Below are 57,208 nucleotides of genomic sequence, written 5' to 3' on the forward strand. Positions count from 1 at the left end.
GTTTGAGCATGATCTTTCCCGAAAACCGGATTCCACTTTTCGGGATCATGCTCTAATGTTTGCCGCCCTGTCCAACACGACAGAACAGATGGTCTCCCGCGCATACAAAAGAACAGAAAGAACAGATTCTCCTGCGTGCATGCAAAACAGGTTGAGTTTCCTCAGGTTGTGGAAACGCGTGGATTTAGAGGATCGAACGCCGGCGTGTCGCATATTTCTTTGTGCTTAAGTGCAATGGCGCGATCTTCTGCTTGAGCGTTCAGCGGCGGAAGCTGTATAGTACACGTACGAAAAGGGAATGCTCTCGGACTCGAATTGCCCAAGACAGTTTTGGGGACAAGGAGTCGCTTTGACATACGGAGCTGCCAATCTCGACGACGACGGCGCAGGATCCAAGAGCACGCTTGCCAGCACGGTCTATCACCAACTGCGTGCAGACCTTCTTGACGGTGTCCTTGAAGCCGAGAGCAAGCTGCGGGTCGAATGGGTGGTTTCCAAATATGGGGCTGGCGCTTCCCCTGTCCGCGAGGCGCTCAATCGCCTCGCCTCGGAGGGGCTTCTCGGCCGGCACGACCAGCGCGGCTTCTTCATCATGCCGGTCAGCGCGTCAGAGCTCGAGGAGCTGACGCGCACCCGCTGCTGGCTCGAAGAACGGGCGCTTCGCGAATCCATTGCTCACCGCACCGCCGAATGGGAGGAGCAACTGGTGCTGGCGCTGCATCGCCTGGGGCGCGCGTCACGTCTTTCGCCGCACAATCCGTCCTCGCTCGATCCGGATTGGGAGAGGTTGCACCGCATCTTCCACAGGGTTCTGATCTCGGCCTGCCGCTCGCACTGGCTGGTGGGATTTTGCGATCAGCTTTCCGATCACGCCCATCGCTACCGGCAAATGGCCAATGACGGCGAAAGCAGTCAGCGCGACGATCTCGGCGAGCATCGCCTGATCGCCGAATGTGCCCTGGACGGCGATGCCGATGGTGCGGTCGAGGCACTGGTCAATCACTACCAGTTGACCGCTGCCATGTGCCTGGAACGCTTCAAGCAAGGCGAACAGTCAAAAGCGGTCACCGGCAAGGCCGAACGCGCACGGCGCTAGCGGCCGTTTCCGTCCAAAGGCCTTTTCGCGGCCCCCTCGCCCGCAACCATTACCGCTGACCTGGCGAGCCCGAACCACAGCTTGCGGTCTTGACGGCACGACCAGGAACCGCGAACTCTTCGCCGCCAGTGCGTGCCGCTCGAAAAGCGTGCTCAGCGCCGGCTCCGCCGCCCAGGAAAGACTTCATGAGCAATCATCTGTTCGATACGTTCCGTTCCAGGATGCCGGCGCCGGGCCGCCTGTTGATGGAAACCGATGACGGGCGCTCGCTCACCTATGGCGACATGCTGGCGCGGTCGGCGCAGCTGGCGCACACACTTTTGCAACTGGGCGTCGAGCCGGGAGACCGGGTCGCCGTCCAGGTCGAGAAGAGCCCGGAGGCGGTCCTGCTCTATCTCGCCTGCGTGCGTGCCGGTGCCGTCTTCCTGCCGCTCAACACCGCCTACACACTGGCCGAACTGGAATATTTCTTCGGCGATGCCGGGCCCCGACTGGTTGTCTGCGATCCGGCAAGGGCGGCCGACATCGAGGCGCTGGCGCAAAGGGTGGGCGCAGCCACCGTCACGCTCGACGGCAAGGGCGAGGGATCGCTGACCGATCAGGCCTCGCGGCTGCCGTCGGACTTCCACGATGTGACGCGCGGCGAGGGCGATCTTGCCGCTATCCTCTACACCTCGGGAACGACCGGCCGCTCGAAAGGCGCCATGCTCAGCCACGAGAACCTCGCCTCGAACGCGCGGGTGCTGGTCGATCACTGGCGCTTCACGACGGATGATGTGCTGATCCACGCGCTGCCGATCTTCCACACCCATGGCCTGTTCGTCGCCACCAACGTCGTCCTGATGGCCGGTGCGTCGATGCTGTTCGAGCGGAAGTTCGACGCAGGCCGCATCGTCTCGCTGTTGCCGCGCGCAACCGTGCTGATGGGGGTGCCGACCTTCTACGTGCGCCTGCTTCAGCAGGACGGGCTGGACCGCCAGGCGGCGAAGAACATCCGCCTGTTCATTTCCGGTTCGGCGCCGCTGCTGGCCGAGACGCACAAGGCCTGGCGAGAGCGCACCGGCCACGCGATCCTCGAGCGCTACGGCATGACCGAGACCAACATGAACACCTCCAACCCCTATGAAGGCGAGCGGCGCGCCGGAACGGTCGGTTTCCCCTTGCCTGGCGTATCGCTGCGCATCGCCGACCCCGACGATGGCCGGCCGCTCGCCCAGGGCGAAGTCGGCATGATCGAGGTCAAGGGCCCCAACGTCTTCGGCGGTTACTGGCGCATGCCGGAGAAGACCAGGGCGGAATTCCGCGCCGACGGCTTCTTCATATCCGGCGATCTCGGCATGATCGACGGCGACGGCTATGTCCACATCGTCGGCCGCGGCAAGGACCTGATCATTTCCGGCGGCTACAACATCTACCCGAAGGAACTCGAAAGCGAGATCGACGCGCTTGACGGGGTCACGGAAAGTGCCGTCATCGGCGTTGCCCATCCGGATTTCGGCGAAGGCGTCACCGCAGTCGTCGTGCGTGCGCCGGCCTCGCAGATCACCGGGACCGAGATCCTCGGCGCTATTGCCGGGCGCGTGGCGAAGTACAAGCACCCGAAGCGGGTTATCTTCGTCGACGAACTGCCACGCAACACGATGGGCAAGGTGCAGAAGAATCTCCTGCGCGAGACCTACAAGGATCTCTACGCCTCCTAGGGTCTGGACCCACAAGAGTGTCGGCATGAGCAGCGGGTTGTGATCCACGGCTTCCGAAAGGAAGCGCCGCTAAAGGACTTCCGCCGCGTCGCAACCCGCTATGACGGCAACGCCGTGGCCTTCCTCGCTGCGGTCTGAATCGCGGCCGCTGTCTCGTACTGGTTGTGAGTTCGGACCCAAGGTCAGACGGTCCAGGTCCAGTCGATCGGGTAGTTGAAAATCGGGGTGAACGTCACGCCGACCGCCTCCATGTCCCTACGGCCGTCGACGACCATCTCCTTCAGTCGGTCCAACTGTGCCGCATGCTCATCGGTGTCCCAGATACTAACTTGCACGATCGAGCCCTTCGGCGAGACGCCCGCATAAAAGTGAAGGAGCCCCGGCAGCTGTCTGATGGCCGGGATTATGTACTCCGAGGTCTTCTTGCTCGCGGCGTCGACCTCGGCGAACCGGCTCGGGTCGTAGCTGGCGCGCGAGACGCGGACGACGGCGGTTGTCGGCAATGACTCGGCAATGGTGGTTCTGTCTGCCATGGGAATCCTATCTCCTGGCAATTACATCAGGATGCACCATCCGTGTATAACAACCGAAACGCCATCGAACGCATGTTCCGTCGGCTAAAGGACTTCCGCCGCGTCGCAACCGTTATGACGGCAACGCCGTGACCTTCCTCGCTGCGGTCTGCATCGCAGCCGCCGTCTCCTGCTGGCCATGAGGCCGGACCCTGGGTGTTCAGTCCCGAGGTCAAGTGGACCGGATCGAGTCGGAACCGCCCTTCCTCTTTGTTTCGACGCAATTCCGGACGGCAGACCGCCTCACACTTTTCCCCGGAATTGCTTTCGGACGGCGCCGCTTACTCCAGTTTGCGCGACCTTTCGATCCGGGAGCCCCACAAGGCGCGCGTGAGCAGGTTCTGCTTGCGCTTGCGCGGGACGAGGTTGATATCGCTGACAAGTTTGGCGCCGCCTTCGCGCCGTTCCAGGGTGATCTTGCGGCTGTGGAAGGCTTCCAGCTCGGCGCGGTGTGCAACGCTGACGATGGTGATATCGGGCAATTCGCGGATCACCGTCGCCATCATGGTGTCCTGGCTTTTCTCGTCGAGCGCCGAGGTCGCTTCATCCAGCACGACGATATCGGGGCGATGCAGCAGCAGGCGCGCGAAGGCAAGGCGCTGCTTTTCGCCGCCCGACAGCGTCTGGTCCCACGGCGCTTCTTCCTTGATCCTGTCGGTGAGATAACCCAGGCCCACCCTGTCGAGGGCAGCCTTGATCTGTTTGATCGTCCAGTTGTCCGCCGCCGCGGGGTAGGCGACCGCGCGGCGCAGCGTCCCCGAGGGAATGTAGGGCCGCTGCGGCAACATGAACAATCGCCTGTCGGGGTGGAAGTTGACGCTGCCGCTTCCCCAGGGCCACAGGCCGGCGATCGCCCGCACCAGCGTGGACTTGCCCGAGCCGGATTCGCCGGACACCAGCACGCGCTCGCCCGGTTCGATCACCACCTCGGTTTCCTTGACCACGGAGGTACCGTCGTCGAGCGTCACTGAGAGCTCGTCGAGGGAGAGCATCGCATCGCCCTTGGTCTCGCCGTGTTTGATGCGCCCCAGATCATCGCTCTGTTCCGCACGCTCCAACCCGTCGAGCGACATCATCAGCGAGGCGATGCGGCGCGCGGAGGCGTTCCAGTCGGCGAGACGCGGGTAGTTGTCGACCAGCCAGCTGAACGCCCCCTGCACGATGGCGAAGGCGGAGGCAGCCTGCATCACCTGTCCGAGTGTCATTGAGCCTTCGAGAAACTTCGGCGCGCACAGCAGAACCGGTACGACGGGCGCAAACAGGCTTGAGCCCTGCGACACCACCGCCGTGCGCATGTGCTGGCCGGTCAACCGCGCCCATTGCTTGAGCGCACCGGCGAAGGTCTTGTGGATGCCGTTGCTTTCCTCCTCCTCGCCGCCAAGCAGGGCTATGCTCTCGCCGTTTTCACGCACGCGCGTCAGCACGTAACGGAATTCAGCTTCCGCCTGGTTCTTCTTCTCCGAGAGCTGAACAAAATCGCGGCCGATGACGAACATCGAGGTGGAGGTAATTGCGGCATAGACCACCGCCGTGATGACGAGGAAGCCGGGCACGGTGAAGGTCGAGCCTCCCAACGTGAAGCTCAAGGCCCCGCCGATCGTCCACAGCACAACGATGAAGGTTGAGGCCGAGAGCGTGGCGACAATCACGCCGGCGACGAAATCGACAGGCGACTCGGTGGCGACCCGCAGATCTTCCGAGAGGCGGGCCTCGGGGTTCTGGTGGTCGCCTTTCACGAGGTTCAGCTGATAGTAGCGGCCGTTGGCGAGCCAGCGCGCTATGACCGAGGTCGTCAGCCAGGAGCGCCAGCGGCGCTGCATGGTCATGCGCAGGTAGACCTGCGCGACGACAAGGCTGATGCTGCCAAGCACGAGCGGCACGAACACCGCGCTCAGGAAGTAGACGGTGTGGGCGTCGCGCTTCTCAATCGCGTCGAAGATGGCGCGGTTCCAGACATTGATCCCATACTGGAAGCCGACATTGACGCCGATCAGGATCAACAGCCCGATCGTTAGCGGCCAGGCGAGCTTGTCACCGTGCCGTCCCCAATAACCGCGCCCGCTGATCCAGAAACGCTTCAGCAGATATTTCTTGCGCGCCTGTTCTGCCTCCTCGGCCGTCAACTGTGGATCTGGTTCGACGGCTTCCGGGGGCGGCGGAGTCTCGCCTACAACCTCGGAAGCTGCCGCTTCGACGGTCGATGCCTCCTTCTCGTGTGGCTTCTTTTCGCGCGGAGCCTCGTCGTGCGATTTGGCATCACGTGACTTTGTTGGTCGCGCCTTTCCCCTACGTGGCTCGGGGGTGCCACGCGGCTTGATGCCGTCGGCCGGTTTCGATCTGGGTTTCGCGTCGGACATTCGCCCCGACAACGGCCTCGAAATCAAAAGGTTTCATGGCGTCCGCTTGCGATGACAACTATCAAGAGAGCCTGTCACTTCGGGTACAGCAGCCCGACGGCATGGTCGGCGATCGACAGGCTTGCCGTCAGGCCGGGACTCTCGATGCCGAACAGGTTGACGATTCGCCCGGCGCCATGGTCGGCCGGACCCTGGATCATGAAATCGGCCGCCGCTTGGCCCGGGCCGGATAGTTTCGGCCTGATTCCGGCATAGGCCGGCTGCAGGGCTCCGTCGTCAAGCTCGGGCCAATAGCGCCGGATCGCCTCGTAGAAGACGGCGCTTCGGCCCGGATCGACCGTGTAGTCCACGCGCTCGATCCATTCGACGTCGGGTCCGAAGCGGGCACTGCCGCCCAGGTCGAGCGTCAGGTGGACGCCAAGACCACCTTCGACCGGAACCGGATAGATCAGCCGCGAAAAAGGCGACCGGCCCGGAAGCGCGAAATAGTTTCCGCGCGCCAGCCACTGCCGGGGGATCAGGCTCCGAGGGAACCCTTCGATGCGGCTGGCCACGGCCTGCGCATCGAGGCCCGCGGCATTGATGAAGGCATGGGCCTTCAAGGCGAAGGTCTCGCCATTGGCATCGCGTGTGTCGATCCGGATCCCGTCGGCCTCGATCGCCGCTCCGGCGACAGCCGTGAGCAAAACGAAGGACGCACCGGCGGCCTCCGCGTCGCCGCGCAGCGACAGCATCAGCGCGTGGCTGTCGACAATGCCGGTCGACGGCGACATCAAGGCGGCGGCGCATGTCAGTGCCGGTTCCAGGCTTTCGGCCTCGCCGCGCGTCAAAAGCTCCAGATCGTCGATCCCGCAGCGTCGCGCATTGGCCTGGATCGTCCGCAATCCGTCGATCTGGCCGGGTTCGCTGGCGACGATCAGCTTGCCGATGCGCTTGTGAGCGACGTTGTGCTCGGCGCAGTAGGCGTAGAGAAGCTGACGCCCTTCGACGCAGAGCCGGGCTTTCAGGCTCCCCGGCGCATAATAGAGCCCGGCATGGATGACTTCGGAATTGCGCGAACTGGTGACGGTGCCGATCGCGCCGGCCTTCTCGATCACCACCACCTCGCGGCCCGCCAAAGCGAGCGCCCTGGCGATGGCGAGCCCGACGACACCGGCTCCAGCGACAACACAGTCGATTGCCTGCATGAGCTCGCCTTCAGTGTGAAGCGCTGGCCTCGAACACCGTCTTGCCGCCGATCCAGACTTGTCCGATATCGAGATCGTCCGACAGCGCGACAATATCCGCCGCCGTGCCGTTGGCGAAGCGCCCGAGCCGGTGCGACTGGCCGATCGCTTGCGCCGGATAGAGCGAGGCCATGCGCAACGCCTCCGACAGGTCCAGCCCGATAACGCGGTGGACGTATCGAACAGCCGAGATCATGTCGAGATCCGCCCCCGCCAGCGTGCCGTCGGCGAGCCGCAGGCTGCCATCCTTGCGGTAGATGGTGCGGCCGTTCAGCGTGAAGGAGGTCATGTCGGTGCCGATCGTCGCCATGGCATCGGTGACCAGCACGATCCTCGCCGGTCCCTGCTTGGCGCGCAGCGCGATCCTGATGGTGACGGGATCGACATGGATGCCGTCTGCGATGAGGCCGGCGGACAGTGTGCCGATGTCGATGGCAGCGCCCGCCAGCCCAGGCTCGCGATTGCCGATCTGGCTCATTGCGTTGAACAGATGGGTGACCATCGAAGCGCCGGCCTCGGCAAAGGTGCTAGCCGTGGCGTAGCCGGTGTCGGAATGGCCAAGGCTGACGATGACGCCCGCCTTGGCGAGCGCCGCGACGCGTGCCGGCTCGACGGATTCGGGCGCTATCGTGGTGAGCAGCACCGGCAACTTGTGCCGCGCCGCGATCAGCATCGCCTCGTCCTTGTCCGTCATTGGCCGGATCAGCGCCGGATCATGCGCGCCCTTGCGGGCGATCGACAGATGCGGGCCTTCGAGATGCAGGCCGAGGAAGCCAGGCACCTTCCGCAGCGCCGCTGCTTCGCCGGCAGCGACGGCGGCGGCGGTGATCGCGGGCGTATCGGTGATCAGCGTCGGCAGCAGCGCCGTCGTGCCGAAGGGCGCATGCGCCTTGCAGATGGTTTCGATCGACGCGACATCGGGGTGGTCGTTGAGCATGACGCCGCCGCCGCCATTGACCTGCAGGTCGAGAAAGCCTGGCGCCAGCATGCCGCCGCCGGTGTCGACGATGCGGATGTCGGAGGGGATGGCGCCCGCGGGCAGAATGGCCTCGACGAGGCCGTCGCGCACGACAAGCGCGTGACCTTCATGCCAGTCGTCGCCGTCGAATATCCGGGCGCCGGTCAGGGCAAAACGGTCGCTCATACGGTCTCCGTCACCTTGCGAAGATTGCGCGGCGTGTCCGGGTCGAGGCCGCGATGGCGGGCGAAGGCCTCGACGAACACATAGAAGGACACGATCAGCGTCAGCGGATCGGTCAGCGGGTGGCCTGTAGCGACATGCGGCAGGCGCATGGCGCGATGGGCAAGCGTCGAGGTGATGAAGACCGGCGCCCCCTTGGCGGCCAGGCTGTCGGCGGCTTCGGCGACGGACGGTTCGGACGCGTCGCGCGCGGCCAGCGCCAGCACCGGGAAATCGGGGCCGATCAGCGCCAGCGGGCCATGCATGACTTCGGCGGCACTGTAGGCCTCGGCATGCATGCCGCAGGTCTCCTTGAACTTCAGCGCCGCTTCGTTAGCCATCGCCGCCGACGGTCCACGGCCGAGGATGAACAGCGACTTCTGCTTGTCGATCGTTTCGGCCAGCACCGTCATCCAGTCGCAGCCGATCGCCTTGCTGAAATGCTCCGGCAACTGGAAAAGTGCGGCCAGCAGCGCCTCGTCGCCGGTCGCATGCGCCATCAAGGCGAGACCGGCGACGGCGGAATTGACGAAGGTCTTGGTTGCCGCGACGCTGCGCTCGGGCCCCGCCAGGATATCGATCGCATAATCCGAGGCGCGCGCCAGCGGCGAATCGGCGGTGTTGGTGATGGCGATGGTCAGCGCGCCGCCGGACCGCGCACTTTCGGCCATGGCGACGATGTCGGGGCTCTTGCCCGATTGCGAGATCGCCAGGCAGGCCGAACCCGCCAGCCTGAGCTTGCTGCCATAGATCGAGGCGATCGATGGACCGACCGAAGCGACGGCGAGGCCGGCGGTCAGCTCGACGGCATATTTCATGAACGTGGCGGCATGGTCGGACGAACCACGCGCCACGGTGACGACGAACTGCGGGTCGCGTTCGCGGATGCCGCGTCCGGCCTCGGTCAGCACGGCGCCGGAGCCGTCGAGCAGGCGGGCGACGGCTTGCGGGATCTCTTCGATCTCGCGCCGCATATGGGTCATCTCTGTCGGCTCTACACTCATGGTCGGCCCTCTTCGCTCGGCCCCGTCAGCCGCAGTTCGGCGACGAAATCATAGGCGTCGCCCCTGTAGATGGAGCGGGTGAATTCGATCACCTTGCCGCTCGCCAGATAGGAAATGCGTTCGATGTGCAGGCCGGCGATGCCGGGCGGCACTTCGAGCAGGCGCGCGTCGCTGTCGCCGAGATTGGCCGCCGAGATGCGCTGCACCGCCCGCACCGGACGGTTGCCGGTCAATTCCAGCGCCGCATAGAGCGACGAGCCTATTCCCGCCGGGTCGGGCAATACGCTGGCCGACAGCGAGGCGCGTTCGATCGCCAGCGGCGTGTCGTTGGCAATGCGCAGGCGCGCCACGCGCGCCACCAGTTCGTTCGACGACAGGCCGAGCACCATCATCTCGTCGGGCGAGGGCGCGTAAAGGCCGCGGTCGAGCCAGGCCGATCGCACCGCCATGCCGCGCCGCGCCATGTCCTCGGTGAAGGATGTCAGCCGCGACAGCGACTGCTCGACGCGCTCCATGCGCGGCGCCACGAACGTGCCGGAGCCGTGGCGCTGGACCAGGATGCCGCCCTTGACCAGGTCCTGCACCGCCTTGCGCACGGTGACCCGAGAAATGTCGGCCTTGGTGGCGATGTCGCGCTCGGAAGGCAGCGCGTCGCCCGGCCCGATCAGGCCGCGATTGACGGCATCCTCGATGCTCTTGCGAAGCTGCAGATAAAGCGGCGCGCCGCTTTGCGACGACTGTTTCAGCGTGGCGAAGATCTGGTCGGCCGCCTCGCTCATCGCGCTGCCTCCGCTGGTCTGGCGAAAAGGCGTGCCGCCATCTGCACGGCGCCACCCAGTGCATCATCGAGCGGCGGCTTCAGCAATGCCCGGTAGCGCGCGGAAAGGCGCGGCGCGTAGAGCGGCGCCAGCCCGCCGAGCAGGCAGAGCGGCGCGTCGTCCGCAAGGTCGAGTGCGCCGAGCGAGGCTTCTACGTCGGCGATCGCCCTGTCGAGGATCCAGTTGGCGACGCTGTCGCCCTTCTCGGCGTGCTCGAACACCTTGGGCGCGAAGCCGCCGAAATCGCCGGGCTTGGCGTTGGTGGTGAATTCGACCACGTCCTCCGGGTTGTTGCGGAAAACGGCGAGCATGCTCTGCGTCAGCGGCGAACCCTCGCGGACGCCGTCATAGGCGAGCAGCGTCTGTTCGAGCAGGTCGCGGCCGATGCGGGCGCCGCTGCCCTGGTCGCCGACCTGGAAACCCCAGCCCCCGATGGCGCGCGACTTGCCGTTCTTGCGCGCCATGTAGGCAGTACCCGTGCCGAGGATCGCCATGGCGCCGTCACCGGAGCCGACAGCGCCTTCGAGGGCGATTTCGGCGTCGGTCTCGACGCGGCTGATGCTGAACGGCAGGATTGCTTCGAGTTGCTGCCGGTAGGTACCGACATTGGCGCCGGCGAGGCCGAGGATGGCCGGCGTTTGCGGGATCAGGTCCGGGTCCTGTCCAGCGGCGATGAACGCCTGCCTGGCGGCCTCGACGATGTTCGACCGGGCGCCGGTGAGATCGGTGCGGATGTTGGCGGCGCCGCTCTTGGCACGGCCGATGACCGCGCCTTCCACCGTCGCCAGGGCAGCCCTGCAGCTGGTGCCGCCGCCATCGATACCGAGCACGAAATTCACGTGATTTCTCCTCCGGGTGGATAATACCAATAAAATACCAATAGCCAAGGGTTAATTTCCGTTTCAAAAAGATTAAGGTGTATTTTATTGAAAAACCTCGGCATTTCGTCGGCTCAGCGATTTCCGGCTTGGGAATTCGTGAATGCGTGTGGACAAGTGGTATTTTTTTGGTATTGTTCTGGTATTGGAGGAACCGGGATGGCCGAAACGCGCACCGAAGCGCTTCACCAGAATGCCGAGGGCCTGGATATCCAGGCCCCTGACGCCATCCTTGCTTCGTTGGCCGATGCGCAGATCGAAGCCGCAAAGGTCGTGCGCCAGGCCATTCCGTCCATCGCCAGGGCAGCCGAGATCATCGCCGGCAGACTGAAGAGCGGCGGCAAGCTTGCCTACGCGGCAGCCGGCAGCTCCGGCCTGATGGCGCTGGCCGATGCGCTTGAACTGCCGGGCACCTTCGGCATTCACCGCGACCGCATCGCCATCTTGATCGCTGGCGGCGACGCGGCTTTCAGGACACTGGCCGGCGGACCCGAGGATGATACCGAGGAGGCCGCGACAGCGGTCGCCAATGCCGGCATTGGCGCAGGCGATTGCCTGATCGCTGTCTCTGCCAGCGGCACGACACCCTATGCGGTGCGGGCCATCGAGGACGCGCGGCGCCGGGGTGCTGCCACCATCGGTATCGCCAACAACCGCGATTCGCTGCTGCTCCGGCAGGCCGAAACCGCCATCCTGCTGGAAACGCCGCCGGAGCTGATCGCCGGCTCGACCCGCATGGGTGCGGGCACCGCTCAGAAAATCGCGCTCAACATGCTGTCGACATTGACCGCCGTCCATCTCGGTCACGTGCATGACGGCTACATGGTCAACCTCATGGCCGACAACATCAAGCTGCGCGATCGCGCAGCGCGCATTGTCGCCGCCGTCAGCGGGCGCGGCAGGGACGAAGCCGCCCGGCTGCTCGAAAAGAGCGGCGGCGCGGTCAAGACCGCCATTCTGCTCGCCGCCGGCGCTGACAGCGCCGATGCGGCGCAGAAGTTACTGGAAGAGGCTGGCCAGAAGCTGCGGCCGGCCCTTTCCGCGCTGGGGCATGATCCCGAAAAGTGGAAACCGCTTTTCGGAAAAGATCATGCTCGAACAAAGAAATAGAGCCTGTTTCATCCCGATTTCCATCGGGGTGAAACGGGCTTGCGAGGGGAGCAAGGGGCGCACTGCCTCCGTTCTCATCAAAACCGAACCTGAAAAAGGTCAACAGGGAGACTGAGCATGACAACGAAACTACTGACGGCACTGCTTCTGGGCACCAGCATTCTCGGCTCAGCCGGGGTGGCTTATGCCGGCGACGTAACGCTCAACATCGAAAGCTGGCGCGGCGACGACCTTGCCATCTGGAAGGACAAGCTGATCCCGGCTTTCGAAGCCAAGAACCCGGGCATCAAGGTGGTGTTCGCTCCGTCGGCGCCGACCGAATATGACGCCGCGCTCGGCGCCAAGCTCGCCGCCGGTTCGGCGGGCGACCTGATCACCTGCCGCCCGTTCGACAAGTCGCTTGAACTCTACAAGAAGGGCAACCTCGCCGACCTCTCGGCGCTGCCCGGCATGGAGAATTTCTCGCCCGTGGCCAAGGCCGCCTGGCAGACCGACGACGGCAAGGCGAGCTTCTGCGTGCCGATGGCGTCCGTCATCCACGGCTTCATCTACAACAAGGACGCCTTCGACAAGCTCGGCATCAAGGTGCCGACGACCCGCGACGAGTTCTTCGCCGCCCTCGACAAGATCAAGGCCGACGGCACCTACATCCCGATGGCGATGGGCACCAAGGATCTCTGGGAAGCCGCGACGATGGGCTACCAGAACATCGGCCCCAACTACTGGAAGGGCGAAGATGGCCGCGCAGCGCTGATCAAGGGCGACCAGAAGCTGACCGACAAGGACTGGGTCGCGCCGTATGAGGAACTGGCCAAGTGGAAGCCCTATCTCGGCGACGGTTTCGAAGCCCAGACCTACCCGGACAGCCAGAACCTGTTCACGCTCGGCCGCGCCGCCATCTACCCGGCCGGCTCGTGGGAAATCGGGCTGTTCAACACCCAGGCCCAGTTCAAGATGGGCGCCTTCCCGCCGCCGGTCGAGAAGGCCGGCGACACCTGCTACATCTCCGACCATACCGATATCGGCATGGGCCTGAATGCGGCTTCGAAGAACGCCGACGCCGCCAAGACCTTCCTGTCCTGGGTCGCCTCGCCGGACTTCGCCACCATCTACGCCAACGCGTTGCCGGGCTTCTTCAGCCTGAACTCCTCGCCGGTGAAAATGGAAGACCCGCTGGCGCAGGAATTCGTTTCCTGGCGCGGCAAGTGCAAGTCGACGATCCGCTCGACCTACCAGATCCTGTCGCGCGGCACGCCGAACCTCGAAAACGAGACGTGGGTCGAATCGGCCAACGTCATCAACGGCACCGATACGCCGGAAGCTGCCGCCAAGAAGCTGCAGACCGGTCTCGACAGCTGGTACAAGCCGGCCAAGTAAGAGCTCAGGCAACGAGACCGGCCGGGCGCAGGCCTGGCCGGTTTCGGACTATCCTGGCTTTCAGCTTGTGATTGTCGGCGTGGCCTCTCGGCCTTACCCTCAAAGTGGGGAAGGCGAAGCTGACCTGTCACAGGCCTTCGTCCTTCCTGCACGGGAAGGAAATCCGGGCAGTGCATCGAGGCATCATCTAGCATCGACACCATTTGGAACCGAGAGACGGCGGGGACCGAACTCATGGCCGCAGAAACACGACCGAAACGACCGACCCGCTGGCACATCGGCGTCTTCCTGGCGCCGGCGCTGCTCGTCTACACGGCGATCATGATCCTGCCGCTGGCCGGCACGCTGCAGTTGTCGCTGTTCCGCAACATCGAGCAGCACCAGATCTTCGTCGGGCTGGAAAATTTCCGCACCCTGTTCGGCGATCCGAACTGGTCGGTGGGTTTCTGGAACGCACTCAGGAACAACACCTGGTTCTTCATCATCCACATGCTGGTGCAGAACCCGATCGGCGTCATGCTGGCGGCATTGCTGTCCAGCCCGAGGCTCAGATTCGCCGCCTTCTACCGCACGGCGATCTTCGTGCCGACCATCCTGTCCTTCGTCATCGTCGGCTTCGCCTGGAAGCTGATCCTGTCGCCTCTGTGGGGCGTGGCGCCGCATATGATGGACCTGGTCGGCTTGAAAAGCCTGTTCACGCCATGGCTTGGCAAGGAACAGTATGCACTGACGGCGCTCAGCCTGATCTCGGTGTGGCAGTTCGTCGGCATTCCGATGATGCTGATCTACGCAGCCCTGCTGTCGATCCCCGAAGAGGTGATCGAGGCGGCCGAGTGCGACGGCATCACCGGCATGTCGCAGTTCTGGAAGATCAAGCTGCCGCTGATCCTGCCGTCGATCGGCATCATCTCGATCCTCACCTTCGTCGGCAATTTCAACGCCTTCGACCTGATCTACACCGCGCAAGGGGCTCTCGCCGGGCCGAACTATTCCACCGATATTCTCGGCACCTTCCTCTACCGCGCCTTCTTCGGCTTCCAGTTGCAGGTCGGCGACCCCAACATGGGTGCGGCGATCGCCACGATGATGTTCCTGATCATCCTTGGCGGCGTCTGCGTCTATCTCTTCCTCGTGCAGACGCGCCTGCGTCGCTACCAGTTCTGAGGGGGGCAAGAGATGAGCACCGCCACCCGATCGCTCCCCCGCACCATCGGCGCCCACGCGATCCTGTTGACCTACACGGCGATCGCGCTGTTTCCGGTGATCCTCGTCATCATGAATTCGTTCAAGTCCCGCGCCGGCATCTTCGGCGCGCCGCTGACGCCGCCGACGCCGAAAACCTTCGACCTGATCGGCTACACCACCGTGATCGGCCAGGGCGACTTCATCCACTATTTCCAGAACAGTCTCGTCGTCACCGTCGCTTCGCTGTTCTTCGTGCTTCTGTTCGGCGCCATGGCTGCGTTTGCGCTGTCGGAGTATCGCTTCCGCGGCAATTCGCTGATGGGCCTCTACCTGGCGCTCGGCATCATGATCCCGATCCGGCTGGGCACCGTCGCCATCCTGCAATTGATGGTGGCGAGCGGACTGGTCAACACGCTGACGGCACTGATCCTGGTCTACACCGCGCAAGGGCTGCCGCTCGCCGTCTTCATCCTGTCGGAATTCATGAAGCAGGTGTCCGACGATTTGAAGAACGCCGGCCGCATCGATGGGCTGTCCGAATACACCATCTTCTTCCGCCTGGTGCTGCCGCTGGTCAGGCCATCGATGGCGACGGTCGCCGTCTTCACCATGATCCCGATCTGGAACGATCTGTGGTTCCCGCTGATCCTGGCGCCGTCGGAAGAGACCAAGACGGTGACGCTCGGCGCCCAGCTGTTCCTCGGTCAGTTCGTCACCAACTGGAACGCCATCCTGGCCGCATTGTCGCTGGCGATCATGCCGGTGCTGATCCTCTACGTCATCTTCTCGCGGCAGCTGATCCGCGGCATCACCTCCGGAGCCGTCAAGTGAGCGACGGGCAGGACATTGTCGTACAGGCCCTTGTCGAGACGGCGAGCCGCTATGGATTTCGCGGCCTTCGCGCCAAAAACTTCTATCGCGAATGGCCGGAGACGATCTGCATGCTGAACCTTCAGCAGTCTTCCTGGGGGCCACAGTCCTATATCAACGCCGGCGTCTGGTTTACGCGGCTTGGGCCGGAGCGCCGGCCGAAGGAATACAAGTGCCACATTCGTTGGCGCGTCGATTCCCAGATGGAAGACAATCAGTCGAAGGCGTTCACCCAGGCGCTCAATCTCGAGTATCCCTTGCCCGACAATCAGAGGCTGTCGCTCATCAAGGACGGTGTCGACACGTATGGCTTTGGGCTCTTGGCGCGTTGCGAAAGCGAACGGGCTGCTCTGCAGGTTGCAGAAGAACGCGAGCCGCATGTGATGGTGGCGCTTAAAGCCCGTATGCAAGAAAAGGCAGATTGAAATGGCTGGACCCCTTCGTGTCGTTGTCGCCGGGCTCGGCAATATGGGCCGCAGCCATGCGCTGGCCTATCACACCAATCCGGGCTTCGAGATCGCGGCACTGATCAACCGTTCAGACGTGCCGCTGCCGGAGGGGTTGTCCGGCTATGGCATCAGGCGTTCCTTCGACGACGCGCTGCGCGACAAAAAGCCTGACGTCGCCTGCATCGCCACCTATTCCGACAGCCATGCCGACTATGCGGTCAGGGCGTTCGAGGCCGGCTGCCATGTCTTCGTCGAGAAGCCGCTGGCAACGACCGTGGCGGATGCAAAACGCGTCGTGGCGGCGGCCAAGGCCAATGGCAAGAAGCTGGTGATCGGCTACATCCTGCGCCATCATCCGTCCTGGATCAGGCTGATCGCCGAGGCGCGCAAGCTCAGCGGCCCTTACGTCTTCCGCATGAACCTCAACCAGCAATCCTCGGGCCATACCTGGGAGACGCACAAGCAGCTGATGCAGACGACCTCGCCGATCGTCGACTGCGGCGTGCACTATCTCGACGTCATGCTGCAGATCACTGATGCCAGGCCGGTCGAGGTGCGCGGCATGGGCGTGCGGCTGACCGAGGAGGTCGCGCCCACCATGTACAATTACGGCCATCTGCAGGTGCTGTTCGATGACGGTTCGGTCGGCTGGTACGAAGCCGGCTGGGGACCGATGATTTCGGAGACGGCGTTCTTCGTGAAGGACGTGATCTCGCCCAATGGCTGCGTGTCGATCGTCATGAAGGAAGGCGTGAAGTCCGACGACATCGACACCCACACCAAGACCTCGACCATCCGCCTGCACAGCGCCGCGACCGGCCCGGATGGCAAATTCGTCAAGCCGGACGAGATGTTGTCGATGCAGGGCGAGCCCGGCCACCAGGATCTTTGCGATCTCGAACAGGCCTTCGTGCTGAAGGCGATCCGCGAGGATCTCGATCTCACCAGACACATGGACGACGCGGTCAGATCGCTCGCCGTCTGCCTTGCCGCCGATGAGAGCGTGCGCAGCGGCGCCCCAGTCAAGCTCTAGGACGAGTCAAACTCTAACGACAGGAACGAAGCCGTGGGCTCGCTGAAAATCGAGAATGTGAAGAAGGCCTTCGGGCCGGTCGAGGTGCTGAAGGGCATCAACCTCGAGGTGACGGATGGCGAATTCGTCGTCTTCGTCGGTCCTTCGGGCTGCGGCAAGTCGACCTTGCTCAGGGTCATCGCCGGGCTGGAGGATTCGACCTCGGGCCGGGTGGTCATCGACGGCGAGGATGTCTCGGCCACGCCGCCGGCCAAGCGCGGCATCGCCATGGTGTTCCAGACCTATGCGCTCTACCCGCATCTGACGGTGAAGAACAATATGGGCCTTGGCCTCAAGCAGGCGGGCACGCCGGCGGCCGAGATCGAGCGGCGCATCGGCATCGCCTCGTCGATGCTGTCGCTGGAACCTTATCTCGAACGGCGTCCGGCCGAACTGTCCGGCGGCCAGCGCCAGCGCGTCGCCATCGGCCGCGCCGTGGTGCGCGAGCCCAAGCTGTTCCTGTTCGACGAGCCCTTGTCGAACCTCGACGCGGCGCTGCGCGTCAACACGCGGCTGGAGATCGCACAGCTGCACCGGCGACTGAAGGCGACGATGATCTATGTCACCCACGACCAGGTCGAGGCGATGACGCTCGCCGACAAGATCGTCGTGCTCAACGCCGGCCGGATCGAGCAGATCGGCGGACCGATGGAGCTCTACAATTCGCCGGCAAACGAGTTCGTCGCCGGCTTCATCGGCTCACCGAAGATGAATTTCATCGATGGTGCCCGTCTCGGCGAGACGGCCAAGACCATCGGCGTGCGGCCGGAACACCTGACGGTTGATCCGAAGTCGGGCAGCTGGAAGGGGACGGTCGTCCACGCCGAGCATCTCGGCGCCGACACCAACCTCTATCTCGACTGCGAAAAGGCCGGGCTGATCACCGTGCGCATTTTCGGCGTCTATGATGCGGAGCCAGGCGCGACGCTCTATGCGACGCCGGATCCGGCGAAGACCTATCGGTTTGGAGCGGATGGCAAGGTTCTGAAGTAGTCTCGCAGCGGAGGTTGGCGCTGCCCCTCACCCTTACCCATTCCGGGGCGAGCCACGTGTCTCGCCCGTCCTGCGGACCCCCGTGAAGAACGGGGAGAGGGGGTCGCCAGCGTTGAAGCCCTTCCCTTCTCCCCGTCACTATACGGGGAGAAGGTGCCGGCAGGCGGATGAGGGGCGGCGCAAACTTGTGAAGCTATGCGCCTACACGTCCGCCTTGAACGTCTGCTTCTGCTGGCCGAGCCCCTCGATGCCCAGCTCGACCACGTCGCCGGCCTTCAAGAACACCGGCGGCTTCATGCCGAGACCGACGCCGGGCGGCGTGCCGGTCGAAATGATGTCGCCGGGATGCAGCGACATGAACTGGCTGAGGTAGGACACCAGGTAAGCCACGCCATAGACCATGGTCTTGGTCGAGCCGTTCTGCATCGTGTTGCCGTTGACCGTCAGCCACATCTTGATGTTCTGCGGATCGGCCACTTCGTCCTTGGTCACCAGCCACGGGCCGATCGGGCCGAACGTGTCGCAGCTCTTGCCCTTGGTCCACTGGCCCTGCCGCTCGGCCTGGAAGGCGCGCTCGGAGACGTCATGCGAAACGCAGTAGCCAGCGACATAGTCGAGCGCGTCGGCTTCGCTGACATATTTGGCGGTCTTGCCGATAACCACGCCGAGCTCGACTTCCCAGTCGGTCTTGACCGAGCCGCGCGGAATGAGCACATCGTCATCCGGGCCGACAATGGCCGAGCTTGCCTTCATGAAGATGATCGGCTCCGGCGGCACGGTGGCGCCGGTCTCAGCGGCATGGTCGGAATAGTTGAGGCCGATGCAGATGAACTTGCCCGTGCCGGCAACGCAGGCGCCGATGCGAGGCTTGCCGGAAACCACCGGCAGCGACTTCGGATCGAGCTTGGACAGCATGTCCAGCGAGGCCGGATGAAGAGTTGTGCCGGCAATGTCGGTGACATGGGCGGAGAGATCGCGGATCGTTCCATCCGCATCGAGCAGGCCGGGACGTTCGCTCCCCACCTCGCCATAGCGCAGCAGTTTCATCGAATACTCTCCTCAGTCAGATTGGTTCAGATCGACCAGCCGCCATCGATATTATAGGCCTGTCCGGACGTATAGGTGGCACCGGCCAGATAGACGGCCAGATCGGCGATTTCCTCCGGCGTGCCGAGCCGGCCCATCGGCTGGCGGGCGATGAAGGCGGCGCGGGCGGCTTCGTAATCCCCCTGCGCATGCATGCGGTCCTGCAGCGACGGGCTCTCGACCGTGCCGGGGCAGATGGCGTTGCAGCGTATGCCCTTGCCGACATAGTCGGCAGCGATCGCCTTGGTCAGACCGATGACAGCGGCCTTGGTGACGCCATAGGCGAAGCGGTTCGGCACGCCCTTGCCGGCGCCGGCGACCGACGACATGTTGACGATCGAGCCGTCGCCACGTTCCAGCATGCCGGGCAGCACCGCCCTTATGGTGCGGATCATGGCGCGGACATTGAGGTTGAAGGCAAAATCGAGATCGGCGTCCTTCATCTCGAGGATCGAGCCCGAATGGACGAAACCGGCGCAGTTGAACAGCACGTCGACAGCACCGATCTCGGCGAAGGCAGCGTTGACCGCCTCGTCGTTGAGCACATCGAGCTTGCGGGTCTTGATCCCCGACGTCTTGGCGAACTCGGCCAGCAGCGTCTCGTTGATGTCGGTGGCGTAGACGACAGCGCCAGCCTTGGCGAAAGCCAGTGCGCTCGCCTTGCCGATGCCTTGCGCCGCTGCTGTGACGACAACGACCTTGCCTGCCAGATCCGCCATGCTGTTCTCCTCGCCGCTTTGGATCGTTCGGGTTTATCGGCAGTTGGCCAAGGCGTCATGTGCCAGTCGGACGCCATTGTGCGGCCTGTGCCACTGCCAGCCCACAGATAAAGATGTTTTTTCTCGTTAAAGAACACGCATCCGGGCGTCAAGCCCGAACACGATCACCATGTCTCCAAAACCGCTGCGTACCCTCGGGCCCGAGGGCATGCTTTTGCGCGACATGCATCAGTCTCCGTAAGGCACCCAGACGTTCTTCACTTCGACGGCGCGGCGTAGGAAGGCGTCGCCGGCAGCCTCGTCGGACGCCCAGTCGAGGCTGCGCCCATTGCCGCTCCAGACGCGCTTGAGGTTGCCGATCGACTCGGCTTCCGCCTTGGCGCAGGTGTCGGCATCGGCGAAGACCCAGAGCCCGTCGACATCGTCATGCTTGGCCAGCACGCCGGCAAGCTCGGCGCTGCGGCCTGTGACGATATTGATGGCGCCGGCCGGGATGTCGGAATATTCGATGACCTGGTAGAGATCGGTGGCGAGCAGCGGATGTCTTTCCGAAGGCACGGCGACCACGGTGTTGCCCATCGCCAGCGCCGGTGCGACCAGCGAGATCAGGCCGAGCAGGGGCGAGGTGTCGGGCGCGACGATGCCGACGACGCCGACAGGCTCGTGTAGCGCCAGCGTCACGGTGCGGGCAGGCGGTTGGTGCACGCGCCCCTCGAACTTGTCGGCAAGACCGGCATAGAGGAACAGCCGTTCGATAGTTTGATCCACTTCTTCCCGCGCCACCTTGGCGCTGGCGCCGGTCAGCTCGGTGAGGCGGGCGGCAAACTCGTTCGCGCGGCCGGAAAGATTTTCGGCAAGGTAGTAGAGCACCTGGGATCGGTTGTAGGCCGTTGCTTCCGGCCAGCCCTTGCAGGCGCGGGCGGCCGAAACGGCGTCGCGGATATCCTTGCGGCTGCCGAGGCCCACTTCGCCGGCCAGCTTGCCCTTGGCGGTGGCGATCGCCAGCGAGTAATTGCCGTCCGGCCGCACCTGCTTGCCGCCGATGAACAGCTTGGCCGTGCGGTCGATGGCGTCACCGTCCGACTGCTCGGCAGGTTGCGCCGAGAGTGTCGCCGGTTTGATCACCGGACCGAGCGGCAATTTCGCTGAGAGATACTCGAACATGCCCTCGCGCCCGCCCTCGCGGCCGAAGCCGCTCTCGCGGTAACCGCCGAAGCCGCAGGCGGCATCGAACATGTTGGTGCCGTTGACCCAGACGACGCCGGCCTTCAACTGCGGCGCGACGTGCAGGGTAAGATTGACGTTCTCGCTCCACACCGAAGCGGCGAGCCCGTAGCGCGTGTTGTTGGCGAGTTCGATCGCTTCCTCGGTGTTGCGGAATGTCATGGTGGCCAGAACCGGGCCGAACACTTCTTCCTGCGCAAGGATATTAGCCGGCGAAACACCAGTGGCGAGAGTGGGCAGGTGGTAGTAGCCGGAAGAAGGCAGCGCGGCATCCGGTTGCCAGCAGACGGCGCCCTGTCTGGCGCCTTCGGCGACCAGGCCCTTGACCCGGTCGAGCTGTGTGGCGTCGACCAGCGGACCGATATCGGTGTTCTTGTCCAGCGGGCTGCCGACGCGCAGCCGGCTCATTCGTGTCTTGACCTTGGCGATCAAGGCCTCGGCGATGCCTTCCTGCACCAGCAGCCGCGAGCCGGCGCAGCAGACCTGACCCTGGTTGAACCAGATGCCATCGACCAGACCTTCGACGGCGCTGTCGAGATCGGCATCCTCGAAGACGATGAAGGCCGACTTGCCGCCGAGCTCGAGGGACAGCTTCTTGCCCGACCCGGCGGTCGCCTTGCGGATGATCTTGCCGACCTCGGAAGAACCGGTGAAGGCGATCTTCTGGATGCCGGGATGGTTGACGATTGCCGCGCCCGCTTCCGGTCCGCCCTGGACGATGTTGACGACGCCTTTCGGCACGCCGGCGCGCTCGCAGATCTCGGCAAACAGGATGGCGGTGAGCGGCGTGAACTCGGCCGGCTTCAGCACCACGGTGCAGCCGGCGGCGAGCGCCGGCGCGATCTTCCAGGCCAGCATCAGCAGCGGGAAATTCCACGGGATGATCTGGCCGACGACGCCGACGCCCTTGTGGCCGGGAAAATCCCTGTCCAGTGCCTGCGCCCAGCCGGCATGGTGGATGAAATGGCGGATGGCCAGCGGCACGTCGATGTCGCGGCTTTCGCGGATCGGTTTGCCGTTGTCGATTGTCTCAAGCACCGCGAACAGGCGCTGGTGGCGCTGCATGGCGCGGCCGATGGCGTAGAGAACCTTTGCCCTGATATAGCCGGAACTGGCGCTCCATTTGGGCAGCGCCTTGGCGGCGGCCGCAACCGCCGCATCGATATCGGCGGCACTGGCGTCGGACACCTTTGCCAGCAGCTTGCCGGAAGAGGGCTCGCTGGTCTCGAAGGTCTTGCCGCCGGAAGCGGCTTTCCAGTCACCGCCGATGAACAGCGCCTTGCCAAAATCGCGCGCGGCAAGCCACGTATCGGCCTCATTGCGAGCCTCCGGCGCCGGGCCGTAGTCCATGGCGTGATAGCGGTCGAGGATGTTCATCAGGTGCCTCCTTCACCCTCCCCTCGTGGGGAGGGTCGATCGGCAAAGCCGATCGGGGTGGGTTGCTCAAGCCATCGCGTGGCGATGATTGGCCGAATAATGACCGGTCAGATGATGCTCGAGCTGGCGCTCGATGTCGGTCAAAAGGCTCGAGGCGCCGAAGCGGAACAGCTCCGGCTCCAGCCATGGCCGGCCGAGCTCTTCCTTCATCAGCACCAGCCAGTCGAGCGAGGCCTTCGCCGTGGAGATGCCGCCGGCCGGCTTGAAGCCGATGAGATAGCCGGTCTCCTCGAAATAGGCGCGGATGGCGCGCACCATGGCCAGCCCGACGGGCAGCGTCGCGTTGACGCTTTCCTTGCCGGTCGAGGTCTTGATGAAGTCGGCGCCGGCCATCATTGCCACCATCGAGGCCAGCATGACATTGCGCAGCGTGGCGAGGTCGCCGGTGCCGAGAATGACCTTCAGATGCGCGTCGCCACAGGCGGCGCGCATCGAGACGATCTCATTGTAGAGCTCCCGCCATTTGGCCCCGAAGACCAGTCCGCGCGGAATGACGACGTCGATTTCGTCGGCGCCGTCGCGGACCGAGGCCTCGATTTCCTGCAGGCGGGTCGACAGCGGCGCGAGGCCATGCGGAAAGGCGGTGGAAACAGCGGCGACATGAATGCCGGTGCCGCGCACGGCCTCGACGGCGGTGGTGACGAAGGGGTGGTAGACGCAGACGGCGGCCGGCCGGATGATTTCACCTGCAATGCCGAGGCCCTCGACGATGTCGCGACGGAACGGGTTGATCGCCTTGGCGCAGAGCCGGCGCACGCGCTCTTCGGTGTCGTTGGAATTCAGCGTCGTCAAATCCATGCAGGCGACGGCGCGCAACAGCCATGCCGCCTGGTTGTCGGCCTTGATCGAGCGCCGCTTGGTCAGGCTGGCGACTCGGCGTTCGAGCGCCGGACGGTTGACGTTGCGCATCGATTCCATGAAGCCGAGGTCGAGCTTCATGCCGGGATTGCGGGCAATGCGATGGTCCTGCGGCACCGGAGTGTTGGCGGCGGCGCGCGCCGGCAGCGACGTCACCTTGGATGCGCTGGCACCGAGCTCGGCTTCGCGGATTGTGCTGCTCATCTCCTGCCCCTTTGTTCAGCGATCATGCCGAGGATAGCCCGCGAAGTCGTACTTCACGAGTCCTTCGGGCACCAATAGCGGAAAAAGGTCACCAAAGCAGCTAGTTTTTGACCGCATGGTCAAAAGCCGTTCCTGGAACGAAGCAACCGGGTCTCAGCCGACGAAGGCACGCTCCACGACAAAGCTCGCCGGATGGCTGAGCGAGCCCTCCTCGAAGCCAAGGCTCTCGGCCAGCTCCTTGACGTCCTTGAGCATGTGCATCGAGCCGCAGATCATGATGCGGTCGGTTTCCGGATTGAGCTTGTCGATGCCAAGGTCGGTGTAGAACTTGCCGGAGCCGATCAGCGCGGTGATGCGGCCCATGCATGCCGACTCTTCGCGGGTCGTCGAATTGTAGAGGGTGACGCGGCCGCCGGTCAGTTCGCCGATCAGCGGGTCGCTTTCGAGCGCCGCGACCAGTTCCTGGCCGTAGGTGAGTTCGGCAACGTCGCGGCAGGTGTGGGTCAGGATGACCTGCTCGAACTTCTCATAGGTGTCGGGGTCGCGCAGCAGGCTGGCGAAAGGCGCGATGCCCGTGCCGGTCGAGATCATGAACAGGCGCTTTGCCGGCGTCAGGGCATCCAGCACCAGCGTGCCGGTCGACTTCTGGCGCATGATGACGGTATCGCCAACCTGGATCTTCTGCAGTTCCGAGGTCAGCGGGCCGTCCGGCACCTTGATCGAGAAGAATTCCAGCTCGTCGTCCCAGGACGGGCTGGCGACGGAATAGGCGCGGTACACCGGCTTCTCGGCATTGGGCAGGCCGATCATGACGAATTCGCCGGACCGGAAGCGCAGCGATTGCGGACGCGTGATGCGGAACGAGAACAGCCGGTCGGTATAGTGCTTCACCGAAACGACGGTTTCGGCATAGACGTTGGCCGGAATCGGGAATTGCAGCGGACGGGCGCCAGCGATGTTGAGCGCGGATGTGGTGTTCATCAAATCCAACCTTCTGGCCCAACTCGCGGACGCGGGCACCAAACCTTTTCCTGCACGCCCGAACCATTCAGGTTCCGGCGTGCCGCTCGAACACTCCGAAGCGTAAGCTCTTGTGTCCGGAATTTATTAGTATACAAACGATATTTGCGTCAAGATACCGCCGCGAAACACCTTTCCAAACTGTGCCATATCCGTAGTCCGGGCATTTCGGGTTTCGACAATGAAAGAGAATTTTTCGGTGCAGCCGCCGGATTCCCTGGGCAGCGTCGTCGCCGGCATCGATGTCGGCGGAACCTTCACCGACCTGCTTCTGATCGATGGCCGCGAGGGTGGCCGGGTGCATATCGCCAAGACCCCGACCACGGTCGACAACCAGGCGTTCGGCGTCGTTTCGGCGCTCGGCGCGACCGGATTTCCGATCGACGGCATCGACCTCATCGTGCACGGCACGACCACCACCACCAACGCGGTGCTGGAACGCCGGCTGGCGAAAACCGGCATGATCACCACGCGCGGTTTTCGCGACGTGATCGAGCTTGGCCGCCGCACGCGGCCGCAGGCCTATGGCATGACCGGCAGCTTCGTGCCGATCATTCCGCGCAATCTCAGGCTCGAAGTGTCGGAGCGCGTCGAGGCCTCCGGGACCGTGCGCACGCCGCTCGATGAGGCCGAGATGCGCGAGGCGGTGAAGATGCTGATCGCGGCCGGTTGCGAATCCCTTGTCATCCATTTCCTGCATTCCTACGCCAACCCGTCGCATGAGCGGCGCGCCGCCGAAATCGCCGCCGAACTTTGGCCGAACGGTTACATCACGGCGGGCCATGCGCTGCTGTCGGAAGCGCGCGAATTCGAGCGCGGCGTCACCGCCTCGGTCAACGCCTCGGTGCAGCCGATCCTCGAGCGCTATGTCGAGCGGCTGCGCAAGGAACTGGGGGCAAAAGGCTATGCCCGCGACTTCCTGATCATGAACGGCAATGGCGGCATGATCTCGGCCCGCTTCGTCACACGTGAATCGGCCAAGACGGTCATGTCGGGCCCGGCCTCCGGCGTCATCGCCGCCGCCTACACCGGAAAGCGCGCCGGCTTCGAAAACCTCGTCACCTACGACATGGGCGGCACCTCGACCGACGTGGCGCTGATCCGCAACGCCGAGCCGGCGGTGTCGAACGAGATCGAGATCGAATATGCGATGCCGATCCATGTGCCGATGGTGGCGGTGCACACGGTCGGCGCCGGCGGCGGCTCGATCGCCCGCGTCGACGCGGCCGGCCTGATCCAGATCGGCCCGGAAAGTGCCGGCGCCAATCCCGGCCCGATCTGCTACGGGCGCGGCGGCCTCGAGCCGACCATCACCGACGCCAACCTGGTGCTCGGCCGGCTGGCGCCGAAGAAGCTGCTGGCGGTGGAAAATCCGGTCACCGTCGAACGCGTCACCGGCATCTTCGAGGACAAAATCGGCAAGGCCACAGGCCTGTCCGGCGTCGAGGCGGCGGGCGCGGTGCTGCGGCTCGGCAACATGAAGATGGCCGGCGCCATCCGCATGGTCTCGGTGTCGCGCGGCCATGACCCGCGCGATTTCGCGCTGTTCGCCTTCGGCGGCGCCGGGCCGCTGCATGCCACTGCGCTCGCGCGCGAACTCGGCCTGCCGAAGGTGCTGGTGCCGGCGCGGCCCGGCATCACCAACGCGCTCGGCTGCGTCGTCGCCGACCTGCGCCATGACTTCGTCAACACCATCAACCAGCCAGTGGCAGTGCTCGATGAAGCCCAGCTTCATGCTGTATTGGAACGGCACCGAAATGAAGGTGAGGAGCTGATCGGCAAGGAAGCGGTGAAGCCGGAGACGATCCGCGTCACCCACTCCGCCGACATGCAGTTCGTCGGCCAGACGCACATCATCAACGTGCCGCTGCCATCCTCGTCGGTGACCCGGAACGAGCTGCAGCTTCTGTTCGAAAAAGCCTATTTCGCCCGCTTCAAGGTCGAGTTGCCGGAGATCCGCGCCAACCTGGTCAACCTCAACACCTCGGTCACCGGTGTCAGGCCGGCGATCGACCTGTCGCAGCTGATCGACCCGGCCGGGCGCGCAAAGACGCTCGACGAGGCACGGCGCGAGATCCGGCCGGTCTGGTATGGCGGACGCTGGCACGACACGCCGGTCTACGCACGCGAAAAGCTGCCGCTCGACGCCGTCATCGAAGGCCCGGCGATCCTCGAACAGATGGACGCCACCACCGTGCTCGAACCCGGTGACCGCGCACGCTCGGATGCCGACGGCAACATCATCATCGACATTGGCGAGGCCTGATATGGCAAAGCTCGACGCCATCACGCTTTCGGTCCTCCAGGCGGCCCTGCAACAGGTCTGCGACGAGATGGACCTGACCTTTTCGCGTGCCGCCTTTTCGCCGGTGATCGCCGAAGCCAATGACCGTTCCGATGGCATCTATTCGGCCGTCGATGGCTCGCTGATCGCGCAAGGCAGCCAGGGCCTGCCGGTGTTCGTCGGCGTCATGCAGTATTCGACCAGGACGGTGATCGGGATGATCGCCGACGGCCGCTGCCTGCCGCCGGAGCCCGGCGACATCTACATCGTCAACGATCCCTATCTCGGCGGCACCCATCTGATGGACGTGCGCTTCGCCATGCCGGTCTACAGGGGTGGAAAAATCTTCTGCTGGCTGTCCAACACCGGCCATTGGCCCGACATTGGCGGCTCGGTGCCGGGTGGGTTTTCCGCTTCGGCGACGGCGGTCGAGCAGGAAGGCCTGCGGCTGCCGCCGGTGAAACTGTTCAAGAAAGGCGTGCTCGATCCCGAAATCTACGCCATCATCTGCTCCAACATCCGCGTCGCCGACCAGCGCATCGGCGACATCCGTGCCCAGGCTGCGGCGCTGCTCATCGGCCAGGACCGGCTCAACGGGATCCTGGATCGTTACGGTGACGAAACTGTTGTCGAGGCGATTGCCGAGTTGCGCCGGCGTGCCGCCGAACAGATGCGCGCCAACATATCGGCCATCCCCGACGGCACCTACCATTCCAAGGCGTTTGTCGATTCCGACGGGGTCGTCAACGAGCCGCTGACCATCGCGCTCGCCGTCGAGAAGAAAGGCGACACGCTGACCTTCGATTTCGCCGGCTCGTCGAAGCCCTGCGCCGGACCGATGAACAGCGTGCTGGCGACGACCTTGTCCTCGGTCTACCTCGCCATGCGCCACATTTTCCCGGATGTGCCGATCAGCGCCGGCGCCTTCGAGCCGCTCGATGTCAAGCGGCCGGAAGGAACGTTCCTCGACGCCAAATATCCGCGCCCCGTTTCGGGCTGCGCCGCCGAAGTGTCGCAGCGCATCGCCGAGGCGGTTTTCGCGGCCATGGTGCAGGCGCTGCCGGACAAGGTGACGGCGGCTCCCGCCGGCTCCAGCGGCAATTTCGCGCTCGGCGGCAACGACCCGGCACGCGGCCGCGACTACGTCATGTACCAGATCTCCGGCGGCGGCTATGGCGGCAATGCCGGCCATGACGGCCTGACCAATGGCTGCTCGACCATCGGCATCTCCAAATCGCCGCCGGTCGAGATCATGGAACAGGCCTTTCCCGTGCTCTACCGTCACTATGCCTTGCGCGAGGGCTCGGGCGGTGCCGGCAAGCATCGCGGCGGGTTCGGCCTCGCTTATGAGGTCGAGATCCTGCGTGGCGACGCCCGCGCCTCCTTCGTCATGGATCACGGCCGTTTCGGCCCGCAGGGCGCGCTCGGCGGCAAGGACGGCGCGGTCAACACGGTGACAGTCTTCCGCGACGGCGAGGCCCATGTGCCGCCGCATCTCTCCAAGGAGCAGGACATCGCCTTGAAGGCCGGCGACCGCGTGCGCGTCGGCACCCCTGGCGGTGGCGGCTATGGCGATCCGCTGGAGCGGGACCCGGAACTGGTCGCTCGGGATGTCAGACTTGGCTACTATACGGCCGAGCAGGCCAGGGACCTGTTCGGGGTCGCACCGGCGGGCCCGGCGTCCTGATCTCACGCATCGGGCCGGACTTTTCGGCGCACGGCATCGACACGGTCCTTCGATCCTGAGGGTGCCAGGCCGAAAGAATAGTTAGCCGGCTCAATCGTTACGTCCGGCGATCCAGCCTCGCCACCAGCCGGTCACCCGCCCACTGGATGCCGCAGACCAGGATGATCAGCACGATGACCACGGCGACCATGATGCTGGTCTCGAAGCGCTGATAGCCGTAGCGGATGGCGAGGTCGCCGAGCCCGCCGGCGCCGATCGCACCGGCCATGGCCGAGGCGCCGATCAGCGTCACCAGCGTCACCGTGAAGCCGGCGACGATGCCGGGCAGCGCTTCGGGCACCAGCACCTCGCGGATGATCGTCCAGCGGTTACCGCCCATGGCGCGCGCCGCCTCGATCAGCCCGTGGTCGACCTCGCGCAGCGACACTTCGGCGATACGCGCATAGTAGGGCGTGGCGGCAATCGACAGCGGCACGATCGCCGCCCACGTGCCGATCGAGGTGCCGACGATCAGCCGCGTCACCGGGATCAGCGCCACCAAAAGGATGATGAAGGGCACCGAGCGGAAGCCGTTGATGACGGCGCCAAGCGCGCGGTTGACCCACAGGCTTTCGGCGATGCCGCCGCGATCGGTGGCGACCAGCGCCAGCCCGAGCGGCAGGCCGAAAACCAGCGAGATGAGGCCGGACGCGGCCGTCATCAGCACCGTTTCCCAGATCGAACGCAGCAGAAGCTCAAACAGAATGGGCGACATGGCCAAGCACCTCCACCCGCGCCTGGCGGGACTTCAGGAATGTGATCACTTCGGCGAGATGCCTTGCATCGCTGCCAGGGACGGAGAGGAACAACGTGCCGACGGGCTGCTCCTGGATGTGGTCGATGCCGCCATGGGCGAGGCGGAACGGACCGGGGACGATTGCCGCGAGATCCGAGAGCAATGGACCTTGCGCGGCCTCGCCGGCCACGTCCACGCGCAGGATCGTTTCCGCGCCGGTCCCCGGCACCAGCCGGGCCGCCAGCTCGGCCGGCAGCTGCGGCCGGATGGCGCCGAGCAGGCTCCGGGTGATGTCCGAGCGCGGATCGGCGAACACCGACCAGACCGGCCCCTCCTCGACGATCCGCCCGGCGTCGATCACCGCCACCCGGTCGGCGATCGAGCGGATCACCTCCATCTCATGGGTGATCAAAAGGATGGTCAGGCCAAGCTGCCGGTTGATGTCTTTCAGCAGGGCAAGGATGGAACGCGTCGTCTCCGGATCGAGCGCCGAAGTGGCTTCGTCCGACAACAGCAGCGCTGGCCGCGCCGCCAACGCCCTGGCGATGCCGACGCGCTGCTTCTGGCCGCCTGACAGCGATGCCGGATAGGCTTTTGCCTTCTCCGACAGGCCGACGAGATCGAGCAGTTCGGCCGCACGTGCCAGCCGCTCGACCTTCGGCCGGCCCTCGATCTTGAGCGGCAGCGCCACATTGTCCTCGACGGTCTTGGCCGACAGCAGGTTGAAATGCTGGAAGATCATGCCGATGCGCCGCCGCAGCGGCTGCAGGTCGCGCTCTCCGAGCCGGCTGATTTCGCGGCCTTCGATGAACACCTCACCGGAATCGGGCCGCTCCAGGCCGTTCAGGCAGCGGATCAGCGTCGATTTGCCGGCGCCGCTGCGGCCGATGATGCCGAGGATCTCCCCCTTGCGCACCGTCAGCGAGACACCGTCGAGCGCCGCCGTCGCGCCGAAGCGGCGCTTCAGCTCGACAAGGCGCACGACGTCCTGAGACGCGTCAGGCTGGCCATGGGTCGGATCGGTGGTGTGCACGGATGCCGTGAAATGCTGGTTCATGCGTGTTCCTGTTCTCGCCATCCGAAAACGCAATCGCGGCCCGCGCTCGAGCGCGGACCGCACTTGCTGTCGAACCGGTCGCCCGGTCGCGGATGCCCTCAATAGGCGCTGAGGCCGGTGCCCTTGTAGACCTTGTCGAACTCGGCCTTGACGGCCTCGTTCTGATACGACGCCACCAGCGTCTTCACCCAAGCCTCGTTCTCGTTGCCGACCTTCACCGCGATGAAGTTGCGGTACGGATTGTCGGCGATGGGTTCCTGCGCAATGCGGTTTTCCGGCGTCAGGCCGCTCTTCAGCGCCCAGTCGGTGTTGACCACGGCGGCGTCGAGATCCTCGACCGAGCGGCCGACGATGCCGGCATCGAGTTCCTTGATCACCACCTTCTTCGCATTCTCGGCGATGTCGGCGGTGGTGGCGAGAATGCCGGTGCCGTCCTTCAGCTTGATCACACCCTCGTTCTGCAGCACGCGTAGTGCCCGGCCCTCGTTGGAAGGATCGTTCGGCACGCCGATGACCGCGCCCTCGGGCAGGTCGGCGACCTTGCTGTACTTCTTCGAATAGAGGCCGATTGGCCAGACGCCGGTATAGCCGACGCGGACGATGTGGTAGCCCTGCGTCTTGATCTGGTTGTCGAGATAGGGCTGGTGCTGGAAGGCGTTGGCGTCGATTTCGCCACGCTCCAGTGCCTCGTTGGGCTGGGTGTAGTCGTTGAACACCACGGTCTCGATGGTCAGGCCCTTCTCGGCCGCCTGCGCGACAACCACACGCCAAACATCTTCATCCTCGCCGCTGATGATGCCGACCTTGATCGACTTCTTGTCCTCGGCGAACGACGCGTTGGGTGCCATAAGGCTGCCAATCGCGACCGCAGATGCGAACAGCAGAGCCAGGCTATCGCGCCGGTTGAGGGTTGACCAAAGGGAAGATGGAAAAGTGTCTTTGAAGTCGGACATGGTTGATCTCTGCGGTTGTGAAGTCATGGCAGCCAAACGGATTGCTCAGCCTTGGTCACATCGTCAGAAATTCTATCGATTTTATCAAAGAACCGCGTTTCGGATTGCCCTCGATGCCGGGAATATTCTCTCAAAAATTTCAACGCAGCGAGCACAAGACAGGTCGGCTTCGACGATCTGGCGTATTTCAAGGGTTCTTCCTCGCGCGGGCTGGCGAGGCTCCGGCCGCGTGGCGCAGGAAGCAGTTGGGGCGGGATGAGTTGAGCGTTGCACTTTTCCCGCTTGACTGACCCGCCGTACCGAATACGCTAGGGCAAAATACCGGCTCTGATCGCCGGGCGGCATGAATGCCTCGTATGCCTCGCCTCGCCGGCGGTGGCTGCGGGGCATTGTTATTTTTGGGGATCTGTTTGAAACGGCGTATCGAGATCGGCATCCTGTATTCCCGCTCGGGGAGCTATCAGCTCGTGTCCGATGCGTGCCGGATGGGCGCGATGCGCGCGATCGCCGACATCAACGCCGATCGGAGCTCAGGCATCGAGCTGGTGCCGGTCGAGCGCGATCCGCAAAGCAATGCCGATCGCTACGCGACCTTGTGCGAGGACATCTTCAAGACCAGCAGCGCGCGCCATGTCGTCGGCTGCGTCACCTCCTGGAGCCGCAAGGAGACCATCCCCGTCCTGGAGAAAGCGGGTGGGATGCTCTGGTACGCCTGCCCCTATGAGGGGTTCGAGGCCAATGAGCATGTCGTCTACATGCATGCCTGCCCCAACCAGCACCTGGTGCCGCTGATGGCTCATGTCGTGCCGCGCTTCGGCGCCAACGGCTTCCTGCTCGGCTCGAACTATATCTGGGGCTGGGAGATGAACCGCGTCGCGCGCGACCTGATCGCGGATGCCGGCGGCAAGGTCCTGGGCGAGCGCTATCTGCGCATCGGCGAGACCGACGTGTCGCGTCTGATCGGGGAAATTCGGGCCACGCGGCCGAACTTCATCCTCAACAATCTGATCGGCACCTCGTCCTATGCCTTCCTGGCGGCCTATCGCGACTTGGGCGACGAGGATCCCGCCTTCAGACCCGAAACCTGCCCTGTGATCTCCTGCAACCTTACCGAGGGCGAGCTGCCGGCAATCGGTGAATCCGGCAAAGGGCACTTGTCGGTCGGGCCGTATTTCGCGCCGCGGCCTGCCGCTTTCGGCTCGTCCTTCGAGGCGTCCGCCTATGCGTCGGTGCAGGTGATGGCCGAGGTGCTCTCCCGCGATCCCGACGCCGGTCCGGCGGAGTTTTCCAGGGCGTTCGCCGAGCGCCGCTTCTCCACCCGGCTCGGGCCGATCGCCATCGACGCCCACTCCCAGCACGCGACGCTGCCGGTGATCATCGGCCGGATCGCGGACGGCTTCTTCGAAGTCGTCAGCCGCGAGGACGAGGTCGCGCCGGACCCCTATCTGTCGCGCTACGACCCGGCCAGGACATTCGGCCGTCCCCGCCTGAGGGTCGTGTCGTGACCAGGACGCCGCGCATCCCCAATCTCGGTGGCGCCAGGGCCTTCATCCTGCATCGCCCGCATCCGACGGTGCAGGCGATCACCAGGCAATTGTCGGCCATCGGCCTGATCACGCTGGACTGCTGGCCGGAACTGCCGCCAGAGGCGCTGGCCGCCGATTTCGTCTTCTTCGACGCCGATCTCGGCTTCGACGAGCAGTTTCCCTGGAAGCCGGGCGAGGCGCCAATGCCGCTGGTGGCGCTGATCGGCTCGGAGGCACCCGGCCGGATCGAATGGGCGCTGTCGCACAAGGCCGACGCCCAGCTCTTGAAGCCGGTCGGCAATGCCGGCGTCTACAGCGCGCTGCTGATCGCGCGGCAGAGTTTCGAGGCGCGCAAGCATCTGGCCAGCGAAATTGCCTCGCTTCGCCACCGTGTCGCCGAGCGCCAGACCATCGTGCGCGCCGTGACGGCACTGTCGAAAGGCTCCGACGACGACCGCGCCTATGCGCAGCTGCGCTCGCTGGCGATGAGCTGGCAGATCAGCGTCGAGGATGCCGCGCGCCGGATCGTGGCGATGACAAGTGAAGACGCAACGGGGGAAGAAGGCGGCGATGACCAGTCCCATCGCGCCTGATCTCCCGGCCGCCGGGCGCATGCCGGCCAAGCCGCGCGCCGGCGTCTGGCGACGGCTGGTCAAACGCCGCCTGGCAATGCTCGGCCTGGTTGTCGTCGTCATCGTCGTTGCCGGCGCCGTGCTGGCGCCATGGCTGACCGGCTATGATCCCAACGAGCAGATGTTCGACGGCTTGACACTGGAAGGCTCGCCCTTGCCGCCGAATGCGCAATTCTGGCTGGGCACCGACCTGCTCGGCCGCGACCTCTTGACCCGCATCCTCTATGGCGCCCGCACCTCGCTGATCATCGGCATCGTCGCCAACGGCGTGGCGCTTTTGATCGGCACCCTGGTCGGCGTTGTTGCCGGCTATTTCCGCGGCTGGGTCGGCGGCGCGCTGATGCGCTTCACCGATCTCATGATGGCCTTTCCGGCGCTGTTGCTCGCCATCTGCCTGGCGGCGGTGTTCCAGCCCAGCCTGTGGATCGTCGCCATGGTCATCGCCCTGGTCAACTGGGTGCAGACCGCGCGCGTCATCTACACCGAGACCAGCTCATTGGCCGAACGCGAGTTCATCGACGCCGAACGCACCATCGGCGCCGGCGCGCCACGTATCCTGTTTCGCCACATCCTGCCGCATCTCCTGCCGACCATCATCGTCTGGGGCACGCTCGGCATTTCGACCACGGTGCTGCTCGAAGCGACGCTCTCCTTCCTCGGCATCGGCGTGCAGCCGCCGACGGCGTCCTGGGGCAACATCATCTTCGAGAACCAGACCTACTTCCAGGCCGCACCCTGGCTGGTGTTCTTCCCCGGTGCGGCGATCCTGGCGCTGGCGCTGGCCTTCAACCTGATCGGCGATGCGCTGCGCGACATTCTCGATCCGACTCAAAGGGGCCGGGCATGATCGCCTATCTCGGCCGCCGCCTGATCCAGTCGCTGCTCATCCTGCTCGGCGTCTCGCTGATCACCTTCGCACTGCTTTATCTGTTGCCGGCCGATCCTGTGCGCCAGATCGCCGGCCGCAGCGCCACGCCGCAGACGGTCGAGAATATCCGCCAGCAGCTCGGCCTCGACCAGCCCTTCGTCATCCAGTACTGGCGCTATCTGGTGAAGCTCGTCAGCGGCGATCTCGGCCGCTCCTACATCCAGCGTTCCGAGGTCACCGAACTGATTGTATCAAGGCTGCCAGCAAGCCTGTTGCTGATGGTTGGCGCCATCCTGTGCGAACTGCTGATCGGCCTGAGCATGGGGCTGATCGCCGCCGTCAAGCGCGGCACCGCCACCGACCAGACGCTGATGGTCGCGTCCTTCGTCGGCGTCTCGGCGCCGCAATTCGTCGTCGGCCTTTTGCTGCTCTACGTCTTTGCCGTGCGGCTGAGCTGGTTTCCGATCGGCGGCTACGGCACCTGGCGCCATCTCGTGCTGCCATCGCTGACCATGGGTATCCTCGGCGCCGGCTGGTACGCGCGCATGATGCGCTCGTCGATGATCGACGTGCTGCGCCAGGATTATGTGCGCACGGCCCGCGCCAAGGGCCTGGCGCGCGGCGCCATCCTCTTCCGCCATGCCCTGCCCAACGCCATCCTGCCGGTCATCGCCATGATCGGCATCGACATCGGCATCTTCATGGGCGGCATCGTCGTCGTCGAAAGCGTGTTCGGCTGGCCCGGCATCGGCCAGCTGGCCTGGCAAGCCATCCAGCGCGTCGACATTCCGATCATCATGGGCGTCACGCTGGTGTCGGCCTTCGCCATCGTGCTCGGCAACCTGCTCGCCGACATCATCGCGCCCTTCATCGACCCGCGCATCAAGCTCAGATGAAAACCAGGGCATCACCGAAAACAACAAGACATGACTGAAAGCAAACAGAGAAAGGGAACATAAAAATGAAAAAGTTTCTGGCATCCACAGTAGCCGCATCGGCGCTGGCGCTGATGCTCGGCATGACGAGCGCACGCGCCGAGGACACCATCGATCCGAACGCCAAGCAGGGCGGCGCCATCACCATCACCTACAAGGACGACGTCGCCACGCTCGATCCGGCGATCGGCTATGACTGGCAGAACTGGTCGATGATCAAGAGCCTCTTCGACGGGCTGATGGACTACGAGCCGGGCACCACCAATCTGAAGCCCGACCTCGCCGAGAGCTACGAGATTTCGCCGGACGGCAAGACCTTCACCTTCAAGCTGCGCCATGGCGTGAAATTCCACAATGGCCGCGAGATGACCGCCGACGACGTGAAATACTCGCTCGACCGCGTCACCAATCCGAAGACGCAGAGCCCCGGCTCCGGCTTCTTCGGCTCCATCAAGGGCTATGACGACGTCGCCGCCGGCAAGGCCGAAAGCCTCTCCGGTGTCACCGTGGTCGACCCCTACACGGTCAAGTTCGAGCTGACCCGTCCCGACGCCACCTTCCTGCATGTCATGGCCATCAACTTCTCGCATGTCGTGCCGAAGGAAGAGGTCGAGAAATACGGCGCCGATTTCGGCAAGCATCCGGTCGGCACCGGTGCCTTCAAGCTCGCCGAATGGACGCTTGGCCAGCGCATCGTCTTCGAGCGCAATCCGGACTACTGGCACAAGGGCCTGCCGCATTTGGACAAGATCACCTTCGAGATCGGCCAGGAGCCGATCGTGGCGCTGCTGCGCCTGCAGAAGGGCGAGATCGACGTGCCCGGCGATGGCATTCCGCCGGCCAAGTTCCAGGAGGTGATGGCCGATCCCGAGCAGAAGGCCCGCGTCGTCGAAGGCGGCCAGCTGCACACCGGCTACGTCACCATGAACACCACCATGGCGCCGTTCGACAATGTGAAGGTGCGCCAGGCCGTCAACATGGCCATCAACAAGGCCCGCATCATCCAGATCATCAACGGCCGCGCCGTGCCGGCCAACCAGCCGCTGCCGCCGTCGATGCCGGGCTACGACAAGGAGTTCAAGGGCTATCCCTATGACGTCGCCAAGGCCAAGGCACTGCTCGCCGAGGCCGGTCATCCCGATGGTTTCGACACCCAGCTGTTCGCCATGAACACCGATCCCAACCCGCGCATCGCCCAGGCGATCCAGCAGGACCTGGCCGCGATCGGCATCAAGGCCAGCATCCAGTCGCTGGCCCAGGCCAACGTCATCGCCGCCGGTGGCGACAAGGCCGGCGCGCCGATGATCTGGTCGGGCGGCATGGCCTGGATCGCCGACTTCCCGGATCCGTCGAACTTCTACGGCCCGATCCTCGGCTGTGCGGGTGCGGTACCAGGAGGCTGGAACTGGTCGTGGTATTGCAACAAGGATCTGGACGCCAAGGCAGCCGAGGCCGACTCCGTGGTCGACCCGGCCAAGGCGGGCGAGCGCGACAAGATGTGGAGCGCCATCTACGACAAGGTGATGGAAGATGCACCCTGGGCGCCGGTCTTCAACGAGCAGCGCTTCACCATGAAATCGGCCCGCATGGGCGGCGCAGACAACCTCTATGTCGACCCGGTCCATATCCCGATCAACTACGACAATGTGTACGTAAAAGATGTGCAATAACTGCGACTACACCATCCACGGGCGCCATCACCATTTCGGCTGGGACAATTCCTTTGTCCCGGCCGAGCGGGTGGCGCCCGGCTCGACCATCGAGTTCCAGTGCCTTGATGCGGGTGGCGGCCAGCTTCAGGCCGACAGCACGGTTGCCGATGTCGCGAAGCTCGACTTCGCCAAGGTCAACCCGGTGACCGGGCCGATCTTCGTCGAGGGTGCGGAGCCCGGCGACGCGCTGAAAGTGACGATCGAGATGTTCAAACCGTCCGGCTTCGGCTGGACGGCGAACATTCCAGGTTTTGGCCTGCTCGCCGACGACTTCAAGGAGCCGGCGCTGAACATCTGGAAATATGACGCCGCCTCGCTCGAGCCGGCGCTGTTCGGCAAAAATGCGCGCGTGCCGCTGAAACCCTTCGCCGGCACCATCGGCAACGCGCTGGCGGAAAAGGGCCACCACTCGGTGGTGCCGCCCAGGCGCGTCGGCGGCAATCTCGACATCCGCGATCTCGCCGCCGGCACCACGCTCTATCTGCCGGTGGAGGTGGCCGGAGCGCTGTTCTCGGTCGGCGATACGCACGCCGCGCAAGGCGACGGCGAGGTCTGCGGTACGGCGATCGAAAGCCCGATGGATGTCGTGCTCAAGCTCGACCTGGTCAAGGATGCCAGGCTGAAGACGCCGCGCTTCACCACCTCGGGCCCGGTGACGCGCCATCTCGACGCCAAGGGCTATGAGGTGACGACCGGCATCGGCCCGGACCTTATGACCGGTGCCAAAGAGGCGGTCGCGCAGATGGTCGACCTGCTCTCTGCCCGCTACGGAATAGACCCCGTCGAGGCCTATATGCTGGCCTCGGTCTGCGGCGATCTCCGCATCAGCGAGATTGTCGACATGCCGAACTGGGTGGTGTCCTTTTACTTCCCACGCTGCGTGTTTGAATGACGCTGGGTTGGCGCCGCACCCCCACCCCGCTGCTTCGCAGCGACCCTCCCCACGAGGGGGAGGGTGAAGCGCCGGCGCCCTACCTCCCCCTTGTGGGGAGGTCGGACCGAAGGTCCGGGTGGGGGGCGTGCCGGAATAAACTTCTCAGAACCCCGCTCTTGCAATGATCTCGATCCCCGAAACAATCCTCGACATCGCCAACCTCTCCGTCAGCGTGCGCGGCGAGGAGGGCGAGCGCGAGGTCGTCTCCAATCTGTCGCTAACGCTTAAGCGTGGCGAAACGCTGTGCATCGCCGGCGAGTCCGGCTCCGGCAAATCGATGACCGCCCTGGCGATCATGCAGCTTCTGCCGCAGCCTGCGGCGCGCATATCCTCAGGCCAAATCCGCCTCGGTGATACCGATCTGGCGACGCTCGACGAGCGCCAGATGCGGCGCATTCGCGGCGACCGCATCGCCATGATCTTCCAGGAGCCGATGACCTCGCTCAATCCGGTGCTGTCGATCGGTCGGCAACTGACCGAGTCCATCGAGGCGCATACCAGCCTGTCATCAACCGAGGCCCGCCAGCGCGCCATCGAGGCGCTGAAGGCGGTGCGCATCTCCGAAGCCGAAGGCCGGCTGAAGCAGTTTCCGCACGAACTCTCAGGCGGCATGCGCCAGCGGGTGATGATCGCCATGGCGCTGGCGCTCGAGCCCGACGTGCTGATCGCCGACGAGCCGACGACCGCGCTCGACGTCACCGTGCAAGGCGAGGTGCTGGAGCTGTTGCGCGACCTGCAGCGCGAGCATGGCACCAGCGTCATCCTCATCACCCACGACATGGGCGTAGTCGCCGAAATGGCCGATCGCGTCATCATCATGCGGCATGGCCGCATGGTCGAGGAGGGCAAGACATCAGACATCTTCGCCCGGCCGCAAGCCGATTATACACGCGAACTGCTGGCCGCCGTGCCGCGCATCGGCGCCGGCATCGGCCGGCAGAAATCCAGGGATGCCGAGACGGCAATGCCGGCCAATGTCGCCGTGGTCGACGATCTGCATGTCCGCTTCGATCTGCGCGGCGGCGTCTTTGGCCGGGTCACCCGTCGTGTTCACGCCGTCGAAGGCGTCAGCTTCTCGATCGCGCCCAACGAGACGCTGGCGCTGGTCGGCGAGTCCGGTTGCGGCAAGTCGACCACCGCCAAGGCGCTGGCCGGGCTGGTGCCTTACACCGGCGACATCGTCGTTGGCGGGCGCAATTTGTCGGGCCTCGGCCGCGACGAGCGCAAGGCCGTGCGCCGCGACGTGCAGATGATTTTCCAGGACCCTTATGCCTCGCTCGACCCGCGCATGCGCGTCGGCGACCTCGTCGCCGAACCGCTCGTCATCCATGGCATCGCCTCGAAGGAAGAACGCGGGGAGCGGGTTGCGGCGCTGTTCGAGCGTGTCGGCCTGTCGGCCGACCAGATGGAACTTTATCCGCACGAATTTTCCGGCGGCCAGCGCCAGCGCGTCTGTATCGCGCGGGCGCTGGCGCTGCGGCCGAAGCTGATCATCGCCGACGAAAGCGTCTCGGCGCTCGACGTCTCGGTGCAGGCGCGCGTGCTCGATCTGTTGAAGGAATTGCAGCGCGAATTCGGCGTCGCCTACCTCTTCATCTCGCATGATATGGCGGTGGTCGAGAACATCTCCGACCGCGTCGCCGTCATGTATCTCGGCCAGATCGTCGAGATGGGCACCCGCGACCAGGTTTTTTCCAACCCGCGCCACCCCTACACCAGGCGCCTGATCGAAGCCGTGCCGGTGCCTGACCCGGCCAAGCGAAGAAGCCGCTTCGCCCGCCTCGACCAGGAAATACCGAGCGCGACCCGCAGGATCGGCGAGGCGCCGCTGAAACTGGCCTTGCAGGATGTCGGTGGCGGACATCTTGTTGCTGCTGGAACTTGAGGACTCTGCCCTCGACCCTTCGAGCCGTGCGTCCGCTTTCGGACGGCACGGCTGCAATCACGCGATGGCGATCGCTTCACGTATCATGGCGTCACCACGCGGCCGCCGCCGATCAATTCCTGATGAGCCCCTCATACGGCGCCGTATTCAGGATGTAGGCCACCTCGGTCCGGTTCCGGGCGCGAAGTTTTTTCATGATATTGCGAACATGCACCTTGACCGTGCTCTCACACATATTGAGTTCATATGCGATGATCTTGTTCGCTTTCCCGCGACGCAGCGCTTCTATGACCGAAATCTGGCGTGACGTAAAAACGTTGTCGTCTTGCGCCTGCTGTTTGATCGTCTGCTGGCTGTCCTTGGCGTTTTGCGCTGACTGGAAAAGTACACTCGGCGGGATGAAAATCCCCCCTGCCGCCACGAGATGAATGGCCTTGGCTGCAACCTGCAAGCTGACGCTCGTCGGAACGTAACCGCGCGCACCGTTTTCGATCGCCTTGAGGACATCGTCAAGATTCTCGATATCGGCCAGCATGATGGCACTCACCGAAGGTCTGGTGGCTTTGAGGTGGGCGATCCGGGCAAGATGGTGGTCTGCCTCGGAGTTTGACCACATAACGCACATCAAGACCGTCGAGATCCTTTGGGTCTCCTCCAGGTCTGCCGCGTCGAAGGCCTCGATGCTCGAGAAATGCTGGAAACGAAATGCTGGTTCGATTTCCGCGAGACCTCTTGCCAGGCAGTCGCACATCAGCGGTCGATCATCAATAATCGCGATCTCGATATCCGCCGCCGTGGATGTGGGTGGGTTATCAGGATCGATATCGAAAGTGCACAGGCTTCGTTGGGCCGTCTCGTATGGTTGAATCGTTGTCATAACTCCACCCCTTCCTGCCCCTCGCACCCATTGGGAGCGTGGCCGCTGTTTTAGCTCTTCCTTAGTAAGCGTTGATTCGAGGCCGGCGTATGTGAAACAAGGCACACGACGGAGCGAAGCCGGTTTCGGTCGCGATTTCGGCAAGCCGAAAAACAACCGGCTCGATATGCCGACCCGATGAAGGCAATCGCTCCACCTGCGCTTGAAAACGCTCAAAGCATGGTGAACAGGCTCAGGAATAGCAGCCGCGTTCGATGGCGAGGCGGCGCACCAGCGCCAGCACGGCATCGATGGTCGGGGTAGGCTTGTCCGTCAGCCGGCCGAGTTCCTGGACGGCCGTCACCAGCGCGTCGATCTCCATCGGCCGTCCACGCTCCAGGTCCTGCAGCATCGAGGTCTTGTGCTCGCCGACATCGCCGGCGCCCTTGATGCGCCGGTCGACCGCGATCGGAAAGCGCACGCCGAGGCTTTCGCCGATCGCCTGCGCTTCCAGCATCATGGTGCGGGCCAGCGTGCGGGTGCCCTCGTCGGCGACGATCGCCGCCAGCGTGCTGCCGGTCAGCGCCGAGATCGGGTTGAAGGAGAGATTGCCCCACAGCTTCACCCAGATTTCGCTGCGGATATCGTCGCGCACCGGCACCTGCAGCCCGGCCTTGACCATTTCCTCGGCCAGAAGCGTGACCCGTTCGCTGCGCTCGCCCGAGGGTTCGCCGAGCGAGAAGCGCCTGCCCTCGACATGGCGGATGAGGCCGGGCGCATCGACCTCGACCGCGGGATAGACGACCGAGCCGATGACGCGCTGCGGCCCGATCCGCTGCCAGATCGCGCCGCCGGGATCGACCGCATTCAACCTCGTGCCTTCGAGCGGCCCGCCAACGCCGTGGAAATACCACCACGGCACGCCGTTCTGCATGGTGACGACAGCGGTGTTCGGCCCAAGCAGCGGCGCGATCTGGTCGAGGGCAGGGGTGAGGGAATGGGCCTTCAGCGCCAGCACGACATAGTCCTGGGTGCCGAGTTCCTCGGGCTTGGCGGCGGCCCTGACGGCGGCGACCGATTCCTGGCCGTCCTCGATCAGGCGAAGTCCGCTTGTCTTGATTGCTTCGAGATGGGCGCCACGCGCGACGATCGAAAGATCGGTGCGGCCGGCAATCGCCAGCTTGGCCGCGAGATAGCCGCCGATCGCACCGGCGCCGAAGATGGTGATCTTCATCGTCAAAGTCCGAGTTTGGCGGCAAGCCCGATGCGCTGCAGCTTGCCCGTCGCGCCCTTGGGGATCTCGTCCAGGATCAGGATCTTGCGCGGCACCTTGAAGTCGGCGAGCCGCGTCGCGGCATGGCTGCGGATGTCGCCCTCGGTGGCAGTCATGCCTTCGCGCAGCACGACTGCCGCCGCCACGTCCTCGCCAAGCTTGTCATGCGGCATGGCGAAGGTGACGACCTGCGCCACCGCCGGATGGTCCATCAGCACGTCGTCGACCTCGAGCGGCGAAATCTTTTCGCCGCCGCGGTTGATGATCTCCTTGAGCCGGCCGGTGACGCGCAGATAGCCATCCTCGTCCAGCACGCCCTGGTCGCCGGTGTGGAACCAGCCATGCGCGAAAGCCGTGGCGTTGGCATCGGGGTTCTTCTCGTAGCCCGCAGTCACATTGGGTCCGCGAATGACGATCTCGCCGGTCTCGCCGGCGTTCTGCAATCGGCCGTCAGGCGCCATGACCGCCACCTCCGGTCCGGCGGCCGCGCCAACGCTGCCCGGCTTGCGCAGGCCCGGCGGCAGCCGGTTCGAGGCCATCTGGTGCGCGGCCTCGGTCATCCCGTAGGATTCGATCACCGGACAGCCGAAAGTCGCCTCGAGCTCGGCCATCACTTGCGCCGGCAGCGACGCCGAGGACGAGCGGATGAAGCGCAGACGCGCTGCCGCCAGCACCTCTGGATTGCGGGCTGCCCGGGACAGGATGGCCTGATGCATGGTCGGCACCGCCGTGTACCAGCTTGGTTGTGCCTCGCTCAGCCACTGGAAGAAGCGCAGCGCGTTGAAGCCAGGCGTGCAGAAGATGCTGCCGCCCGACGCCAGCGAGGACAGCACGGCCGCGATCAGGCCGTGAATGTGGAACAGCGGCATGATGTTGAGGCAGCGGTCACCGGCCGTCAGGCCGAGCGTCGCGCCGATATGGGCGGCGGAGGCCGCGATGTTGGCATGGCTGAGCGGCACCAGCTTGGGCCGTGACGTGGTGCCCGACGTGTGCAGCAACAGTGCGATGTCGCCGTCCTGTGCCATGTCGGGCGCTGCTCGCGGACCGATCGCCGCGCCCTCGATGGTGAAGCCGCCGGCAGGTGTATCGGGTTGCACGATGAGCCTCAACACGCCGATGCCGAGCCGCTCGGCCACCGCCACCGCCGGCCCGGCCTCGTCGGCAGCGACAAGGATCGCCTTGGCGCCGATGTCGGTCAGGTAGAAATCGAGCTCGTCCGCCCGGTAGGCGGGATTGAGCGGCGCCGTCGAAGCGGCCGCCGCCACCGCGACGAAGGCGGTGGCCATCTCGGGTCCGTTCGGCAGCACGATCGCCACCCGGTCGCCTCGACCGATACCGAGCGCATGCAGCCGTTCCGCCGTGGCAGCGATAAGGCTACGCAAGCCGCCATGGGTGAGCGTCGGCCTGTCGGGGGCCGAAATCGCCGGCGCATTGTCGGCGCCGGCAACGAGGCGGCGGGAAAGCTCTTTGGGATTTGCAATATTGATCATGATCACCGACTGGATTCCGAACGACTACCGGCGCGAGCGCCGTTGGCGGGCTTGCCTCGATATGGATACGCCATTGGACAACGGATCGCCTCAGTAGCCAAGCGCCAAACCATCCTTGCGTGGATCGGAGGCGCCGGTCAGCGTCCCCTTCTCCCAGTCGATCAGCACCGCCTGTCCGCCGCCAAGCGGATGATGCGGCTCGGCTATGCGATGGCCGCGCCGGCGCAGGCCCTCGATCGCCTCTGCGGGAACGCTGCGTTCGGCTTCCACGATATCATCATTGTAGAACACTCTCGGCGCGTCCAGCGCCTGCTGCGGGTCCATGCCGAAGTCGAGCATGTTGGTCAGCAGATGGACGTGCCCGAACGGCTGGTAGCCGCCGCCCATGACGCCGAACGGCATCACCGCGCGGCCGTTCTTGGTCGCCATGCCGGGCATGATCGTGTGCATCGGCCGCTTGCCGGGCGCGATTGCGTTCGGGTGTGCCGGGTCCAGGCGGAAGCTCGAGCCGCGATTTTGCAGCACGATGCCGGTCTTCGGGCTGACCACGCCGCTGCCGAACGAATAATAGGTCGAGTTGATGAAGGAAACCGCGTTGCGGTCGCGATCGACGATGGAGATGTAGACAGTGTCGCTGCCAGGCAGGTCTATGCGCGGCAGATGCGTCATGGCGCGGTCGCGGGAGATCTCGGCGCGCAGCCGGTCGGCATACGCGCCGGACAGAAGCTGCTTCACCGGCACCGGGACATAGTCCTGGTCCGCGACGAAGCGGTCGCGGTCGCGATAGGCCAGACGCCCCGCTTCGATCTCCAGATGCAGGCGTTCGGCGCCATTGGGGTCGAGCCCGCCAAGCTTGAGCCCCGACAGGACATTCAGCATCAACAGCGCCGTCAGCCCCTGGTTGTTCGGCGGCATCTGATGAATCTCATGGCCGCCATAGGAGACGCTGACCGGCGCCACATAGTCGCCTCTGGTCACCGCGAAATCCTCGCGCGAATGAAGTCCGCCCAGTTCGTTGAGCCGGCTGACGATATCGTCGGCGACGGCACCTTCGTAAAAGCCGGCGCGCCCCTGTTTGGCGATTATCCGCAAGGTGGCAGCGAGTTCCGGCTGGCGGTGGACATCGCCGGCCTTGGGTGCCTTGCCGCCCGGCAGGAAGATGCGCGCGGCGTGCTCGTCGGCCGAAAGATCCGTCTCCGGTTCGGCCCAGTCGAAGGCGACGCGGTCATGCACGACATAGCCGTTCTCGGCGTAATGGATGGCCGGCGCCAGCGCATCGGCAAGGCCCTTGCGGCCATGGTCCTCCAGCAGGCGGCACCAGGCGTCGACGGCGCCCGGCACCGTGACCGCGTGCGGTCCCTGCAGCGGGATGCGGTCGAAGCCTTTTTCCAGATACCAGTCGACCGTCGCCTTGGCAGGGGCGCGGCCCGAACCGTTGAAGGCCAGCACGTTGCCTTGCCCCTTCGGACAATAGAGCACGAAGCAGTCGCCGCCGATGCCGGTCGACTGTGGTTCGACCACGGCCTGCACGGCGGCGGCGCAGACGGCGGCGTCCATGGCATTGCCGCCGGCGCGCAGCATCTCGATCGCTGCAAGGGTTGCAAGCGGGTGCGATGTCGCGGCAACCGCTTCAGTGGCACGAACCGGCGAACGGCCGGGAAACTGGAAATCACGCATTCTGTCTGGATGTCCCCTAGTCACTTGAAGCGAATTGGTCACTTGAAATCAATGCCGCCTCCCGAACATCTGCGCAACCGACAACAGGGCGACCGAGAGCACGATCAGGCAGGTCGAGATGGCGGCGATCGTCGGGTCGATCTGGTCGCGCAGCGCATTGAACATGCGGCGCGTCAACGTCGTCGTATCGCCGCCCGATATGAACAGCGAGACGACCACTTCGTCGAAGGAGGTGATGAAGGCGAACAGCGCGCCAGAGACGATCGAGAAGCGGATCTGCGGCATCGTCACCTGCCAGAACGCGGCGACGCGTCCGGCGCCGAGGCTGCGCGCTACCCGCTCCTGGTTCATGTCGTAGGAGCGCAACCCCGACAGCACGGTCAGCACCACCAGCGGCAGCGCCTGCACCGTATGCGCGATGACCAGGCCGGTCAGCGTGTTGTTGAGCCCGATGCGCGCATAGAGGAAGAAGGTGCCGATGCCGATGAGGATCACCGGGACGATCAGCGATGCGGTCAGCAGCGCGTTGATGGTGCCGTTGAAGCGCAGCGTGCCCCTGTTGATGGCATAGGCGGCGGCGGTGCCGAGCGGCGTCGCCACGAACGTCGTCATGATCGCCACTTTCACCGAGACGATCGTCGCGTCGCGCCACTCCAGCGATTGGAAATAGCTCTGGTACCAGCGCAGCGACCATTGCCGCGGTGGGAATTGCAGCAGCGTCGAGTCCGAAAAGGACATGATGACGATGATGACCGATGGCGCGATCAGGAACAAAAGCACGAGGCCGCCGAGCGCATAGAGCCACAGACGTTGCCGGTGCGAGATCGGCAGGCCGACATCCCCACTCATCGCGAACTCCACACGCCGGTGGCGCGTGCGCCGAGCAGCCACTGGAAAAGCCCGAGAAGTGCCAGCGTGACCACCAGCAGCACCACGCCAAGCGCCGCGCCGGCACCCCAGTTGGAATAGAGGCTGGTGGTCTGTTCCATGCGCATCGCCCACATGATCACCTTGCCGCCGCCCATCAGCGCCGGGGTGACGAAGAAACCGAGGCACAGCACGAAGACGATGACCACGCCGGAGGCGAGGCCCGGCAGCGACAGTGGAAAGAAGATCCGCCGGAAGGTGGCGACCGGGCCGGCACCAAGGTTCATCCCGGCGCGCAAGCAGTCGGTGTCGATCGTCTTCATCGAGGCGTAGAGCGGCAGCACCAGGAACGGCAGCAAGATATGCGTCATGCCGATGACGACGCCGGACAGATTGTTGGCAAGCGGCAGCGGCTCGCTGATGACGCCGAGGTCGATCAGCCAGCTGTTGATCAGGCCCTTGCGCTGCAGGATCACCAGCCAGGCATAGGTACGCACCAGAACCGATGTCCAGAACGGCAGGATGACGAAGATCAGGCAGATCGACGCCGCGCGGCGCGGCAGTTGCGACAGCATGTAGGCCAGGGGATAGCCGAGCAGGACGCAGGCAGCGGTGACCATGAAGGCGACCTTGAAGGTGGTGACGAAGGTCTTGATGTAGGAGGCCTGCTCGAAGAACCGCGCATAGTTGGCGGCGCTGAAGGCGCCGGCCTCGTCGAACAGCGACAGCCAGAACAGCCAGCCGATCGGCACGATGATGATGGCGAAGACGAGCAGCAGGCTCGGCGCCAGCAGCGCCAGCAGCCGCAAGGACTCACGCCGTGCGTCGGCGCGCAATGCCTGCGCGTTCAGGTCCTGGCCAGCACGGCCGATATCTCCGGGGAGGGTGGAGTGCACGCTCATCAGTCGGCCGCCACCAGGATCGTGTCCTGGGCATCGAGGCCGAGTGTGACGGTCTGACCGGGTGCCGGTAGTCTGGCCAGCACCTCGCTGCGGCAATAGTCGCGCAGCGTCAGCTGGCGGCCGTCGCGCAGCACCGCGTAGCAGACGAAGCTGTCGCCCTGGTAGATGATGTCACTGAGCGTGGCATTGAGCACATTGACGCCGCTTGCCGGCTCGGCATTCGTGAGCAGCCGCAGCTTCTCCGGCCGCACCACTATCAGGTGCTGGCCCGGCGCCGGCGATGGTGCGGCGGTGTGGATTCTCCGGTCCTCGTACCAGACCGAACCATTGCGGCATTCGACGGGAATGAAATTCGATTCTCCGATGAAGCCGGCTACAAACCGCGTCCGCGGCGTCGCGTAGAGGGTCTCGGGCCGGTCGAGTTGTTCGATCCGCCCGGCGTTCATGACGGCAATGCGGTCCGACATGGTGATGGCTTCGCGCTGGTCATGCGTGACGTAGACCGTGGTCATGCCCAGCCGGCGATGCAGGCTGCGCAGCTCGATCTGCATATGCTCGCGCAAACCCTTGTCCAATGCCGACAGGGGTTCGTCCATCAGCACGATGCGCGGCTCGAAGACGATGGCGCGCGCCAATGCCACGCGCTGGCGCTGGCCGCCGGAGAGCTGGTCGACCCTGCGCTCGCCCAGGCCCTGCAGTTTCACCAGCTCCAGCGCTTTCCCGACGCGCTCGGCCGTTTCGGCGGCGGCGATGCCGCGCTGCTTGAGCGGAAAGGCGATGTTGTGGAAGACGTTCATATGCGGGAACAGCGCATAGTTCTGGAACACCATGCCGATGTTGCGCCTGTGCGGCGGCGTGGTGATGATCTCGTCGTCGCCGACCTTGATCGAGCCGGCATTGGCCCGCACAAAGCCCGCCAGGATCATCAGCAGTGTCGTCTTTCCGGATCCCGATGGGCCGAGCAGCGTCAGGAATTCGCCGGCCGCGACATCGAGGTTCAGGTCACGCAGCACCGCTACGCTGCCAAATCGTTTCTCGATCCGGCGTATGCTGATCGGCAGCGCGGATGGCGCAATGGACAAGATCATCGTCTCCTGGGCAGGGGCGGAAGCAGGGCGAAACGGCTGCGCCGCCCTGCCGTGGTTTGGGGCCTGGCCGCAGCCTATTGCTGGACCAGATTGTTGAACTTTTCCGTCGCCTCGACCAGGTTGTCGCGCCAGAACGCGGCGTCCTGCAGCACCTGTTTCTTGACGTTCTCGGGTGATGAATTGATGTCTTTGATCCTGTCCTGCGGGATCTTGCCGGTCTCGAAGGCCTTCTCGTTCACCGGCCCGTTGTCGACATAGAGCGGCAGATTGGCCTGCAGCTGCGGGCTGACGAACATCGCCAGCGCCTTCATGGCGGCGTCCTTGTTCTTGGCGCCCTTGGGAATGACCATGCAGTCGGCGGTGAGGACACCCTGGTCGAACGAGAAGCTGACCGGCGCGCCTTCCTTCTTCAGGGTGCCGGCGCGGCCGTTCCAGATGCTTGCCATGTCGACCTCGCCATCCTTCACCAGCTGCATGGCCTGGGCGCCGGAGGTCCACCAGGCGTCGATGTGGCCGCGGATCTTGTCGACGGATTTTAGGGCGCCATCGATGTCGACCGGATAGACCTTGTCGATTGGAATGCCGTCGGCGAGTGCCGCGACGCTCAGCGTTTCGGTCGCCTGGCTGCCGCTCAGCGCGCGCCGGCCCGGAAACTTTTCCACGTTCCAGAAGTCGGCCCAAGTCTTGGGACCTTTGTCGCCGAAGACATCGGTCCGGTAGATGAGTACGACGGAGGTGTAGGAAATGCCGACCCAGTCGTCATGGACCAGCTTCGGATTGATGCCGCTCTTGTCGATGATGCCGTAGTCGAGCTTCTCGAACAACCCTTCCTTCGAGCCACGCGCGCATTCGTCGGCGCCAAGTTCGGTGATGTCCCATTTGACGGCATTGCCGGTCACCTGCAGCCGCACGTCGTCGAGGCCGTTGGTGGTGTCTTCCTTGATGGTGATGCCAAGCGCATCGGCGGTCGGCTTGAAGAACGCCTTGGTCTGCGCCTCCTGGTAGGTGCCGCCCCACGAGGCGACGGTGATGGTATCGCCCGCCACGGCGGGGCCCGCGAGCGACGCCATGAGGCCCGCCATCGCGACAATGCTGGTGCTTCTGGTCCTATTCATTTTCGGCTCTCCAACCGGTGTTCCCATTGTTTTTGATTTCGCATGCTATTTTGTATACAATTTTGAGTGTAGCCTGGCGATCAATGTTGTCAACATGGCCGGCGCGGGAGAATTTAGGCTTTTCGTGCCGGACGACGCAGTGACCGACGACTTCGCCGGGGGCGTGGCAAATTACGCCGACTGCGACTACAGCTATGCATATTCCGGCTCAAAGACCGGAGAACTGGAAACGGGACCTTGGCCAAGGAAACCAAAAATACGCTGCGCGACTCGGTCTACTCCTCGCTCAAGGCGATGATCGTGACCGGCCAGATTCCGCCGGGCTCGCGCGTCACCGAAAACGACATCGCGGTGCGACTGAATGTCAGCCGCACGCCGGTGCGCGAAGCCTTCAACCGCCTCGAGCGCGACGGCCTCGTCACCGGCCGGCCGCGCCAGGGCTATGTCGTCACCGAGTTCGACATCAACATGTTCCGCGAGGCCTTCGAGATCCGCGAACTGCTCGACGGCCATGCGACCGAACTGGCCGCGGTCGCGGCGACGGAACAGGACAAGGCGCGGCTGCGCGCCATGCTGGCGGAATGCGAGCGGCTGGCCGCCATTCCGGAGCGCACCACCAGGGAGAAGTTCCAGGAGCTGGAGGTCGGCATAGACCTGCATCGCGTCATCGCCGAGATCAGCGGCAATGTCATGTTGCACGGCATGCTGTGCGGCATCCTCGACAAGTGCCAGCACTATGTGTGGACGGAACTCCTGTGGCTGGACGAATGGAAGATCGCCCGCGACGAGCACGCCGAGATCGTCGACGCCATCTGTGCCGGCGACGCCAGCCGCGCCGGCACGTTGGCGCGCGCCCATGTGCGCGGATCGCGCGACAATGTGCTGCGCCTGCTGCAGGCCAAGTCGGACTATCAGAATTTCCTGGCCAAGGCGTCCTGAGCGGGGCGACTGGCTTGATGCCCGGCAGGCCTTTAGCGCTTGCGCTCCCGAAGGCTGTTGCCGCCGTCGACCGCCGGCAGGGCGCCGTTGACATGGCTGGCGCCTTCCGATGCCGGGGAGACCGCGTTCTCCGCTTCGCCAAAACGAGCGGGCATCCCTGACTGGCTCGTGTCTCGCCTATGCCGGCGACAATGGTTCTTACGTGTCGGGCGACAGTCGCGAGAGATCGGTCCCGACGTTGCGGCCCATGGGTTTTTGGATGACGATGGGGGGAAAGTTGACGCCGAATCCGGGCGCCCCTATAGACCGCCGATGGGCTTGGACAGTTTCGGTTACGTTGCGTTCGGCAAGGACGAATTGTACGCGCGCGGAGCGCTCTTCAGCGCACTTCGACTGCTGCACTACCGCCCGAGCGCAAAGATCAAGGTCTTGACCGACAGGCCTTCGATTTTTGATGGATACCCAATCGAAGCGATTGAACTTACCGCCAAGAAAAAAGCCGAGATGTCATTTGGCGACCGATACATTTTCGGGATCAAGGCCGCCGGCATCATTCAGCTGTTGCAGCGCTGCGACCGCCTGTTCTTCATGGATACGGACATGTACCCGGTCGGCGACATTTCGAGCTGTTTCAGCCGAATTTCTCCGTCGCATTCCATCATGAGAAAATCCGAAGGAACGCCAAAGGCGCCCTATCGCGCGATCGCCGACAAGGGGTTTTTGCTGGGCGACTACAAGCTCACGGGATCCGAGCCGATGTGGAACAGCGGCGTCCTGGGCGTCCACAACTCCAATCTTCCCGCTTTGACCGACGCCTATCATGCCATCGAACAGATGATTGGTGTCGTGAAGGCGCACACCACGGAACAATTCTGCATCGGCGTGGCGCTTTCCCGAGACGGGCGGACAATCAGCCGCCACCGGCTGCCCATCCGCAACTACAACACCAGGGGAAGGAAGCTTTTTGCCCGCAGGCGGCTGGAGGCTTTCTTCGCGGGCAATGGCCACCTCGGCGTAAGCCAGCAAATCGAGCGGGCGGCCAGATACCGGCTTTGGCGCGCCCCGATCGATCTGTGGAAGCAGCGGGATATATGGCACTTCTAGATTGGCCCGCCAGGACGCATCGTTTTGCCCCGCCAATCTCCTCGGCCAACGGAACCCGCCTCTGACTTGCCGCATGCCTTCGGGAATTGAACGGCGCCCCAGCGTGGATGAAACCGGGAACCATGTCTCCGCTGGAGCGCCCTGAAATAGCCGCCGAGCGCGCATGAATACGCTGAGGCGGATCGAGATACGCTACAGGACTAAGATGCATCGCCCCGACCGAGCGCCGCCGCCTGTTCCACGCTGATGCCTTTGGCGAGGGGGTCGGCATGCCGATGTGCCAGCCGCCACTCGGAGCCCTGGCGGCGATAGACCAGCGTGACGCGCAGCGCCCAGTTCTGGGCCGGCAGGCCGCCGACCTCGACGTGGACCCGTTCGATGGTCGCAAGGACTATCATATCCGCCGTTCCGTAGGCCTGCACCACCTCCTGCGCGAAGGTGCCGTTCTTGAAGAACCGCCCTATCGCCTGCCATCGTTCGGGCGTCATGTCCGACTCGCGCGTGGGCGTTCCGCCAAATGGAGACATCAGCGTGAAGTCGTCCGTGCGAGGGATCAACGCGCGGTAGCTGTCGATATCCCCGCGCATCAGCGCGGAGTTTGCCTCGATGGATTGCCGGACCAGATCAGCGATCTGCTTGTCGACGGCAGAAACATCAGCGAGGGCCGAACCATTCGTGGCTCCGGCGATCTCCAGCGATGAGAGGTCTGCCGCGGCAGCAAGGACTGAACGCCTTGAGTTATGCATGCGGAATACTCCTAACCTGATTTCTATTGATGTGATGCGAAGCCGCTGTTGCCGCTTCGCCAGGCCGGAAGATCGAACTTCAGTCATCATGAATACAGTGATATGATTTCAGCAATATGCTGAACCAAATTGATCTATCGCGCGCCGACCTCAATCTGCTGGTCCTCTTCGAGGCCGTGCTGGAGGAGCGCCACGTCGGCCGGGCAGCGGCGCGGCTGAACCTTTCTGCGTCCGCCGTCAGCCACGGCCTCGGCAGGCTGAGGCAGTTCCTCAACGATCCGCTTTTTCTGAGGACGCCGAAGGGCGTCGTTCCGACCGCGCGCGGCATGGAGCTCGCAGAACCGGTCGCCGACATTCTCGCCAGGATCAGGAGCGTCGTCTCGACCGCGGATCCGTTCGATCCGGCCACGTCCACGCGCCGGTTCACGATTGGGGCGCCAGACGGCATCTCCGCCGTGATCCTTCCCCAGTTTCTCGCGGCGTTGCAGCGGGCAGGGCCCGGCATCGATATCAGCGTCCGTCAGATCCTGCCCACGCCCGCCCGCCTCTGGGGATCTGCCATTGCCGATCTGGAGGCGCGCGCAATGGACATCGCCATTATCCCGACCGACGATGTTCCGGCGCGTTTTGCCGAGCGGGTTCTCTATGACGAGGATTTCGTCATAGCGATGCGCAAAGGGCATCCCTTTGGAGCCGAACCCACGCTGGAACGATTCTGCGCCATGCAGCATCTGGTGGTCTCGCTCACCGGGGATGCCCATGGCTTCGTCGATCGGTCTCTGGCCAAGCAGGGCTATTCGCGGCGGATCGCGCTGACGGTTCCCAATTTCATGTTGGCGCTCGCGGTGATTGCCGAAACCGATCTGATTTCCGCATTGCCGAGAAAATTCGTCGCCATGCACGGCCGGCGCTTTGGAGTTGTGAGCACGGAGGCACCGCTCCCGCTAGATCGTTTTCGGGTTCGCGCGATCGCGCCCAGGGTCGCCATGATGGATTCGGGCCTGGCCTGGCTCTTCAATGGACTTGGAGGGGCAAAGCCTGTCGCGGGGAAAAAGTCGAAGCACTCTCCTGCGTAAAACCAGCGATCGTAAAGGAACGAGCGTTTGGCCACGAAAATGCACTTGCGGCGCCGCAGAAGATTTGGCGCGCCGGAGAGGGTGAGGCTGGGAACTCCTATGGGATTGTTGTCGCTGCCGCTTTCCAAGCGGGAGGTCTGCTTGCGTCATCTCTGGACCTTGCCGAACGACGCTGCGCAAACCCCGACATGGCTCCGCGGAAATCTTGCAACTTTGCGTGGTTAGGAACATGGTTGCGGCGTAAGTCGGGCGGGATTTTTGTGACCTATGGGCATGCCGTTGTTCCAACGCAGCTTTTCAAATCACAAAGGACCTCAATCATGTCGGACAATCCTAGAGAAGGCCTCGATCGCCGCGATTTCATAATCGCATCTATCGCCACGGTTGGCGCGACGGCTGCCCTCGCCGTCAGCGCTGGTGCTGCGAATGCCCAGGACAAAGCGGCTGCGTCCACCGCCGCGGCATCTGGACAGGGGACGGTCTATACGGGCGATGTGATCCAGGGGAAGAAGGTCGTGAGCGCACTAGACGTCAACGACCTCGAGCCTGGGCAGAAGCATCTTTTGTATTTTCAGGGCGTGGAGATGCCCACCGGACAGCACTGGTATGTATCCGTGACAGTCGCCAAGGGGGCGAAGCCGGGCAAGCGCGTCGTCCTGGTCAGTGGCGTGCATGGCGACGAGATGAGTTCCATCCATACCGTCCAGACCGTGATGAACCAGCTCGATCCGGCGCAGATGTCGGGTACGGTGATGGCGGTCACGGACGTGGCCCGCCCGGCCTTGGAAGGCATGCAGCGCAGATGGCCCAATTCGGGCAGGGGCAATGATCTGACCGACATGAACAGGGAATGGCCCGGGAACGAGAACGGTGTCACCGCGGCCAGCCGACACGCCGGGCTCCTGTTCAATCGGCTGCTCCGGCCGAACGCCGACTTCGCGATCGACTTCCATACCGGGACAACCGGTTTCGATGTCACCGCATTCAATATTGCCAGCATGGATGTGCCCGAGATCAAGGCGATGGTGGAACTTTACCCCGTCGGCCAGATCTTCGACAATCATACATATCCCGGTGTCCTGCATAACGCGTTTATCGACGCGGGCATCCCATCCTTCTGTGCGGAGATCGGCGCTGCGCGCGTTCTGGATCTCGAGATGATCTCCCTGTTCGTGGAAGGCACGATGAACGTCCTCAAGCATCACGGCGTCCTGGCCGGCCCAATGGGACGCACAGGCAAGGACTCGGGTGTTTTTACCGGCAACAGCGCGTTCCCGATCCTGGCAAGCGCGGGCGGGTTGGTCGAGTATCTGGTCAAGCTCAACGACAAGGTCGAAGCCGGACAGAAGGTGGCCATCCAGCGCGACAGCTTCGGCGAAGTGGTTGCGGAGTATACAAGCGGCGTGGCTGGAGAGATGACGGGCAAGCGCAGCGACGCAACGTCCGAGCCTGGCAACCCCTTGGTATTCATCCTTTTCCACAAGGCTCCGCCGGAGGGCGGTGAGACCTATCCCGAGTAAGTCACCGTGTGAGCGATCGTTGCTTTGTCTTGGCAGCCCCAGCGTTTGTGACGAACGGGCACGCCGAAGGGCCTGGTGTTTATCCAGCTACCTCATGGGCGAGAGGCGTGAGCGTTCTCGTCAGGTCGCGCAGCTTGGTGCCCATTTCTGGTCTGGAATGGTGGTGAAATGGCGCGCCCGAAGAGATTCGAACTCCTGACCCCCAGATTCGTAGTCTGGTGCTCTATCCAGCTGAGCTACGGGCGCGCAACAGGCCATGCTTTCCATGACCCACGATCCGATCCTGAGGACCGACCGCGAATGTGAGCTGTTCCCTAGCGACTGAATTTCCGAAAAGCAAGCCGATCCGGCAAAAGTTTTGTCGCAGGCATGTCAGCGCGTGATGACAGTCCGGGTTCCGGCGCTTCGAAACAGCTCGAAGTCGCGCGGAGCATCGGTCAGAAGACAGGCAATCGGGGCGAAGACAGCGCCCGAACCGTCATGCCGGCCGGCGCAGGCCGTTGCGGGCCTGATCGAGCCGCACCGGCTGGTCGGGAATGGTGACCGCGAATGTGGTGCGCCCGCCAATGCTCTCGACCAGTTCCACCGTGCCGCCATGTGCCCGGATCAGCTCGTGCGCGATCGCCAGGCCAAGGCCGGTGCCGCCGCTGCGCGCCGAGCCGCGAAAGGCCGCGAACAGGTTCTCGCGCGCCTTTGGCGGCAGGCCGGGGCCGGTGTCGGTGACGGCGATGCGGCTGACACTGCCCAGGCGCACGGCCGACACGGCCAGGCGGCGCACGATGGCGCTCTCCGTATCCGCCGCCATCGCCTGCACGGCGTTGCGGCAAAGGTTGGTCAGCACCCTGAACAACTGGTCGGAATCGGCGTCGACCTCGAAGGTCAGATCGACGGCGTTGACGAACTCGATGCCGCCTTCCGTATCGAGCAGGCCATGCACGTCCTCGACCAGTTGATGCAGCCGCAGCCTGCGGCGCGCCGGCGGCGGCTCCTGGGTGCGGCCGTAGGCCAGCACGCCTTCGGAATAGGACACGGCGCGATCGAGCGCGCGCAGCAGTTTCGGTGCGAAGGCCTGCACGGTCGGGTCCTTGACCTGGCGCAGGCGGTCCGACATCAGCTGTGCCGACGCCAGGATGTTGCGCATGTCGTGGTTGATCTTCGAGACCGCGAGGCCAAGGTCTGCAAGGTGCTTCTGCTCGGCCAGCATCTTCTGCAGCCGTTCCTGCATCTGTGACAGTTCGCGCTCGGCAACGCCGATCTCGTCGGCGCGGGCAGCGGGGTGAATGATGCGTCCGGGATCGTCGGGAGCTTCGGAGAAGGACAGCATCGACCGTGTCATCGTGCGGATCGGCCCGATCATGATCAGGTCGATGGCGGCATAGACCAGCATTGCGGTGAACAGCGAGATCAGCAGCGACACGAAGGCGACGTTGCGTGAATAGATGAGCATGGCGTTGCGCAGGGAGTAGTCCGGCATGATCAGCTCGAACTCCTTGTCGCTGTCGCCGACCGGCCCGAAGACGCGCAGCATCCGGTTGCCGCCAAAAAACAGCGTGTCGAGCGCGCCGGTCATGCCCTTGATCATGCCGATGTTGGCGATATCGATGTGCTCGTCGACCTGCGGCGGCATCTCGGCCACCACCAGAAGGCGTGAGACGCCGCCGTCGCGCACCGCGATCGCCTTGGCGCCGATTGCCATCAGCACGTCGTTCTGGGCCGCCCGCGACAGCGAGGTGGGCTCGCCTTGCACCAGCACGATCGACACCGCCGCGGCCGTGCTCAGCCGCTCCTTGAGCCAGCTCAGCCGGTAGCTGGCGATCCAGGGCAGGAAGATGAGCACCTCGGCCAGAAGCACGAAGACGATGGTCAGGAGCAGCAGCTTTGTCGACAGGCCGCGCGACAGCGGCACCGTGCGCACGTCGCTGGCCGCCGTGCCGATCCTTTCCTCCGCTTGTGTGATTTCGTTCATCCGGCTCTGTCTTCACGATCACTTGATCAGCCAAGATTAGGCGATTGCGGCTTTTTTGCCAATTTCATCCTTCGGCGGAAACATAAACAGCACCGAGGCACGGCCGTATTCGGCCCGCCGACGCCGGATTGACTCCCAAACCCCTTCTTTCTATAAGCCCGCTCACGCTCGGGCCATTCGTCCCGGCGCGGTTTCGATCGCGCCAAAACCGGCCCGGCAAAGCTCCTGTTACAGAGTGACAGAATCAAGAAGGGCCGCACCCCGCGGTATTAAAACAAATGAAGCGTACCTACCAACCGTCCAAACTCGTCCGCAAACGTCGGCACGGCTTCCGTGCCCGCATGGCCACCAAGGGTGGTCGCGGCGTCGTCGCAGCTCGCCGCAATCGTGGCCGCAAGCGGCTCAGCGCCTGAGCGGAAGACGAGATCGTTGCCCGCAACCGGCAAGCCAGTGGGACCAAATCCCAAGCGGCTTCTGAAGCGCGCGGAATTCCTGGCTGTCCGTCGTGGTGAAAAGCGACGCGGGCGGATGTTTCTCGTTGAGGTTCTCGACCGCGGCGACGGCCTGTCGCCGCGCGTCGGCTATACCGTCACCAAGAAGGTCGGCAATGCGGTCGTCCGCAACCGCGTCCGGCGGCGGCTGCGAGAGGCCGTCCGCACGCATGCGGCAAGTGACATGGCGCCTGGCAATGACTATGTCATCGTCGGGCGCGAAGACGTGCTTACCATTCCGTTCGGCCAGTTGAAGGCCGAACTCTCCCGCCGACTGCGCGGAACACGATAGGCCAAGGGCTTTCGATGGAAAACAACCGGAACTTCTTCATCACCATCGCGCTGTCGGTGCTGATTCTGGCGGTGTGGCAATATTTTTACGTGTTGCCACGCAGCGAAGCACAGCGCGAGGCGG

At 64.2% G+C, this 57,208-nt stretch carries 52 protein-coding genes, 1 tRNA gene and 1 pseudogene (1 of these 54 cut by a window edge); 27 read left to right on the plus strand and 27 right to left on the minus strand.

Features of this window, described 5'->3' with window-relative positions:
* Positions 1-349 precede the first annotated feature (349 nt).
* A complete protein-coding gene (locus NR193_RS19170; protein ID WP_256752352.1) occupies positions 350-1,096 on the plus strand; it encodes a GntR family transcriptional regulator in 747 nt (248 codons plus the stop codon).
* 185 nt (positions 1,097-1,281) lie between these two features.
* On the plus strand, positions 1,282-2,796 hold the full coding sequence (locus NR193_RS19175; protein WP_256752353.1) for a malonyl-CoA synthase: 1,515 nt from the start codon (positions 1,282-1,284) through the stop codon (positions 2,794-2,796).
* Between the two features lie 182 nt (positions 2,797-2,978).
* Here NR193_RS19175 and NR193_RS19180 read toward each other — a convergent pair whose 3' ends face one another.
* Positions 2,979-3,329 carry a hypothetical protein gene (locus NR193_RS19180; RefSeq protein ID WP_256752354.1) on the minus strand — a complete coding sequence of 117 codons (351 nt, stop codon included), beginning with the start codon at positions 3,327-3,329 and terminating at the stop codon, positions 2,979-2,981.
* A gap of 45 nt (positions 3,330-3,374) precedes the next feature.
* Between NR193_RS19180 and NR193_RS19185 the strand changes: the two are divergent.
* Positions 3,375-3,511: pseudogene (locus NR193_RS19185) on the plus strand (IS5/IS1182 family transposase); the annotation flags it as partial.
* Positions 3,512-3,649: 138 nt separating this feature from the next.
* Here NR193_RS19185 and NR193_RS19190 read toward each other — a convergent pair.
* From NR193_RS19190 to NR193_RS19215, 6 genes are all read right to left on the minus strand, one after another.
* Complete coding sequence (locus NR193_RS19190) at positions 3,650-5,725, minus strand: ABC transporter ATP-binding protein/permease (protein WP_256752355.1); 2,076 nt, start codon at positions 5,723-5,725, stop codon at positions 3,650-3,652.
* Positions 5,726-5,799: 74 nt separating this feature from the next.
* Positions 5,800-6,912 (minus strand): NAD(P)/FAD-dependent oxidoreductase, encoded by a 1,113-nt coding sequence (locus tag NR193_RS19195; protein WP_256752356.1) that lies wholly within the window; start codon positions 6,910-6,912, stop codon positions 5,800-5,802.
* A gap of 10 nt (positions 6,913-6,922) precedes the next feature.
* On the minus strand, positions 6,923-8,095 hold the full coding sequence (nagA, locus tag NR193_RS19200; RefSeq protein ID WP_256752357.1) for an N-acetylglucosamine-6-phosphate deacetylase: 1,173 nt from the start codon (positions 8,093-8,095) through the stop codon (positions 6,923-6,925).
* Entirely contained in the window at positions 8,092-9,135 is a 1,044-nt protein-coding gene (locus NR193_RS19205; protein WP_256752358.1) for an SIS domain-containing protein, read from the minus strand. Before NR193_RS19205 ends, nagA begins: the two co-directional genes overlap by 4 nt.
* Positions 9,132-9,914: a GntR family transcriptional regulator gene (locus tag NR193_RS19210; protein WP_256752359.1), complete on the minus strand. Its 783-nt coding sequence runs from the start codon at positions 9,912-9,914 to the stop codon at positions 9,132-9,134. Before NR193_RS19210 ends, NR193_RS19205 begins: the two co-directional genes overlap by 4 nt.
* Positions 9,911-10,792, minus strand: a complete 882-nt coding sequence (locus NR193_RS19215) for an N-acetylglucosamine kinase (protein ID WP_256752360.1) — start codon at positions 10,790-10,792, stop codon at positions 9,911-9,913. The genes NR193_RS19210 and NR193_RS19215 overlap by 4 nt, the downstream gene beginning before the upstream one ends.
* Before the next feature lie 198 nt (positions 10,793-10,990).
* Here NR193_RS19215 and NR193_RS19220 point away from each other — a divergent pair, with 198 nt between their 5' ends.
* The 7 genes from NR193_RS19220 to NR193_RS19250 all read left to right on the plus strand — a co-directional run bounded on the left by NR193_RS19220 (position 10,991) and on the right by NR193_RS19250 (position 17,887).
* On the plus strand, positions 10,991-11,941 hold the full coding sequence (locus NR193_RS19220) for an N-acetylmuramic acid 6-phosphate etherase (protein WP_256752361.1): 951 nt from the start codon (positions 10,991-10,993) through the stop codon (positions 11,939-11,941).
* 117 nt (positions 11,942-12,058) lie between these two features.
* Positions 12,059-13,318, plus strand: coding sequence for an ABC transporter substrate-binding protein (locus tag NR193_RS19225; protein WP_256752362.1), 1,260 nt, complete (start codon positions 12,059-12,061; stop codon positions 13,316-13,318).
* A gap of 234 nt (positions 13,319-13,552) precedes the next feature.
* Positions 13,553-14,482, plus strand: coding sequence for a carbohydrate ABC transporter permease (locus NR193_RS19230; RefSeq protein WP_256752363.1), 930 nt, complete (start codon positions 13,553-13,555; stop codon positions 14,480-14,482).
* Positions 14,483-14,494: 12 nt separating this feature from the next.
* A complete protein-coding gene (locus NR193_RS19235) occupies positions 14,495-15,334 on the plus strand; it encodes a carbohydrate ABC transporter permease (RefSeq protein WP_010912697.1) in 840 nt (279 codons plus the stop codon).
* Entirely contained in the window at positions 15,331-15,798 is a 468-nt protein-coding gene (locus tag NR193_RS19240) for a DUF4304 domain-containing protein (RefSeq protein ID WP_256752364.1), read from the plus strand. The genes NR193_RS19235 and NR193_RS19240 overlap by 4 nt, the downstream gene beginning before the upstream one ends.
* Before the next feature lies 1 nt (position 15,799).
* Complete coding sequence (locus tag NR193_RS19245) at positions 15,800-16,855, plus strand: Gfo/Idh/MocA family protein (RefSeq protein WP_256752365.1); 1,056 nt, start codon at positions 15,800-15,802, stop codon at positions 16,853-16,855.
* 33 nt (positions 16,856-16,888) lie between these two features.
* Positions 16,889-17,887, plus strand: a complete 999-nt coding sequence (locus NR193_RS19250; RefSeq protein ID WP_256752366.1) for an ABC transporter ATP-binding protein — start codon at positions 16,889-16,891, stop codon at positions 17,885-17,887.
* Positions 17,888-18,088: 201 nt separating this feature from the next.
* Here the strand turns inward: NR193_RS19250 and NR193_RS19255 are convergent, their stop codons facing one another.
* From NR193_RS19255 to NR193_RS19275, 5 genes are all read right to left on the minus strand, one after another.
* Positions 18,089-18,934, minus strand: coding sequence for a fumarylacetoacetate hydrolase family protein (locus NR193_RS19255; protein WP_256752367.1), 846 nt, complete (start codon positions 18,932-18,934; stop codon positions 18,089-18,091).
* Between the two features lie 26 nt (positions 18,935-18,960).
* Positions 18,961-19,692, minus strand: coding sequence for an SDR family oxidoreductase (locus NR193_RS19260; protein WP_256752368.1), 732 nt, complete (start codon positions 19,690-19,692; stop codon positions 18,961-18,963).
* A 228-nt stretch (positions 19,693-19,920) separates the two neighbouring features.
* The gene (locus NR193_RS19265; RefSeq protein ID WP_256752369.1) at positions 19,921-22,293 is read right to left on the minus strand and encodes an aldehyde dehydrogenase family protein; all 2,373 of its coding nucleotides are present in this window, start codon (positions 22,291-22,293) and stop codon (positions 19,921-19,923) included.
* Positions 22,294-22,359: 66 nt separating this feature from the next.
* Entirely contained in the window at positions 22,360-23,415 is a 1,056-nt protein-coding gene (gene deoC / locus NR193_RS19270; RefSeq protein WP_256752370.1) for a deoxyribose-phosphate aldolase, read from the minus strand.
* Between the two features lie 153 nt (positions 23,416-23,568).
* Positions 23,569-24,396, minus strand: coding sequence for a ferredoxin--NADP reductase (locus NR193_RS19275; protein WP_256752371.1), 828 nt, complete (start codon positions 24,394-24,396; stop codon positions 23,569-23,571).
* Positions 24,397-24,616: 220 nt separating this feature from the next.
* Here NR193_RS19275 and NR193_RS19280 point away from each other — a divergent pair, with 220 nt between their 5' ends.
* Positions 24,617-26,701: a hydantoinase/oxoprolinase family protein gene (locus NR193_RS19280; protein ID WP_256752372.1), complete on the plus strand. Its 2,085-nt coding sequence runs from the start codon at positions 24,617-24,619 to the stop codon at positions 26,699-26,701.
* 1 nt (position 26,702) lies between these two features.
* A complete protein-coding gene (locus tag NR193_RS19285) occupies positions 26,703-28,406 on the plus strand; it encodes a hydantoinase B/oxoprolinase family protein (RefSeq protein WP_256752373.1) in 1,704 nt (567 codons plus the stop codon).
* 97 nt (positions 28,407-28,503) lie between these two features.
* Here the strand turns inward: NR193_RS19285 and NR193_RS19290 are convergent, their stop codons facing one another.
* The 3 genes from NR193_RS19290 to NR193_RS19300 form a co-directional block, all read right to left on the minus strand.
* Positions 28,504-29,160, minus strand: coding sequence for a methionine ABC transporter permease (locus NR193_RS19290; RefSeq protein WP_256752374.1), 657 nt, complete (start codon positions 29,158-29,160; stop codon positions 28,504-28,506).
* On the minus strand, positions 29,141-30,238 hold the full coding sequence (locus tag NR193_RS19295) for a methionine ABC transporter ATP-binding protein (protein WP_256752375.1): 1,098 nt from the start codon (positions 30,236-30,238) through the stop codon (positions 29,141-29,143). The genes NR193_RS19290 and NR193_RS19295 overlap by 20 nt, the downstream gene beginning before the upstream one ends.
* 98 nt (positions 30,239-30,336) lie before the next feature.
* A complete protein-coding gene (locus NR193_RS19300) occupies positions 30,337-31,191 on the minus strand; it encodes a MetQ/NlpA family lipoprotein (RefSeq protein WP_256752376.1) in 855 nt (284 codons plus the stop codon).
* On the opposite strand from NR193_RS19300, the gene NR193_RS19305 reads away from it, so the two are divergent.
* From NR193_RS19305 to NR193_RS19340, 8 genes are all read left to right on the plus strand, one after another.
* Entirely contained in the window at positions 31,190-31,450 is a 261-nt protein-coding gene (locus NR193_RS19305; RefSeq protein ID WP_256752377.1) for a hypothetical protein, read from the plus strand. The two genes, NR193_RS19300 and NR193_RS19305, sit on opposite strands and share 2 nt — an antisense overlap.
* A gap of 151 nt (positions 31,451-31,601) precedes the next feature.
* Positions 31,602-32,696 (plus strand): transporter substrate-binding protein, encoded by a 1,095-nt coding sequence (locus NR193_RS19310; protein WP_375162720.1) that lies wholly within the window; start codon positions 31,602-31,604, stop codon positions 32,694-32,696.
* Positions 32,693-33,310: an ANTAR domain-containing protein gene (locus tag NR193_RS19315; protein ID WP_256752379.1), complete on the plus strand. Its 618-nt coding sequence runs from the start codon at positions 32,693-32,695 to the stop codon at positions 33,308-33,310. Before NR193_RS19310 ends, NR193_RS19315 begins: the two co-directional genes overlap by 4 nt.
* 19 nt (positions 33,311-33,329) lie before the next feature.
* A complete protein-coding gene (locus tag NR193_RS19320; RefSeq protein ID WP_256752559.1) occupies positions 33,330-34,196 on the plus strand; it encodes an ABC transporter permease in 867 nt (288 codons plus the stop codon).
* A complete protein-coding gene (locus NR193_RS19325; protein ID WP_256752380.1) occupies positions 34,193-35,113 on the plus strand; it encodes an ABC transporter permease in 921 nt (306 codons plus the stop codon). The genes NR193_RS19320 and NR193_RS19325 overlap by 4 nt, the downstream gene beginning before the upstream one ends.
* Before the next feature lie 65 nt (positions 35,114-35,178).
* Positions 35,179-36,822: an ABC transporter substrate-binding protein gene (locus tag NR193_RS19330; RefSeq protein WP_256752381.1), complete on the plus strand. Its 1,644-nt coding sequence runs from the start codon at positions 35,179-35,181 to the stop codon at positions 36,820-36,822.
* Positions 36,812-37,756 (plus strand): acetamidase/formamidase family protein, encoded by a 945-nt coding sequence (locus NR193_RS19335; protein WP_256752382.1) that lies wholly within the window; start codon positions 36,812-36,814, stop codon positions 37,754-37,756. Before NR193_RS19330 ends, NR193_RS19335 begins: the two co-directional genes overlap by 11 nt.
* A 163-nt stretch (positions 37,757-37,919) precedes the next feature.
* On the plus strand, positions 37,920-39,683 hold the full coding sequence (locus NR193_RS19340; protein WP_256752383.1) for an ABC transporter ATP-binding protein: 1,764 nt from the start codon (positions 37,920-37,922) through the stop codon (positions 39,681-39,683).
* A gap of 112 nt (positions 39,684-39,795) precedes the next feature.
* Here NR193_RS19340 and NR193_RS19345 read toward each other — a convergent pair whose 3' ends face one another.
* The 8 genes from NR193_RS19345 to NR193_RS19380 all read right to left on the minus strand — a co-directional run bounded on the left by NR193_RS19345 (position 39,796) and on the right by NR193_RS19380 (position 48,951).
* Positions 39,796-40,560: a response regulator transcription factor gene (locus tag NR193_RS19345; protein ID WP_256752384.1), complete on the minus strand. Its 765-nt coding sequence runs from the start codon at positions 40,558-40,560 to the stop codon at positions 39,796-39,798.
* Between the two features lie 232 nt (positions 40,561-40,792).
* A complete protein-coding gene (locus NR193_RS19350) occupies positions 40,793-41,773 on the minus strand; it encodes a 2-dehydropantoate 2-reductase (RefSeq protein WP_256752385.1) in 981 nt (326 codons plus the stop codon).
* A gap of 2 nt (positions 41,774-41,775) precedes the next feature.
* Positions 41,776-43,302: an acyl--CoA ligase gene (locus tag NR193_RS19355; protein WP_256752386.1), complete on the minus strand. Its 1,527-nt coding sequence runs from the start codon at positions 43,300-43,302 to the stop codon at positions 41,776-41,778.
* A 90-nt stretch (positions 43,303-43,392) separates the two neighbouring features.
* Entirely contained in the window at positions 43,393-44,979 is a 1,587-nt protein-coding gene (gene ggt / locus NR193_RS19360; RefSeq protein WP_256752387.1) for a gamma-glutamyltransferase, read from the minus strand.
* A 48-nt stretch (positions 44,980-45,027) separates the two neighbouring features.
* The gene (locus NR193_RS19365; RefSeq protein WP_256752388.1) at positions 45,028-45,828 is read right to left on the minus strand and encodes an ABC transporter permease; all 801 of its coding nucleotides are present in this window, start codon (positions 45,826-45,828) and stop codon (positions 45,028-45,030) included.
* Positions 45,825-46,748 carry an ABC transporter permease gene (locus tag NR193_RS19370; RefSeq protein WP_256752389.1) on the minus strand — a complete coding sequence of 308 codons (924 nt, stop codon included), beginning with the start codon at positions 46,746-46,748 and terminating at the stop codon, positions 45,825-45,827. The genes NR193_RS19365 and NR193_RS19370 overlap by 4 nt, the downstream gene beginning before the upstream one ends.
* On the minus strand, positions 46,748-47,830 hold the full coding sequence (locus tag NR193_RS19375) for an ABC transporter ATP-binding protein (RefSeq protein ID WP_256752560.1): 1,083 nt from the start codon (positions 47,828-47,830) through the stop codon (positions 46,748-46,750). Before NR193_RS19375 ends, NR193_RS19370 begins: the two co-directional genes overlap by 1 nt.
* 80 nt (positions 47,831-47,910) lie before the next feature.
* On the minus strand, positions 47,911-48,951 hold the full coding sequence (locus tag NR193_RS19380) for an ABC transporter substrate-binding protein (RefSeq protein WP_256752390.1): 1,041 nt from the start codon (positions 48,949-48,951) through the stop codon (positions 47,911-47,913).
* Positions 48,952-49,188: 237 nt separating this feature from the next.
* On the opposite strand from NR193_RS19380, the gene NR193_RS19385 reads away from it, so the two are divergent.
* Positions 49,189-49,890 carry a GntR family transcriptional regulator gene (locus NR193_RS19385; protein ID WP_256752391.1) on the plus strand — a complete coding sequence of 234 codons (702 nt, stop codon included), beginning with the start codon at positions 49,189-49,191 and terminating at the stop codon, positions 49,888-49,890.
* Between the two features lie 32 nt (positions 49,891-49,922).
* Here the strand turns inward: NR193_RS19385 and NR193_RS19390 are convergent, their stop codons facing one another.
* Positions 49,923-50,045 carry a hypothetical protein gene (locus tag NR193_RS19390; RefSeq protein WP_256752392.1) on the minus strand — a complete coding sequence of 41 codons (123 nt, stop codon included), beginning with the start codon at positions 50,043-50,045 and terminating at the stop codon, positions 49,923-49,925.
* 157 nt (positions 50,046-50,202) lie between these two features.
* Here NR193_RS19390 and NR193_RS19395 point away from each other — a divergent pair, with 157 nt between their 5' ends.
* The gene (locus NR193_RS19395; RefSeq protein ID WP_256752393.1) at positions 50,203-50,994 is read left to right on the plus strand and encodes a hypothetical protein; all 792 of its coding nucleotides are present in this window, start codon (positions 50,203-50,205) and stop codon (positions 50,992-50,994) included.
* A 200-nt stretch (positions 50,995-51,194) separates the two neighbouring features.
* Here the strand turns inward: NR193_RS19395 and NR193_RS19400 are convergent, their stop codons facing one another.
* Positions 51,195-51,740: a nuclear transport factor 2 family protein gene (locus tag NR193_RS19400; protein WP_256752394.1), complete on the minus strand. Its 546-nt coding sequence runs from the start codon at positions 51,738-51,740 to the stop codon at positions 51,195-51,197.
* A gap of 116 nt (positions 51,741-51,856) precedes the next feature.
* Between NR193_RS19400 and NR193_RS19405 the strand changes: the two genes are divergently transcribed.
* Complete coding sequence (locus NR193_RS19405) at positions 51,857-52,816, plus strand: LysR family transcriptional regulator (protein WP_256752395.1); 960 nt, start codon at positions 51,857-51,859, stop codon at positions 52,814-52,816.
* A gap of 320 nt (positions 52,817-53,136) precedes the next feature.
* Entirely contained in the window at positions 53,137-54,336 is a 1,200-nt protein-coding gene (locus NR193_RS19410; protein WP_256752396.1) for a succinylglutamate desuccinylase/aspartoacylase family protein, read from the plus strand.
* Positions 54,337-54,505: 169 nt separating this feature from the next.
* On the opposite strand, the gene NR193_RS19415 is transcribed toward NR193_RS19410, so the two are convergent.
* Positions 54,506-54,582: transfer RNA gene (locus NR193_RS19415), tRNA-Arg, on the minus strand.
* A 232-nt stretch (positions 54,583-54,814) separates the two neighbouring features.
* Complete coding sequence (locus NR193_RS19420; protein ID WP_256752397.1) at positions 54,815-56,302, minus strand: HAMP domain-containing sensor histidine kinase; 1,488 nt, start codon at positions 56,300-56,302, stop codon at positions 54,815-54,817.
* A gap of 278 nt (positions 56,303-56,580) precedes the next feature.
* Between NR193_RS19420 and rpmH the strand changes: the two genes are divergently transcribed.
* The 3 genes in view from rpmH to yidC are tightly spaced (at most 16 nt apart) and all read left to right on the plus strand, a layout consistent with a single transcriptional unit that may run on beyond the window.
* Positions 56,581-56,715 carry a 50S ribosomal protein L34 gene (rpmH, locus tag NR193_RS19425; RefSeq protein ID WP_008833937.1) on the plus strand — a complete coding sequence of 45 codons (135 nt, stop codon included), beginning with the start codon at positions 56,581-56,583 and terminating at the stop codon, positions 56,713-56,715.
* A 16-nt stretch (positions 56,716-56,731) separates the two neighbouring features.
* Positions 56,732-57,085, plus strand: coding sequence for a ribonuclease P protein component (gene rnpA / locus NR193_RS19430; RefSeq protein WP_256752398.1), 354 nt, complete (start codon positions 56,732-56,734; stop codon positions 57,083-57,085).
* A 14-nt stretch (positions 57,086-57,099) separates the two neighbouring features.
* On the plus strand, positions 57,100-57,208 hold the start of the coding sequence (gene yidC, locus NR193_RS19435) for a membrane protein insertase YidC (RefSeq protein ID WP_256752399.1). It continues 1,703 nt past the right edge of the window; only the first 109 of its 1,812 coding nucleotides appear in the window; the start codon lies at positions 57,100-57,102; the stop codon falls past the right edge of the window.

The sequence above is a fragment of the Mesorhizobium sp. Mes31 genome, assembly GCF_024519675.1.
Lineage (GTDB): Bacteria > Pseudomonadota > Alphaproteobacteria > Rhizobiales > Rhizobiaceae > Mesorhizobium.

Bases quoted from the DNA above. Each gene is read 5' to 3' on its own strand.
- NR193_RS19400 (WP_256752394.1), bottom strand. From the start codon at position 51,740: ATGCATAACTCAAGGCGTTCAGTCCTTGCTGCCGCGGCAGACCTCTCA.
- NR193_RS19230 (WP_256752363.1), top strand. From the start codon at position 13,553: ATGGCCGCAGAAACACGACCGAAACGACCGACCCGCTGGCACATCGGC.
- NR193_RS19205 (WP_256752358.1), bottom strand. From the start codon at position 9,135: ATGAGTGTAGAGCCGACAGAGATGACCCATATGCGGCGCGAGATCGAA.
- deoC (WP_256752370.1), bottom strand. From the start codon at position 23,415: ATGAGCAGCACAATCCGCGAAGCCGAGCTCGGTGCCAGCGCATCCAAG.
- NR193_RS19390 (WP_256752392.1), bottom strand. From the start codon at position 50,045: ATGCCCGCTCGTTTTGGCGAAGCGGAGAACGCGGTCTCCCCGGCATCG.
- NR193_RS19295 (WP_256752375.1), bottom strand. From the start codon at position 30,238: ATGAACCAGCATTTCACGGCATCCGTGCACACCACCGATCCGACCCAT.
- NR193_RS19340 (WP_256752383.1), top strand. From the start codon at position 37,920: ATGATCTCGATCCCCGAAACAATCCTCGACATCGCCAACCTCTCCGTC.
- NR193_RS19190 (WP_256752355.1), bottom strand. From the start codon at position 5,725: ATGTCCGACGCGAAACCCAGATCGAAACCGGCCGACGGCATCAAGCCG.
- NR193_RS19290 (WP_256752374.1), bottom strand. From the start codon at position 29,160: ATGTCGCCCATTCTGTTTGAGCTTCTGCTGCGTTCGATCTGGGAAACG.
- NR193_RS19300 (WP_256752376.1), bottom strand. From the start codon at position 31,191: ATGTCCGACTTCAAAGACACTTTTCCATCTTCCCTTTGGTCAACCCTC.
- NR193_RS19210 (WP_256752359.1), bottom strand. From the start codon at position 9,914: ATGAGCGAGGCGGCCGACCAGATCTTCGCCACGCTGAAACAGTCGTCG.
- NR193_RS19175 (WP_256752353.1), top strand. From the start codon at position 1,282: ATGAGCAATCATCTGTTCGATACGTTCCGTTCCAGGATGCCGGCGCCG.
- rpmH (WP_008833937.1), top strand. From the start codon at position 56,581: ATGAAGCGTACCTACCAACCGTCCAAACTCGTCCGCAAACGTCGGCAC.
- NR193_RS19180 (WP_256752354.1), bottom strand. From the start codon at position 3,329: ATGGCAGACAGAACCACCATTGCCGAGTCATTGCCGACAACCGCCGTC.
- NR193_RS19370 (WP_256752389.1), bottom strand. From the start codon at position 46,748: ATGAGCGTGCACTCCACCCTCCCCGGAGATATCGGCCGTGCTGGCCAG.
- NR193_RS19235 (WP_010912697.1), top strand. From the start codon at position 14,495: ATGAGCACCGCCACCCGATCGCTCCCCCGCACCATCGGCGCCCACGCG.
- NR193_RS19335 (WP_256752382.1), top strand. From the start codon at position 36,812: ATGTGCAATAACTGCGACTACACCATCCACGGGCGCCATCACCATTTC.
- NR193_RS19380 (WP_256752390.1), bottom strand. From the start codon at position 48,951: ATGAATAGGACCAGAAGCACCAGCATTGTCGCGATGGCGGGCCTCATG.
- NR193_RS19420 (WP_256752397.1), bottom strand. From the start codon at position 56,302: ATGAACGAAATCACACAAGCGGAGGAAAGGATCGGCACGGCGGCCAGC.
- NR193_RS19405 (WP_256752395.1), top strand. From the start codon at position 51,857: ATGCTGAACCAAATTGATCTATCGCGCGCCGACCTCAATCTGCTGGTC.
- NR193_RS19260 (WP_256752368.1), bottom strand. From the start codon at position 19,692: ATGGCGGATCTGGCAGGCAAGGTCGTTGTCGTCACAGCAGCGGCGCAA.
- NR193_RS19325 (WP_256752380.1), top strand. From the start codon at position 34,193: ATGATCGCCTATCTCGGCCGCCGCCTGATCCAGTCGCTGCTCATCCTG.
- nagA (WP_256752357.1), bottom strand. From the start codon at position 8,095: ATGAGCGACCGTTTTGCCCTGACCGGCGCCCGGATATTCGACGGCGAC.
- NR193_RS19275 (WP_256752371.1), bottom strand. From the start codon at position 24,396: ATGAACACCACATCCGCGCTCAACATCGCTGGCGCCCGTCCGCTGCAA.
- NR193_RS19195 (WP_256752356.1), bottom strand. From the start codon at position 6,912: ATGCAGGCAATCGACTGTGTTGTCGCTGGAGCCGGTGTCGTCGGGCTC.
- NR193_RS19395 (WP_256752393.1), top strand. From the start codon at position 50,203: ATGGGCTTGGACAGTTTCGGTTACGTTGCGTTCGGCAAGGACGAATTG.
- NR193_RS19410 (WP_256752396.1), top strand. From the start codon at position 53,137: ATGTCGGACAATCCTAGAGAAGGCCTCGATCGCCGCGATTTCATAATC.
- NR193_RS19345 (WP_256752384.1), bottom strand. From the start codon at position 40,560: ATGACAACGATTCAACCATACGAGACGGCCCAACGAAGCCTGTGCACT.
- NR193_RS19220 (WP_256752361.1), top strand. From the start codon at position 10,991: ATGGCCGAAACGCGCACCGAAGCGCTTCACCAGAATGCCGAGGGCCTG.
- ggt (WP_256752387.1), bottom strand. From the start codon at position 44,979: ATGCGTGATTTCCAGTTTCCCGGCCGTTCGCCGGTTCGTGCCACTGAA.
- NR193_RS19365 (WP_256752388.1), bottom strand. From the start codon at position 45,828: ATGAGTGGGGATGTCGGCCTGCCGATCTCGCACCGGCAACGTCTGTGG.
- NR193_RS19355 (WP_256752386.1), bottom strand. From the start codon at position 43,302: ATGATCAATATTGCAAATCCCAAAGAGCTTTCCCGCCGCCTCGTTGCC.
- NR193_RS19245 (WP_256752365.1), top strand. From the start codon at position 15,800: ATGGCTGGACCCCTTCGTGTCGTTGTCGCCGGGCTCGGCAATATGGGC.
- NR193_RS19280 (WP_256752372.1), top strand. From the start codon at position 24,617: ATGAAAGAGAATTTTTCGGTGCAGCCGCCGGATTCCCTGGGCAGCGTC.
- NR193_RS19350 (WP_256752385.1), bottom strand. From the start codon at position 41,773: ATGAAGATCACCATCTTCGGCGCCGGTGCGATCGGCGGCTATCTCGCG.
- NR193_RS19285 (WP_256752373.1), top strand. From the start codon at position 26,703: ATGGCAAAGCTCGACGCCATCACGCTTTCGGTCCTCCAGGCGGCCCTG.
- NR193_RS19265 (WP_256752369.1), bottom strand. From the start codon at position 22,293: ATGAACATCCTCGACCGCTATCACGCCATGGACTACGGCCCGGCGCCG.
- NR193_RS19305 (WP_256752377.1), top strand. From the start codon at position 31,190: ATGGTTGATCTCTGCGGTTGTGAAGTCATGGCAGCCAAACGGATTGCT.
- NR193_RS19320 (WP_256752559.1), top strand. From the start codon at position 33,330: ATGCCGGCCAAGCCGCGCGCCGGCGTCTGGCGACGGCTGGTCAAACGC.
- NR193_RS19255 (WP_256752367.1), bottom strand. From the start codon at position 18,934: ATGAAACTGCTGCGCTATGGCGAGGTGGGGAGCGAACGTCCCGGCCTG.
- NR193_RS19225 (WP_256752362.1), top strand. From the start codon at position 12,059: ATGACAACGAAACTACTGACGGCACTGCTTCTGGGCACCAGCATTCTC.
- NR193_RS19330 (WP_256752381.1), top strand. From the start codon at position 35,179: ATGAAAAAGTTTCTGGCATCCACAGTAGCCGCATCGGCGCTGGCGCTG.